Source organism: Streptomyces sp. NPDC127097, from assembly GCF_042724075.1.
Classification (GTDB): Bacteria; Actinomycetota; Actinomycetes; order Streptomycetales; family Streptomycetaceae; genus Streptomyces.
Genome location: NZ_JBHXFI010000045.1, coordinates 1 through 54,339, shown reverse-complemented (window position 1 = coordinate 54,339; position 54,339 = coordinate 1). Strand labels below are relative to the sequence as shown.

Sequence of the window (54,339 nt, the reverse complement as noted above, 5' to 3'; positions counted from 1 at the left end):
GGGCCTGGCGGACCGCGCCGACCATCGGATGAAGACCCTGTCCGGCGGCATGGTGCGGCGGGCCGGCATCGCCCAGGCCATCGTCAACGACCCCGCGGTGCTGCTGCTGGACGAGCCGACGGCCGGCCTGGACCCGGCACAGCGGCTGCGCTTTCGCGAGCTGCTCCAGGAACTGGGCCGGGACACCTGTGTGGTCGTCTCCACCCACCTGGTCGAGGACGTCGCGGCCGCCTGCTCCGACGTGCTGCTCTTCGCCGACGGCCGTCTCGTCTTCCAGGGCACACCGGAGGACCTGGCCGCGGCGGGCAGCACCGATTTCCCGGGCGACAGCCCCCTGGAGCGCGGCTACTCGGCGCTGCTCCGCAACTCCGGGCAGCGGGGAGGCACCTGGTGACCGGACGTGTGCTGCGCATCGAGCTGAAGCGCTCCCTCGCCCCGTGGCCCGGCCTCGTCGTCCTGGGCGGCAGCCTGGCGATCTTCTGCCTGTACGACGGGCTCTGGTGGAGGGGCACCGCGGGGTGGACGGCCCAGTGGACCTCCATGGCCCTGTGGACCCGGTCCCTGCTGACCTTCTTGTGGCCGCTCGCGGTGGGCATGGGAGCGGTGTACGGGCTGCGCGAACCCCGCTCGCGGATGGCCGAACTGCTGACGACCGTGCCGCGGCCGGCCTGGCGCCGTGCGGCGCTGCCGGCCGGTGCGATGGGGCTCGCGCTGGCGTCGGGCTTCGGCCTCCTGGTCCTCGTGGGCGAGGTCCAGGTGGCCCTCGGCCGGACCACCTACACGCCGCTCGACTGGCTGCCGATCTCACTCGTGGCGGCGCTGGCCCTCGTCGCGGGGGCCGTGTTCGGCATGGGCGTCGCGCGGGCCCTGCCCTCCGTGCTCACCCCGCCGGGCCTGGTCCTGTTCTTCCTCATGCTGACGGCCCTGCTCCAGCAGAACAGTGACGAGGCGCTGCCGTCGGGCATCGCGCCCAACCGGCTCGCCCAGCTGCTCCCGGTGACCGCGGAGCCGCGGGAGATGCTGCTGACCCTGTCCGGCTCCGTGCACCTCGGTCAGACGCTCTGGCTGCTCGGCCTGCTCGCCACCGGGTTCGCGCTGCTGTCGGCCGTGACCCGCCGAGCCCGGCTGCTCGCGGTGCTCCCCGTCCTGGCCGGTGCGGCCCTGGCCCTGCCGGTCCTCCCGGCCGCCGCACGCGACACCTACGTCGTCGACAAGGCCGCCGCCGCCCTGGTCTGCGACGGACCGGTGTGCGTGACGCAGGCGAACCGCGCACGGCTGCCCGAGCTCGCGCGGCGCGGCAAGGAGGCGCTGCGCGTGCTGCACGACGCCCTGGGCGACAAGGCGCCGGACGCGGTGCGGGAGGACACCAGGCTGCGCGCGATCGCCGACAAACGCGAACCCTCCGGCGACGTGGTGCGGGTCGACTTCGACGACCGGCTGCTCGCCGAGGCGACGGGGGAGAAACTGACCCGCGCGCTGATCGCCCAGGGTCTGGCACCGAGCTGCTACGGGAACGACGACCGGGAGGGCGGGGGGCGGGGCAACATCCCTGTCCAGAGCGTCGCCGTCAGCTGGGCCCGGCATGATTCCCGGCTCCAACCGCTGGCGGAGAAGGGCAGCGACCCGTACCTGCGCGCGCTCTGGCCGGACGCCGACGTCGCCTGGCAGCGGCTGACGGCGCTGCCACCGGCCGAGCAGCGCGCGCGGATCGCCGCACTGCACACCGCCGCCCTCTCCTGCGCGGCGGACGACCAGCTCACGGCGCTGGCGGGGAAGGCGACGCGATGAGGTGGCTGGTCCTGTACGCCCGTTCACGGCAGGTGCCCGCCTCGGCCGCCGCGGTCACGCTCGTCGCGCTGGCGGTGTGGGCCCTCCACGGCCCGGGACCGGCGGATCAGGCGATGGCGGTCCTGGCCCTCACCGCGAACGTGGCGGCCGCTTCCGTCGGGCTCGGTGGCTGGGACGTCGTGCTGGAGCGGACGGCCGCGATCCGGTGGATGCCCCGGCGGGCGGCGCATGTGCTGCTGGCCGGCGCGTGCGCCGGTGCGGCGCTGCTGACGGTCCAGGCGGCAGGAGTGCGGCTCGCCCCCGCCGAGGTCGTCGTCCAGGACAGCGCGGGCCTGGTCGGCCTGGCCGCGCTCGGGGCGGCGCTGTGCGGGGCACCGTTCGCATGGACCCTGCCGACCGGCTGGCTGGCGTTCACCCTCTTCGGACCGACTCCGGGCGGCACCGCGGGAGAGGTGGTCAAGTGGATGATCTGTTCCCCCGCCACGACGGCGTCCACCGGGACCGCGTGGGCCCTGTTCGCGATCGGCACCGTGGTGTACGCCCTCGCAGGACCAAGACGGTAACGGGCACGCCCCGCGCCGAGCGCTTCAGTTGGCGACGCTCGCCGACTGAAGCGCTCGGTCACCGCGACGCCCCCGGACACCGCACGACCGCCGCCCCGGCCCCGGGACGGCGGGTCCGTGCCCGTGCCTCAGGCGTGCTGGGGCATCTCGTTCTTCAGGGTGGACCTGATCTGTTCGCGCAGCTCCGGGCTGTCGGTGTGGCCGTGGACGGAGACGGCGTGCTCGGTGGCGGCGCGGACGACTTCCTCTTCCTCGCCGATGATGACGAGGGTGCAGTTCATCTCGCTCGGGTAGTCCCGGCAGTCGACCTTCTTGCGCATGGTGCACCTCCTCCTCTTCCTTCAGTGTCGGCCGGTCGCCGCCGGCGGCCGTATACGGCGAATCCCGTATGGCGCGCGGGGTGGCGGGGCTGTTGCAGTGAAGGGAACGAGGAGGTGGAAGCCATGGCGACGGCCGCCGGTGTCAGCTCGGGCGGGGCCCTGGACCAGGAGCGGGTGCAGGCGTTCCTGGAGCGCGTGATCACCGACAGCGGGGCCGCGGTCGCCGGTCTGCTCACCTCGCTCGGCGACCGGCTCGGCCTGTACACGGCCATGGCCGGTGCCGGGCCGCTCACCTCCGCGCAGCTCGCCGCCCGCACCGGGCTGGTCGAGCGCTACGTCCGCGAATGGCTGGCCGCGCAGGTCGCCGGTGAGTACGTCAGCTACGCGCCGGAAACCGACACCTACCTGCTGCCCGCCGAGCACGCCGCGGTCCTGGCGGACCCGGAACTGCCCACGTACGCGGCGGGCTTCTTCACCGCGATGCAGGCGCTCTACGCCACCGAGGACGCGCTCATCGATGCCTTTCGCACCGGCGAGGGCGTCGGCTGGGAGGAACACGGTCCGGCGCTGTTCGCGGGCACCGCGAAGTTCTTCCGCCCCGGCTACGCGGCCGCCCTGGTCCCGGAGTGGCTGAGCGCGCTGGAGGGCGTGCGGGAGAAGCTGGAGCGCGGCGCGCGCGTCGCGGACGTCGGATGCGGCTACGGCTACTCCACGACGCTGATGGCGCGGGCCTTCCCCCGGTCGCGGTTCCACGGCTTCGACTTCCACCGCCCGTCCATCGAGGCGGCCCGCGGTATCGCGGACGAGGAGGGACTGGCCGACCGGGTCAGCTTCGAGGTCGCCACCGCCCAGGACTACCCGGGCGAGGACTTCGACCTGATCACCTTCTTCGACTGTCTGCACGACACCGGCGATCCGGGCGGTGCGCTGCACCACGCCGAGGAGGCGCTGGCCGACGGCGGGACCTGCATGGTCGTCGAGCCGAACGCCTCGGAGAAGGTCCAGGAGAACGCCAACCCCATCGGCCGGGCGGTGACCGCCTCCTCGGTCGCCGTCTGTCTGCCGTCCGCGCTGGCCCAGCACGGTCCGCAGGCACTGGGAAACCACGCGGGTGAGGAGGCGATGCGGGAGATCGCCGACGAGGCCGGACTCCACCATTGGCGACTCGCCGCCGAGAGCCCCCTCAACCGCGTCTATGCCGTCGGGCGTTAGCGCGCCTGACGCGCCCGGCCGGTCTTCCCCCGGCCGGCCGGGTGGCCCTCATTTGACGCGTCCCCGCCCCCTCGGCACGCTGGACATATGAGCGCGGCCGCGGAGGCCGGCCTGCGACGCATTCTCGCCGTCGTGGACCTCCTGATCGATGCCGTCGACGAGGAGACCCTTGTTCCGGCACTGCTGCCGCTGCTGCTCGGCGCCGTGCCCGGCGACAGCATCATCTGGTCGCCCCGCGCCGGCACCGCCGACCGGCCGCTCACCCTGCCCGCCGGTCTGCTGACCCCGGACGTGCAGGAGGCGTTCGCCCGGGAGGCGACGGCGGACTCCCTCGTCACCCACACCACCCTCGGCTCCGGCACCCCGATGCGGCGCTCGACGCTTCAGACCCGCGCCGAGTTCCATGCCCTCGCCGCCTACGCCGAGGTCTACCGGCCGTTCGGCGCCGAGCAGCAGCTCGCGATGTCGTTCCCCGCGGGGTACGCCGCCGGCCGGCCGCGGAAGGTCTGTGTGGCGATCAGCCGCAACGGCAGCGACTTCTCCGACGACGATGTGGCGGCCGCCGCGCTGCTGCGCACCCGGCTCAGCCACGTACTCCACCGGCTCGCCCCGCCGGCGCCCCCGCCCTCCCTCGTCACCCCCCGCGAGTCGGCCGTACTCGCCCTGCTCGCCCGGGGTCTGACGAACCAGCAGATCGCCCGCCGACTGGAGATCAGCCCCCGCACCGTCGACAAACACCTGGAGCACGCCTACGCGAAACTGCGGGTGAGCAGCCGGGTCGAGGCGGCCAATGCCTGGCAGACGCGCGGCCGGACGGCGGTGCCGCTCGGGCCGTAGGCGGCGCGGGCCCGAGGGCGGCCCAGCCGTCGAGGCGCTCCGGGGCGGCCCCGTCGAGGCGTACGCAGCGGGGTGACCGTGACCCAGCTGGAGATCACGGTCGGCGACGACGTCGCGTTCGGCCACAGCATCAACCGGATGCACGGGACGAAGACCGACGGCTTCGAGGTGGAGCTGTGGAGCCGGGCCACCGTCGGCCTGCGCAAGATCGACGGCAGCTGGAAGATCACCCACACCCATGACTCGGTGCCGTTCCTGATGGCCGGGTCGGGGCTGGCCGCCCTGGATCTCACGCCGTAGGGACCGGGGCCCGGCCTTCCCCCCGGTCAACGGGACAGTGAGTGGCGCCGGTAGGTGACCAGGTTGTGGCGGACGCGGGTGACCTCGACGGTCAGCTGGCGGTCCGGGCCGAGGGGGAAGTGTGCCGTACAGCGCACCGCGTCGTACCGCACGGGCCGCAGGTCGCCGGAGCAGTGCACCGCGTCGGGCCCGTTGCGGAACGGCAGGGTGAGCTGGCCGCTGATCGTCCGGGCGATCTCGGTGCGCGGCACGGTGTGGGTGCCGCCGTCGACCTCGCTGGTGGCGTCGCGGGTGCGGAACCGGGCGGCGGTCAGCGCCAGCACGCCCGCCACGGCGAGTGCCGTGAGGAGACCGAGGAGGAGGACGCGCCGGGACGGATGTGCGCTCACCGCCGTCAGCTCCGTTCGCCGCGGGCGCGCCGGCGGCGGACCAGGGCGCCTCCGCCGGCCGCGGCCAGCAGTACCACTCCGCTGAGCGCGGTGGCCGCCCGGCCGGAGCCGGCCGCGCCGCCGAGGCCGGTGTCCGCGCCGCCCTGCGGGACGACCTCCGTGGCGTCACCGGAGACGGCCACGGTGCCGGTGAGGGTCCGGCGGCCGTCGCCGGATCCCCTTCCGCGCCCTCCGCCGTCGGTGTCGCCGTGCTCCGTGCCGTATGCCTCGCCGTATTCCCCGGTGCCGGCCGGGTCCGCTTCCGCGGCGCTCTGCCGGGCTCCGGACGCGCCGCCGCAGGTGACGGTGACCCGGTACGAGCCGGGCGCGGTGCCCTCCGGCATGATCGCGCTGCCGCCCATCCGGTCGCTCCGGGAGGTCAGCTGGATCGCGGGGATGTCCGCGCCGTCGAAGGTGGCCTCCGCGCTGTCGCCGGAGCAGTTGCCGCCGTCGTTGACGGAGAAGGCGCCGCCCGGGGCCACCGGGTCGGGCTCGACGACCACCGTCTGCGAGGTGTCCACGGCGGGGCCGGCCTCGGTGACGGTGCCGGTCACCGCGCCGGAGGCGGCCTCGGTGGCGGCGTCCGCACCGTCGTCGTCACCGAAGAGCAGGACGGACACCACCAGCGCGCCGGCCGCCAAGGCATACAGAGGAATGTGGCGTATATGCATAAACAGAGCGAAGCGCCAGCCCCGGCGGTGCGCACCTCGATGGTGTCCGCCGCCCGGGGCCAACTGCCCCCGAAGACGCCCGCCTTCCTGGCCTTTCCGCAGGTCAGACGGGTGCGTACGCCCCGGACGGCGGAACCCGGCGGCTGGGCTTTCCGGGTGGTGCCGCCCGGCGGCCCGGGCACCCGCCGGGCGGACGGCGGCGGGTGACCGGGCGTCGGCTCATGCCTCCAGCAGGAGGTCCCACTTGCCGGACCGGCCGGTAAGGGTGGTCACCGAGAGCGGCTGGACGTCGATCCGCCAGTACGCGTGCGGCGGCGCCTGGAGCACATAGACCAGGGCGGCGCGGACGACGGCGGGTTCGGCGACCGCGAGCAGCCCGGCGGCGTCGTCGGCCGGCCGGGTGTCCAGCCAGCCGCCGATCCGGGTGATGAACTCCAGCAGCGACTCCCCGCCGTGCGGTGCGGAGCGCGGATCGGCCAGCCATGCCTCCACCCCACGGGGTTCGGCGGCGGTCACCTCGCCCAGCGTGCGGCCGCGCCAGCGCCCCATGTCGCAGTCGCGCAGCGCCGGCTGGGCGAGCGGCCGGAGCCCGAGGGCCTCACCGGTCTGCCGGCAGCGGGCGGACGGCGAGCAGTAGCGGAGCTCGGCGGCGGCGAGCCGGCACAGGACGGGGGCCGCCCGCTCCGCCTCGTGCCATCCCGCGGCGTCCAGCGGGCGGTCGTCGTCGAACCGCGTCTCCAGCAGGGTGGAGTTACGGGCCGCGGCGAGCAGCTTGAGTCGAACGCTCATCCGCCGATGGTAAGAGCAGTACCGCCCGTGTGGTCCAGCTTGATCAGATATCGACAGGACCCGGGTCGATCAGCCCGAGGGTCATCCACTGCTCCGGGGACACCAGGGTGCGGAAGCCGACCTTCTCGTACACCCCGTGGGCGTCCTTGGTGGCGAGCGTCAGCCGGCTCAGCCCGCAGGGCGTCAGATGGTCGGCGATGGCCTCGATCAGCGCGGTGCCCAGGCCCTTGCCGCGGTCGTCGCGGCAGATGTAGACGTCGCAGAGCCAGGCGAAGGTGGCGTGGTCGGTGACCACCCGGGCGTACCCGGCCTGGCGGCCGGAACCGGACGCGTACAGACCGAAGTTGAGCGAGCCCGCGACGGCACGGTCATGCAGCTCCCGAGGGCGGTCCACGGCCCAGTAGGCGTCGGTGGCGAGCCAGTAGTGGACCAGGTCGGCGTCCAGGCGGGCCGGGTCGGTGGAGATCTCGTAGCCGTCGAGGGCGTGATCATTCATGCCGGGAGGTTGGCAGAAGGGCGGGTCCGGCGTCGAACCGGTATGCGAAGGGCGAGGTCGGGGCCGGCGGCAGGGGTGTCTTGCCGATCTCCGTGGGCCCGCGACGCCGCATGCCCCGGCCCCTCCCCGGCGTCAGCGCACCGGCACGCCCAGCTCCTCGCACGCCGTCCGGAGCCGGCGCACGCCCTCGGTGATCTCGCCGGTTCCGGACGCCGAGGCGAAGCTCAGCCGCAGATGCGCGGCGGGCGGCTCGGCGGCGAAGTACGGGCGGCCGGCCGCGACCGCGACGCCCGCCCGTAGTGCCGCCCCGGTCAGGGCAGCCTCGTCGGTACCGTCCGGCAGCCGCAGCCAGAGGTGGTAGCCGCCCGGCGGGACATAGAGGCCACCGGGCACCGGGGCGTGGCCGTACGCCGGACCGGGCCCCGCTTCCGGCCCGGCGAGCACGGGCAGCTCCTGATGCAGCGCGGTGGTGAGGGCGTTCCGGCGGGCGGTCAACTCCCCTGCGATCAGCCGCAGATGGCGGGGCCAGGCGGGCGAGCCGACAAGTTCCAGGGCGGCTTCCTGAAGCGGCCGGGACACGAAGAAGCTGTCCACGACCTGGATGGCGCGCAGCCGGTCGAGCACCGGTCCGCGGGCCGCCAGGGCGCCCACCCGCAGATTGGCGGAGGTGGCCTTGGTCAGCGAGCGGACATGGACGACCGTGCCGTCCCGGTCGTCCGCGATCAGGGTCGGCGGGAGCGTGGGCGCGTCACCGTGGACCAGCAGCCGCGCGAAGTCGTCCTCGATCACGAAGGCGCCCGCCGCCCGCGCCACCCGCAGCACCTCGCGCCGCCGCTCCGTGGCCAGCACCGCCCCGGTCGGGTTCTGGAACAGCGGCTGGCAGACGAAGAGCCGTGCCCCGCTGGCGCGGAATGCCTCGGCGAGCAGATCCGTCCGGACCCCGTCCGCGTCGAGCGGTACGGGCACCGGGCGCAGCCCCGAGGCGCGGGCCACGGCCAGCATGCCCGGGTAGGTCGGGGACTCGACCAGCACCGGGGCGCCGGGCGCGGCGAGGGCCCGCAGCGCGGCGGTCAGCGCGCTCTGGCCGCCCGCGGTGACCAGGACGTCGCTGGCGGCGAGCGGGCCGCCGGCCCCGGCGATCTCCCGCGCGAACCAGGCCCGCAGCTCCGGCACCCCCTCGACCGGCGGCCGCCCCCAGGCACCCGGCCGGCGTCCGGCCCGGGCCAGTGCGGCGCCCAGGGCGCGTTCGGGCTGGAGATCGGAGTGCAGATAGCCGCCGTTGAGCTCGATGACGCCGGGGCCGGGGACGGCGAGGGTGGCCACCACGCCCGAGGCGTCGACGCTGCGCGGCACCTGGTCGCCGCCCGGCTCCGCGCTCAGCGCGATCTCCTGCCAGGAGGTGTCCACCGGCCGGGGCGCCTCGCTGCGCGGCTCGGCCCGGAAGGCGCCGGCGCCCGGCCGGGTGGTGACCAGTCCCTCCGCCGCCAGCTCGGCCAGCGCCCGGGAGACGGTCACCGGGCTCACCCGGTGCCGCTCCACCAGCGCACGGCTGGAGGGCAGCTTCTCTCCGGGAGAGTAGCGATTCAGCTCCGTACGCAGGATCGCGGCCAGTTCGGTACCACTGCTACGCTGTTGCATGAGAGCCAACGATAGCGCTACCGCCACCGCCACGATAGCGGTCAGCACCCCGGACACCGCGCGGCAGGACACCCGGGCCACCGCCGGGCAGGAGAGCCCGGCGCCCGCCGCCGCCCCCGCCCGGGGCGCGCTCGTCAGCCGTGGCGCCCTGCTCGCCGCCCTGGGCGTGGCCGCCTTCTCGCTCACTTTTCCCGGGACCGCCTGGGCGCTGGAGGGCATGGGCCCCTGGACGGTGGTGATGCTGCGCAGCGTGCTGGCCGCCGTAGTGGCCGGGGGCGCGCTCGCCGTCTTCCGGGTCCGCCTGCCGGAGCGTCGCCACTGGGCGGGCATCGCGGTGGTCGCCGGCGGTGTCGTCCTGGGCTTTCCGCTGCTGACCACCCTCGCCCTGGAGACCTCCACCACCTCCCATGCGGCCGTCGTGGTCGGCCTGCTGCCGCTGACCACCGCCGCCTGCTCGGCCGTACGGACCGGGGTCCGGCCCTCCCGTACGTTCTGGATCGCCTCGCTGGTCGGCGCCGCCGTCGTCATCGGCTTCGCGGTGCAGCAGAGCGGCGGGGCGCCGGGCCGCAGCGATCTGCTGCTGTTCGCGGCGCTGCTGGTGTGCGCGGCCGGCTACACCGAGGGCGGCCGGCTCGCCCGCCATATGCCGGGCTGGCAGGTGATCGGCTGGGCGCTGGTCCTGGTGCTGCCGGTGACGGTGGCGGGCGCCGCGCTGGCGCTGTCCACCGAGCCGCTGCGGCTCACCGTGCACTCCGTCAGCGGACTGCTGTGGCTGGCGTTCGGTTCGCAGTTCCTCGGGATGGTCGCCTGGTACCGCGGAATGGCCGCGATCGGCATCCACAAGGCGAGCCAGCTCCAGCTCGCCCAGCCGCTGCTGACCCTGGTCTGGTCCGTGCTGCTGCTGGGCGAGCAGCTGCCGCCGGCCGCTCCGGCGGCGGCGCTGGCGGTCCTGGCGTGCATCGCGGTCACCCAGCGGACCCGCGGGTGACCGGCTCCGGACGCCGGCCGGAACGGGACGGCTCAGGACTTACCGGGTGCAGACGTCCCCTACGGACGTAAACTTGCCGCGAAGGCGGATACCGCCGTCCGGGCTTGCTCCAGGCCCGTAAACCGTTGAAACCGTTGGCCGTTCAACCGTTGGCCGGCTCGCCGTCGGCCGAACCGGTCGCACGGCCGCCCCGAAGCGGGGAGGACCCTCATGCACGCAAGCAGGGGCGACCGGCTGGTGGTGCACGGCAGGACCGTCGGGCATCACGACCGGGTTGTCGAGATCATCGAGGTGCTGGGCACGAACGGCGACCCGCCCTACCGTGTCCGCGCCGAGGACGGGCATGAGGCGATCATGTCGCCCGGCCCCGACTCCGTCGTCCGGCACGGCAAGACCACCGACGTGGACACCGGCCGGTAGCCGGACCGCGTACGCGGAACGCCACCACGGCCGCGCGGACGGTGCCACCGTCCGCGCGGACCGTCATCAGGGCCGGTCCGTCGCGCTTCGGGCCCGCGCCGCGCTGCCGTAGTGGTCGCGCACGACCCGCGCCATGGCCCCGGCCCGGTCCCTGGCCACCTCCTTCGCCGAGAAGTAGACATGGCCGCCGACCTGCGGATAGCGGCGGGCGAAGGTGAGGTGGCGGGAGAGTTCGGCCGGGTCCTTCCAGGCGGCGGGCTCGGTGTCACCGGCCTTGTAGAGGGCCTCGCCGATGTAGAGGTCCACATCGGTGCCGTCAACGGTCCGCGCCCACCAGGGCACGAGTTCGGCGTAGTCGGCGGGCGCGGAGCCGAGGGGCCAGTAGACCTGCGGCACGATGTAGTCCAGCCAGCCCTCGCGCACCCAGCGGCGGGTGTCCGCGTACAGGTCGTCGTAGGTCTGCACCCCCGCCTTGGTCCGGGACCCCTGCGGATCGGTGCCCTGATTGCGCCAGACCGCGAACGGGCTGACGCCGAACCGCACCGTGCGCCCGGCCCGCTCGTTCCCGTCCCGGAGCTTCTGCGCCATCTCGTACACCAGCCGGTCGATGTTGTCCCGCCGCCAGGCGGCCCGGTTCGCGAAGCCGCTGCCGTACTCCTCGAACTCCGCGTCGTCGTCGAAGCGCTGCCCGGCGACCGGATACGGATAGAAGTAGTCGTCGAAGTGCACCCCGTCGACGGGGTAGCGCCGCACCGCGTCGAGCATCGCGTCCTGGACGAAGCCGCGGACCTCCGGCAGGCCCGGGTTGTAGTAGAGCTTGCCGCCGTACGGGAGGACCCAGTCGGGGTGCCGGCGGGCGGGGTGGCCGGCGACCAGGCGGCCGGGGTCGGTGTGGTTGGCGACCCGGTACGGGTTGAACCAGGCGTGCAGCTCCAGATCCCGTTGGTGGGCCTCGCGGACCGCGAAGTCGAGCGGGTCCCAGCCGGGGTCGCGGCCCTGCTCTCCGGTCAGATACTGCGCCCAGGGCTCGTACGGCGACGGCCACAGGGCGTCCGCGGTGGGCCGCACCTGGAAGAACACCGTGTTGAGCCGGCGCGCGACGGCCGTGTCGAAGTGGGCGCGCAGTTCGCGCTGTTGCTCGGCGGGCCCGAGTTTCGCGCGGGAGGGCCAGTCGAGGTTGGCGACGGTCGCCAGCCACATGCCGCGCAGCTCGCGGCGCGGCGCCCGGCTCGCGGGCGGCGCCGCACCCGTGGTGAGCAGCGAGGAGGCCGCCCCCAGCGCGGCCGCGGCGAACGTTCTGCGGGTCATCCGTCTCATCAAAAGTCCCCAAGTTGTCCGGTTCATCCCGTCTGGGGGCTCAGAATGCCCGCCCCGCCACCCGTGGCCCAGCACCGCGCGGAGTAACGTCGGGGTCGAGGCGGGTGCCGGACCCTTACGGCGTACCGCCGGTCCTGAAGATCAGCGAAAGGCACGATGTGACCGACATCGAACGCGTCGGAGTGGTCGGCTGCGGCCAGATGGGCGCAGGGATCGCCGAGGTGTGCGCCCGCGCCGGACTGGACGTCATGGTCGCCGAGACCACCGGCGAAGCTCTGGAGCTGGGTCGTACCCGTCTGACCAACTCTCTCGGCAAGGCCGCCGAGCGCGGCAAGATCACCGCCGCGGAGCGCGACGCGACGCTCGGCCGGCTCAGCTTCACCACCGACCTCGGGGAGTTCGCCGACCGCGATCTCGTCATCGAGGCCGTGGTGGAGAACGAGCAGGTGAAGACCGAGATCTTCCAGGTCCTGGACCAGGTGATCACCCGGCCGGACGCCATCCTGGCCTCCAACACCTCGTCGATCCCGCTGGTGAAGCTGGCGGTCGCCACCTCCCGCCCCGACCAGGTCATCGGGATCCACTTCTTCAACCCGGCACCGGTGCAGAAGCTCGTCGAGCTGATCCCCGCCCTGACCACCGCCGAGGAGACCATCAAGCGCTCCGAGGCGCTGGTGCAGGACGTGCTGGGCAAGCATGCGATCCGCGCCCAGGACCGCTCGGGCTTCGTCGTCAACGCGCTGCTCATCCCGTATCTGCTCTCCGCGATCCGGATGTTCGAGTCGGGCATCGCCAGCCGCGAGGACATCGACAACGGCATGGAGATGGGCTGCGCCCACCCGATGGGCCCGCTCAAGCTGACCGACCTGATCGGCCTGGACACCGTGGCCTCGGTCGCCGAATCGATGTACCACGAGTACAAGGAGCCGCTGTACGCCGCTCCCCCGCTGCTCGCGCGGATGGTCGACGCGGGCCGGCTGGGCCGGAAGTCGGGCTCGGGCTTCTACTCGTACTAGCGGGCCCGGCGAACACCGCCAAGTACCGCGGCTCACCAGCGCATTCACCCGGGCGCAGCACCGATGACGGTGCTGCGCCCGGGTGTGTGCGGCGTCCCGGCCGGGACCTGGTCCGCGCAGCGGTGTGCCGCCCGCTCCGTACGCGGACATGGCCCGGCAAGCGTCCTTGATCGCTGGCAGACTGGCCCCCAGGGACATGCTTCACGAAGGGGAGTGAGCGCCACATGGACGCCGAGCAGGCCCGTGCCCGTATTGCCGCCATACAGGCGGCAGATGACATGGTGTCGGACACCGGTGAGTGCGACCGGCTGTGGGCGGCGCTGGAGACCGTACGTCCTGAGGAGATCCTCGGCACCTGGAAGGGCACCGGGATCAGCACCGGCCACCAGGTGGAGGGTCTGCTGGCCCAGGCCCGCTGGTACGGCAAGACCTTCCACTCCGTCGACCGGGTCGAGCCCCTGATCTGCCGGGACGAGCAGGGCGCGCTCTTCTCCCACACAGAGCTGGCCAAGGGCGAGGCGAGCCTGTGGATGGTGGAGTTCCGCGGGGAGACGACCGCCACGATGGTCTACGACGGCCAGCCCGTACTCGACCATTTCAAACGGGCCGGCGACGACACCCTCCTGGGCGTCATGAACGGCAAGAACGTCCTCGATGAGGGGCGCCACTTCTACTTCCTCCTCGAACGCGCCTGAAGATCCGCGCCTGAGGTCCCCACCAGTTGCCCTGCCGGCGGCGCCCGCACGGGACGTTCCGTCCCGGCCGGTGCACGGCAGCCACGAGCTCAAGGAAGACGTACGTGCGGATACAAGCAGCCCTGGTCGAGTCCCCCGGCGGCCCCTTCGCCCTCCACACGCTTCACCTCGACGCACCACGGCCGGACGAAATCCTGGTCCGCATCACCGCCACCGGTATCTGCCACACCGACCTGGCCATGCGGCAGGTCTGGCCCCAGGAACGTCTCCCCATGGTCTTCGGCCATGAGGGCGCCGGTGTCGTCGAGGCCGTGGGAGACGCGGTGACCACCGTCGCCCCCGGTGACACCGTCTGCCTCAGCTACCGCAGCTGTGGAGCCTGCGAACCGTGCACGACCGGGGGCCCGGCCTACTGCGAGCAGTCCGGCGCCCTCAACGCCCTCGGCTCCCGGCCCGACGGCAGCACGCCCCATTCGCACCCCGACGGCACCCCGGCCTATGGCAGCTTCTTCGGCCAGTCCGCCTTCGCGACACACTGCCTGACCACCGCGAGCAACACCGTCAAGGTCCCCGCGGACCTCCCCCCGACCCTGGTCGCGCCCTTGGGATGCAGCGTGCAGACCGGGGTCGGCACGGTCCAGAACGTCCTCCGGCCGTCCCCGGGCGCCACCCTGGCCGTCTTCGGCGCCGGCAGCGTCGGGCTGAGCGCCCTCATGGCCGCCGTCGCCGACGGCCACACCGTCATCGCCGTCGAACCCCTCGCCACCCGCCGCGCGCTGGCCATGGAGCTCGGCGCCGCGGCCGTCGTCGATCCCACCGCCGAGGAGGACGTGGCGACGGCGGTCCGCGACCTCACCCACGGCGGACCGCACCACGCCCTGGACACCACCGGCCGGCCGGCCGTCGTGTCCCAGGCCATCGGCGCCCTGCGTCAACGGGGAACGCTCGCCCTGGTCGGCATCGGCTCCGCACAGTTCGACACCATGCCGGTGCTGACCAAGGGCCTCACCCTCCGGGGCGTCACCGAGGGGGACGCCCTCCCCGCCGTGACCATCCCCCACCTGATCAGCCTCCACCGGCAGGGAAAGCTCCCCCTCGAAAAGCTCATCACGGCCTTCCCCTTCGCCGACATCGAGACCGCCGCCAAGGCTTCGCTGGCGGGCCACGTCGTCAAACCGGTCCTCACCCTCGGCTAGTTGCACGGCCGCTCCGGACCGCCCCCTCCGCCCGCTCAGCCCCCGCCTCGCGCCTTCCGGTGCGAGGCGTTGTGCGGACCACCACCGGCATGGGCCGCCTCACCGGCTTCGACCTCGACGGCCTGAAGGCGCTGCTGGCCAACGCCCGTGCCCAGGGCATCAAGTAGCACGACCCCGATCGGTCGCGCGGGCCCGTACGACCGCCCACGGGCCGTCCGCCCGCCGCTCGGGGGAGATACCGGCGGGCGGACCCCGGGCCGGCGGGCGCCCGTCCGCCGGCGTCGGCCCCCGTGGCATCTTCGAGTGAAGCGCGGTGCGGGGGCGTACGGGAGCGTGTGAAGCGGGCCTCTGGGGGTGCGTGGTTCACACCCCGTGTGAAGGGCCGCACGCCGTCACCCCGGGTCACTTCACACGGGGTGTGAAGACCAGACCCGTATCTCCCCGCCGCACACGCTCCCGCCCTTCGCCGCAGCACAGTTGACTTAAGGCCCGTACGGATCCCGAAGCAGCCGACCGAAGGAATGAGGAGCGGACCGTGACCGCCCACCCCGAACCCGACCTGGTAACCGCCGACTTAGCCGAACTGCGGCGTCAGCTCGACGTCCGCACCGCCCGGGTCGACGGCCACCTCGCGCTGCTCGCCCAGCGCTCCGCGCAGTACGAGCGGGACGCGGAGGACCTCCAGGCCCGCGTCACACGGCTGGAGAGCACCCGCTGGCCACTGCCGTCCCTCGCCGCGCTCACGGGGCTCGCGGCGCTGGTGGTGGCGGTGTGGCAGGCCCTCGGCCGGTGACCGCCGACCACGGTCACCGGCCGGTACCGGTCAGCCCAGCCGGAGGTGATGCAGCATCAGCAGAGCGGCGGCCATGTTGGCGGCCGGCACCTCCCCTCGCGCCACCATGTCGGGCACCAGCTTCAACGGCACCCACTCCCGCCGGTCGGACTCGAAGCCGTCCTGGGGCGGGCCGGTGTACTCGCCCTCGTCGGACCAGTAGATGTGATGCCGCGCGTCGGTGAGGCCGTTGGACGGCTCCACCGAGAGCAGATGGTGGAGGGGCCCGGGGCGCCACCCGGTCTCCTCCTCCATCTCGCGGGCGGCCGCCGCCGCGGGATCCTCACCGTCCTCGACGACGCCCGCGGCCAGCTCCCAGCCCCAGGTGTCGGTGATGAAGCGGTGGCGCCACAACAGCAGCGCCTCGTTGGCCTCATTGACCACGGTGGCCACCGCGACCGGGCGCATCCGGATCAGATAGTGATCCAGATGCCGGCCGTCCGGCAGCTCCACATCGGCCAGATTGACCCGGAACCAGGGATTCGCGTAGACGGGCTTTTCGCTGAGATTGTTCCAACGCACGTAACTGCCACCTTCCGCTGTAGGGCCGGCAAGGTGACACGAGCCCGGTCAGGGGCGTGTCTTACGCCCTACAGCGGAACGCGCAGCACCTCGTCGATGAGATCGGCAGCCTCGTCCGTCGCGGAGCTCCCGGTCTCCGCCAGATGTTCGCGCACCGCCCGCAGCCGGTCCCGCAGCCGTTGCGACTCCATGCCGCGGGCCTGCTCCGTCATCTCCGCGGCATTGGCCACGGCCCGGTCCGCATCGCCTTGACGCAGCTCGATATGGGTGAGCATGGCCAGCCGGTGGACCCGGCCGCGGTCGTGTGCGGGAGTGTCGACGGCCGCGTCCGCCTGTTCCCGGGCGGCCCGTAAGTCGCCCAGGCTGAGCAGCGCCTCCGCCACCTGTACGTTCACCAGGCCGGGCTGGACATAGCCCGTCTCCGCCGGTTCGAGACCGGGCCGGATGCGCTCCGCGGCCGCCTCCGCGCGCCGGATGCACGACAGCGCGCCGGCGCCGTCGCCGAGCCGGGCGTAGGACTTGGCCTGCATCGCGTAGAGGTCCGCGGAGAGCGCCGGGGTGATCTGCGGACCCGCGGCCCGCAGCGCCGCCTCCGCGAAGGCGACCGCCTGGCGGTATTCCCGTACGAAGAGGGACTGGTTGACCAGCAGCGCGATGACATACGCGCCGAGGCCGCGGTCCCCGCTGGCCTTGGCCAGCCGGAGCGCCTGATGGAAGTAGCGCTGGGCCAGCCCGAGAGCGTCCGAGTCGTACGCGCAGATGCCGGCGACCGCGACCAGTCCGCCGGTCGCCCGGTGGAGCTGACGCCCCGTCGCATCGCTGTAGCTGCCCCGCAGCAGCGGCGCCGCCTCGGCGTTGAGGAATCCCACGATGCGTGCTCTGGTCGCGACACCACCCGCCTTCCGGTACATCGTCTCGTAGTGCGTCCGCGCGGTGCGCAGCATCTCGATGTCGGCCATGCCGACCCGGGTCAGCCCGTCGCGCGAGACATCGGAGTCCTCGGGCGGGTTCTCCCACTCCCATACGGGGATGACCGCCGAGGTGCCGGTGAGCGCCGGTGCGTCGAGGATGTGCGGCCGCTGCTGCTCATCGGACCGCCACAGCGCGGTGGCGCGCTCGACGAAGCCGGAGAGCGGGGTGTCGGCGGCCCGCCGCGCCCCCGGACCGCTGAACCCGATGTCGGCGAGCCCGACCGGCCGGTGCAGTCGTTCCCCCAGGATCTCGCAGATCAGATCGGGTACCTGCCCCCGCGGCCGCTGCCCCTTCAACCACCGGGCCACCGCAGTGTGTTCGTACCGCAGCGCCAGACCGCGGCGCCGGCCGAGCCGGTTGATCCGCGCGGCGAGTCCGGCATGCGAGATCCCGGACTCGTCGAGCATCGCGTCCAGCAGGGTGTTGGGCTCCATACCGGCCTCCCGGTGAGCCGGGCCCGTCCGCGGACCGCCGGCCCATGGCCTTGTCGACAGGACCACTCCGTCAGTTGAGCGTAGTGAACGCCTCTTCACACGGGGTGTGAAGAGGCGTGGCTGCCATGGGCCCCGCGGCGGTACGAGAAGAGCGGCCCCTGCTACTCGGCCCGTCCCGCCTCCACCCGCCCGGGCCCGGCGGCCCGCGGGCCCCGCCTCGACTGCGCCGGCACCCGCACCCGGTCGTTGCTCAGCATCAGCAGCGCCACATCGTCCGTCAGCCGTCCGCCCGCATGCCGCAGTAACGCCTGGCGCACATTCCCGACCACCCCCGCGGGCGAGGGCCCGCCCGGGGCCGCGGCCGCCTCGACGCTGCTGCGCAGCTCCTGGGTCAGCGGAAAGAACTCCCCCGCCGCGTCCCGCGCATCGGCCGCCCCGTCGGTGTGCAGAAACAGCCCCTCCCCGGGCCGCAGCTGCCCGCAGCACACCGCGGACAGCTCCGCCGGTAACGGGAACAGGCCCAGCGGCGGCATCGGATCGGCCGGGGCGACCGGCGCGACCGCCTCGCAGGCGATGCGGTAGGGCCACGGATGCCCGCAGTTGAGCGCCGTGACGGATCCGTCCGGGGCCACCTCCACGAGCAGCAGCGTCACGAACTCCTCGGCGAGCGGGCCGCTCGGCTCCCCGCCGGCCACCGGCCGTCCGGGGCGCGCCCGCTCCCACAGATGCCGCTGGTGCGAGCGCTCCAGCCGGCGCAGCACATCCCCCAGTTCGGGCTCGTCGTGCGCCACTTCGCGGAAGCTGCCGAGCATCGCCGCGACCGTGCCCATGGCATCCAGCCCGTGCCCGCGCACATCCCCGATCACCGCCCGGACGCCGTGCCGGGTCCCCACGACCTCGTACAGGTCCCCGCCGACCACGGCCCCTTCGCTCGCGGAGAGATGGTCGGCCGCCAGCAGCACTCCGTCGATCCGCCGCGGTAACGGCCGCAGCAGCACCCGCTGCGCGGTGGCGGCGACCTCCCGGGTCCGCTCCAGCTCCCGTACCAGCCGCAGCCGCCGCCCGGCGGTCAGATAGCTGGCACCGATCACCGCGAGGACCGCGCCGCAGGTCATCAGGCGAGTGCCCCACCCGGCCCCGGGCTCCACCTCGCCGAACGGCAGCAGCGCGAGCAGCGCGCACACTCCGCCGAGCAGCACGCACTGGCGGCGGCCGGTGCCCGCGCAGGCGATGGCCGGTGCGGCGGCGAGGAGTTGCAGCAGCCGGCCGCTGGTCGGGTGGCTCAGCTCCCAGGCCACCACGCCGAGGACCCAGAGGCCGGGCAGGACGAAGACGAAGGCGCGCCGGGCGCTTGCCGCCCCGGCACGCGCGCCACGCCTCGCCCGGTGTCGGATCATCCCGGTGGTCTCCCTAGGGCGCGTCGTTCGGATCAGGGCGGGCTCGCGAGGTCCGGCACGCACGCTCGCCGGTGGTCCCCCAGGTGCTGAGCGGGTCGGTCCGGCCCGCTGCCGCGGTCACACGGGCCCTGCCGACCCGGTCGATTCTCGCGACGTTCCGTGTCCATCCGACGACGATACGTACACCATCACCCGATGGGGTGATGGTGTACGTATCCGATCGTCTCCCTCACGGCACCGGCCGTCCCGCCGCGCCCCACCACCCCCGCAGCACCCGTCCGCCGCACGCCGAAAGGGGTGAGGGCGCGGACGGTCCTGCCGTCCACGCCCTCACCCCGTTGAGCACGCCGTCGCGGCGCCGCGGGTCACGCTCAGCCGCGCAGCACCGCTCCCGTCCGCTCCACGGCGGCCGCGACCGCCGCGTCACGGGCCGCCGAAGCCTCCTCGGCGGTCAGCGTCCGGTCGGCGGCGCGGAAGCGCAGCGCGTACGCCAGCGACTTCTTGCCCGCGCCGATCTGCTCGCCGGTGAAGACGTCGAACAGCCGCAGCGACTCCAGCAGTTCACCCGCACCGCTGCGCAGTGCGCCCTCGACCTCCGCCGCCGGGACACCGGCGTCGACCACGAGGGCGACGTCCTGGGTCGCGACCGGGAAGGCCGAGATCTTCGGGGCGCGCAGCGGGCCGGTGCCGGCCCGCTCCAGGCGGTCCAGGTCGATCTCCATCGCGCAGGTGCGCTCCGGCAGGGCCAGCGTCTTGATGACGCGGGGGTGCAGCTCACCGGCGTTGCCGACGAGGATCTCCTCGCCGTCGACGAGGGCGAGCAGCGCCGCACAGCGGCCCGGGTGGAACGGCGCGTGCTGGTCCTGCCGGACGATCAGCTCCACACCCGCCTCCCGTGCGACGGTCCGGCCCGCCTCGATGGCGTCCGCCCAGATCGCGGGACGTGCGTCGCCCCACCAGCCGGCCTGCTCACGGCCCCCGGCGAGCACCACGGCGGCGCGCCGCGGCTGCTGCGGGAGCGAGGCGTCCAGCGAGGCGATCTCGTCGTCGGTCGGCCGGCGGTCGACGACCAGCCGGCTGGCCGGCTTCTCGTCGCCGGTCGCCCGGAAGACCGGTCCGGTCTCGAAGAGCGCCAGATCGTGGGTGCCGCGCCCGTAGTTGCGGCGCAGTGCGTTCAGCAGGCCCGGGATCAGCGTCGTACGGAGATCGGGCTCCTCGTCGGAGAGCGGGTTGACGAGGGTGACCGCCGCGCGGCGCGGGTCGTCCGGCTCGATGCCGAGCTGGTCGAGGACGTGCGAGCCGGTGAACGGGTAGTTCAGCGCCTCGACGTAGCCCGCACCGGCCAGCGCCCGGCCGACCCGGCGGTGCAGCCGCTGACGCTCGGTCAGCCCCCGGCCGGCGGGCGGCTTCGGGAGGGTGGAGGGCAGGTTCTCGTAGCCCTCCAGCCGGATGACCTCTTCGGCCAGGTCGTTGGGCTCGTTGAGGTCCGGCCGCCAGGACGGCACGGTCACGACCAGCTCGTCCTGGCCGTAGACGTCGCAGCCGACCTGCTGAAGGCGGCGGACGACGGTCTCCCGGCCGTAGTCGACACCGGCGACCTTGTCCGGGTGGCCGGCGGAGAGGGTGATCGTGCGCGGCCCGCGGGGCGTGACGACCTCGGTGACGCCCTCCCCGGCGGTGCCGCCGGCGAGCAGCACCAGCAGGTCGACGGTCCGCTGCGCCGCGGCGGACGCGGCCTCCGGGTCCACCCCGCGCTCGAAGCGCTTGGCGGCCTCCGAGGACAGCTTGTGCCGGCGGGCCGTACGGGCGATGGAGAGCGCGTCGAAGTGCGCGGCCTCGATCACGACGTCGGTGGTGCCGCGCACCTCGCCGGTCCCGGCGTCCGCGGCCGGGGCCGCGATCTCGGTGTGGGCACCGCCCATGACGCCCGCGAGGCCGATCGGGCCGCGGTTGTCGGTGATGACCAGATCCGCGGCGTCCAGCACCCGCTTGGTGCCGTCCAGGGTGGTCAGCTTCTCGCCGGGGGCCGCCCGGCGGACGCCGATCGGGCCGTCCACGCTGGTGCGGTCGTAGGCGTGCAGCGGCTGGCCGAGCTCCAGCATCACGTAGTTGGTGATGTCGACGGCCAGCGAGACCGGACGCATCCCGGCCTTCTGGAGGCGGCGCTGGAGCCAGAGCGGGGAGCGCGCCTCGGGGTTGAGACCGGTGACCGTACGGGCGGTGAAGCGGTCGCAGCCCAGCGGGTCGGAGACCTGGACGGGGTAGCCGGTGGAGTTCGGCGGCGGCACGTCCAGCAGCGCCGGGTCGCGCAGCGGCAGACCGTAGGCGGTGGCGGTCTCGCGGGCGACGCCGCGCATCGACAGGCAGTAGCCGCGGTCCGGGGTGACGGCGATGTCCAGCACCTCGTCGACGAGCTCCAGCAGCTCGATGGCGTCGGTGCCGACCTCGTACTCGGGCGGCAGCACGATGATGCCGTGCGAGCCGTCGTCGCCCATGCCCAGCTCGTCGCCGGAGCAGATCATGCCGTGCGACTTCTTGCCGTACGTCTTGCGCGCGGCGATCTTGAAGTCGCCGGGCAGCACGGCGCCGGGCAGCACGACCACGACCTTGTCGCCGACGGAGAAGTTCCGCGCGCCACAGACGATTTCCTGCGGCTCGCCGGTGCCGTTGGCCTGGCCCACGTCCACCGTGCAGAAGCGGATCGGCTTCTTGAAGCCCTCCAGCTCCTCGATGGTCAGCACCTGGCCGACAACGAGCGGGCCCTTGAGGCCCTCGCCGAGGCGCTCGACGGTCTCGACCTCCAGGCCGACGGCAATGAGCTTGGCCTGTACGTCACGGCCGGTCTCCGTCGCCGGCAGGTCGACGTACTCCCGCAGCCAAGAAAGCGGGACCCGCATCAGATCTCCATCCCGAACGGCCGGGTGAACCGGACGTCGCCTTCGAACATGTCACGCATGTCTTCCACGTTGTGCCGGAACATCAGCATCCGGTCGATGCCGAACCCGAAGGCGAAGCCGCTGTACTTCTCGGGGTCGACGCCGCAGGCGATGAGCACCTTGGGGTTGACCATGCCGCAGCCGCCGAGCTCGATCCAGCCCTCGCTGGAGCACGTACGGCAGGGCCGGTCGGGGTTGCCCACGGACTCGCCACGGCAGACGTAGCAGACCATGTCCATCTCGGCGGACGGCTCGGTGAACGGGAAGTAGTTCGGCCGCAGCCGGGTCTTCATGTCCGGACCGAAGAGCGCCCGGACCATGTGGTCGAGGGTGCCCTTGAGGTCGGCCATGGTCAGGCCCTCGTCGACGGCGAGCAGCTCGATCTGGTGGAAGACCGGGGAGTGCGTGGCGTCCAGCTCGTCGGTGCGGTAGACCCGCCCCGGGCAGACGACGTAGACCGGCGGCTCGCGGTCGACGAGCGTACGGGCCTGCACCGGCGAGGTGTGGGTGCGCAGCACGACGCCGCTCTCATCGCCCTCGGTACCTCCCCCGGACTCCGTCCGGGAGGTGCCCCCGCCCTGCACGAAGAAGGTGTCCTGCATCTGGCGCGCCGGGTGGTCGGGCACGAAGTTCAGGGCGTCGAAGTTGAACCACTCCGCCTCGACCTCGGGGCCCTCGGCGACCTCGTAGCCCATGGCCACGAAGACGTCCGCGACCCGCTCCATGAAGGTGGTCAGCGGGTGCCGGGCGCCGGCCGGGGTGCGGTCGTAAGGCAGCGTGACATCCACGGCCTCCTCGACCAGCACCCGCGCGTCGCGCTCCGCCTCCAGCTCCTCCTGGCGGGCCTTGAGCGCCTGGTTCACCCGGCCACGGGCCTGGCCGACGCGCTTGCCGGCGTCCGCCTTGGCGTGCGGGGGCAGGGCGCCGATCTCACGGTTGGCGAGCGCGAGCGGCGAGCGGTCGCCGGTGTGCGCGACCTTCACCTCACGCAGCGCCTCCAGACCGTCCGCGGCGGCGATGGCGGCCAGCGCCTCGTCCAGCCGTGCGGCGATCTCTTCCGGTTTCAGGGCTTCGACCTCGACAGGGTCGTACGACTTATTGGGTGCGGACATCTCTTCCCGTGCTTCCGGTGGACTGGCTTGGCTTGGCTCGCTTCGCCTCGGCTCCTCGATCACAAAGGTCGGATGCCGAGCCCGCGCTGTGCCCGCGATGCCTGTGCGCCAAAGGTGCCAAAGGTCAAGTCTAAGGGGCGGGCCGCCGGTGACCGGCCCGTGGCCCCGCGAGGCGCCCGTCGCGCGCGCTCAGGCCAGGAAGGCCGGCGTCGCGACGGGCAGGCTAAATCGGAACTGGGCGCCGCCGGCCGGCGCCCGGCCGACCGTGATCGTCCCGCCGTGCGCCTCGACGATGCCCTTGACGATGTAGAGGCCCAGGCCGGTGCCGCCGCGCTTGCTGCCCCGCCAGAAGCGGGTGAAGACGCGGCTCATCGATTCCTCCGGGATGCCGGGGCCCTCGTCGCTCACGGTGACGCTCGTCCCCTCCGTGCTGGTCTCGTCCGATACCGGACCGACCTCGATGGTGACGGTTCCCTCGCCGTGGCGCACCGCATTTTCCAGCAGGTTGCCCAGGACCTGGTCCACCTTGTCCGGGTCCGCCCACAGATCGGGCAGCGGCTCCAGCATCCGGATCAGGAAGCGGTCCGGGCGCTGGCCGGCGGTGGTCTGCGCCTGGACGTGCCGGCGGACCGCGGCGCTCATGTCGACCCGCTGCCGGCGCACCTCCAGCCGCCCCGAATCGATCCGGGAGATGTCCAGCAGCTCGGCGATCAGCCGGGTGACGCGGTTGGCGTCGGCGTCCACCGTCTCCAGCATCAGCCGCTTCTGGTCGTCGGTGAAGCGCTCCCACTTCTGGAGGAGGGTGGCGGTGAAGCCCTTGACGGAGGTCAGCGGCGAGCGCAGTTCATGGGCGACGGTGGCGATCAGCTCGGCATGGCTGAGCTCCGTACGGCGCCGGGCCTCGGTGCCGCGCAGCGCGATCACCAGCCGCTGGACGGGCCCGGTCGGGCGGCTGCGGACATAACGGGCGGAGACCAGCACCTCGCGGCCGCCGAGCAGCAGATTGCGCTCGGGCTGGCCGCGGCGGATGGCGAGCCCGCCGTAGGGGTCGGTGAGCCGCCACCAGCGGCGGCCCTCGATGTCCTGGAGCGGCAGGGCGTGTTCGAGGGGGCGGCCGACCGCGTCCTCGGGGGCGATGTCGGTGATCCTGGCCGCGGCGGCGTTGAAGCAGATCACCCGGCCGGTCTCGTCGGCGACGACCAGGCCGTCGGGCAGATCGTCGGGGTCCACTCCGAGACCGGTCCGCAGGGCCTCCGGCTCTCCGGCCGGAGCGGGCGACACCTCGCCCACGAGCCCCTCGGACCGGCGGCCGTCAGCGGTGACCGTGGTGCCGGAAGTCCTCACACTCATCCCCGTTACCCCCTTCCGGGCCCCCGAGCACGCAAGCCTACTAGCTCGCACCGGAAGTGCCCCGAAGATCGGAGGGACACCCCTCAGGCGGGTGACACCGCGCGGCAGCCGCCGGGGCTGCGCTGGGCGCGGGCGGAGGCGTAGAGGCAGACCGCGGCGGCGGTCGCGAGGTTGAGGCTCTCGGCCTTGCCGTGGATCGGGACCCGCACCACGGCATCGGCCAGCGCCCGGGTCTCCTCCGGCAGTCCCCACGCCTCGTTGCCGAAGACCCAGGCGGTGGGCCCGCCCATGGAGCCGCTGTCCAGTTCGGCGTCCAGGTCACGGTCGCCCGCACCGTCGGCGGCGAGGATCCGTACGCCGGCCGACCGCAGTCCGCTGACCACCCGCTCGACCGGGACACCCACCGCGACCGGCAGGTGGAAGAGCGAACCGACCGAGGCCCGTACGGACTTGGGGTTGTACAGGTCCACGGAGGCGTCGGTCAGCACGACCGCGTCGGCGCCCGCGGCGTCCGCGCAGCGCAGCACCGTGCCGGCGTTGCCGGGGTCACGGACGTTGGCGAGCACCGCGACCAGCTGCGGGCGGGCGGCGAGGATCTCCTCGAACGGCGAGTCCAGGAACTCGCAGACGCCGAGCAGCCCCTGCGGGGTGACGGTCTGGGAGATGTCGGCGACGGTCTTGTCATCGGCGTGGTGGACCCGCACCCCGGCCACGTGGGCCGCCTCGATGATCTCGGTGTGCCGCTCGGCGGCCTCGACGGTGGCGAACAGCTCGATGAGCGTGGGCGTACCGCCGGTGCGGTGCGCGATGGCCTCCCGTACGGCCTGCGGGCCCTCGGCGATGAACCGGCGCTCCTTGCCGCGGAAGGCGCGGCGGGCCAGCCGCCGGGCGGCGGTGACACGCGGGGATCGCGGGGAGATCAGCTCGGGGGTGCCCATGGGCGGCGGCTCGCTTCTGTTGTGCGGTGCGTGGGGGGCCCGGTCCGTGCGCGGGGCCGGGCCGGGTCCGGAAAAGCGGCGGACCCGCAGGCCGGGGCCTGCGGGTCCGTCATCACGTCGTCAGGCTGAAGTTCAGGCAGCCTTCGGGGCGTTGACGTCGCTCGGAAGCGCCTTCTGCGAAGCCTCGACGAGCGCGGCGAACGCGTTGGCGTCGTTGACCGCGAGGTCGGCCAGGATCTTGCGGTCCACCTCGATGTTGGCGGCCTTCAGACCCTGGATGAAGCGGTTGTAGGTCATGCCGTTGGCGCGGGCAGCGGCGTTGATGCGCTGGATCCACAGCTGACGGAAGTCGCCCTTGCGCTTCTTGCGGTCGTTGTAGTTGTAGACGAGGGAGTGGGTGACCTGCTCCTTCGCCTTGCGGTACAGGCGGGAGCGCTGGCCACGGTAGCCGCTGGCCTGCTCGAGGATCGCCCGGCGCTTCTTGTGGGCGTTGACTGCCCGCTTGACGCGTGCCACTTGTTAACTCCTTGTAGCGGGGCCGTGGTTGTCGTCACAACGGCCCGAATCGATTGGGTCCCGGTCCGAGTCGCGCGCCCCCGGTCAACGGGGCGCGTCGGCTCACTTGCCGAGAAGCTTCTTGATCTTCGCGGCGTCGCCCGGGGCCATCTCGGCGTTGCCGGTGAGGCGACGCGTCACGCGGGACGACTTGTGCTCGAGCAGGTGGCGCTTGCCGGCGCGCTCACGCAGCACCTTGCCGGAACCGGTGACCTTGAAGCGCTTGCTGGCACCGCTGTGCGTCTTGTTCTTCGGCATGCGCCGTTCTCTCCTCGTCATTGGCGCTCCCGCAGGCACGGACCGGCGAGCGGGAGCGTCATGTATATCGATTGATGTCCGGGGCGGGGCACCCCGGCGCGAACCGGGGCCGACGCCTCGGGGTCACGCCCCGGTGGGCTCCTCGGCGGGCGCCTCGGCGGGCTCCTCGGAAGCTCCACCCTGACGCTCTGCCTTGCGGGCGGCCTGCGCCTCACGGGCCTCGGCCATCGCCTCGGTCTTCTTCTTGTGCGGACCGAGGACCATGATCATGTTTCGGCCGTCCTGCTTCGGATTCGACTCGATGAAGCCGAGGTCCTCCACGTCGGACGCGAGCCGCTGGAGCAGCCGGAAGCCCAGCTCGGGGCGGGACTGCTCGCGACCACGGAACATGATCGTGATCTTGACCTTGTCACCCTGCTTGAGGAACCGGACGACGTGACCCTTCTTGGTGTCATAGTCGTGCGGGTCGATCTTCGGCCGGAGCTTCATCTCCTTGATGACCGTGTGCGCCTGGTTCTTGCGCGCCTCACGGGCCTTCATGGCCGACTCGTACTTGAACTTTCCGTAGTCCATGAGCTTGCAGACCGGCGGACGGGCGTTCGCCGCCACCTCGACCAGGTCGAGGTCGTACTCCTGCGCAAGCTCCAGGGCCTTAGCAAGCGGCACGATGCCGACCTGCTCGCCACTGGGACCGACGAGTCGCACCTCGGGGACGCGAATCCGGTCGTTGATGCGGGGCTCGGCGCTGATGGATCCTCCTCGGTAGCACCACGCGACGGCCTGGCGGACTGCCGCGTAACGTCTTTTCGGTGTGACCAACCGCGCCGGTACATGAAAAACGCCCCGGACGGGACACAGGCGGGGCTCCACGTGGATCTGGAGCACCGCCGCGAAGTCTCCGCGGGGCGCAGCCGGACCGTTGACCCGCCAACCGTGAGGTCGGCCGGGTGGGAGATCGGAGCCTCCACTTGTGGGCCGGTCACATGCGTGTCCGGCCGGTCGGAACACCAGAATACACGAGTCAAGGGGTGGCACCCACTTCTGTGCGGGCGCGAACCTGCCCCGGGGCCGGGATGACGCTCCCGGACGCGGGGTCCGGGCGCGCTGCCCATAGGCTGGAGGCGTCCCCTCAGCAGGAAGAAGCCCGAAGACATGAGTGACCAGACCCCGCAGCAGCCCGACGCAGCGCACGCGGCGAATCCCGACTTCGACGCCATGACCCGTGATATCGCGGAGGTGCCGGCGGTCGAGGTGATCACCACGGTCGCGGTGCACCTGATGAGTTCGGCGGCGGTCAACCTCGGGCTCGCCGAGGAGGGCGCGGCGCACAAGGACCTCGACGAGGCGCGCAAGCTCATCCAGGCGCTGGCCGGGCTGGTCACCGCCAGCGCCACCGAGATCGGCTCGTACCACGCGGCCCCGCTGCGCGACGGTCTGAAGTCGCTCCAGCTGGCGTTCCGCGAGGCGTCGGTCGTGCCGGACGAGCCGGGCCAGGGGCCCGGGGAGAAGTACACCGGCCCCGTTTTCGGCTGAGCCGGGCGGCGGAGCGCCGCACGCACGGGACGACGGGCCCCGGCCGGGACGCGGCCGGGGCCCGTCGTGTGTGCGGTGCGGGCTCTGCGCCTCAGGGCCCGTCGTCCGCGGGCTCGTAGGGCATCGGCTCGTCGGCGACGAGGACCGGCTCGTGCGGCGGATGGGTGATCTGGTGGACCACCGCCGCGATGGCGGCGCCGATCAGGGGCGCGACGATGAACAGCCACAGCTGGGTGATGGCGGCACCGCCCGCGAAGAGCGCCGGGCCGATGGAGCGCGCCGGGTTCACGCCGGTGCCGTCGAGCGGGACACCGATGAGGTGGACGGCGGCCAGGGCCAGGCCGATGGCCATGCCGTTGAAGCCGATCACGGCCACCTTGTGGGTGACCGACAGCCAGACGTAGACCAGCAGGAAGGTCATCAGTATCTCGGCGACGAAGGCACCGCCGAGGTTGAGGTGGACCGCCGAGCGGTCGCCCCAGCCGTTCGTGCCGAAGGACCCATCGGTCTGGAGGCCCGGGATCTGCTTGGCGACCAGGAAGAGCAGGGCCGCGCCGGCGATGGCGCCGACCACCTGGGCGATCCAGTACTCGGTGGCCGTCCGCAGGGTGATCCGGCGGGCCAGCAGCATGCCCAGGGTCACCGCGGGGTTGAAGTGGCAGCCCGAGATCGGGCCGAGGGCGTAGGCCAGCGCCACCATGGTGAAGCCGAAGGCCAGGGCGATGCCGAAGGTGCCGATGTACTCGCCCGCCAGCACTGCCGAGCCGACGGCGAAGAACACCAGGAGCAGGGTGCCGAGGAACTCGGATACGACCGTGCGGGTCAATACCGACGAGATCTCCGTTTTCTCCATGGGGGCTCTCCTCGCGTGGATCTTGAGCTCTCCTCGCATTGTGCGGCCCTGGAGACGAACCCGCCCGTTGACGGCCGGGGGCCCGGCCGGTGGCCCCGGGCCCCGGCCGTGGGTGTCAGCGCCGGTGGAACGGCTCCCCGGCGGTCGCGCCGCCGGGCGGCAGCAGGGCCAGGTCCAGGCCCCGGACGAGCCGGCCGCGCAGCACCTCGTCGGTGGCCAGGGCCTGCGCCAGCCGTTGCGCGACCTCCGCGGCCGGGGCGTCGGGAGCCAGGCCGAGGGCGAGGGTGGCGTCGGTCTCGGCGGACGGCAGGAGGTGGGCGACGAGCACGCCGGACTCGGCGTCGAGGAGGGTGCGCAGGGCGTCGGTGACGGCCGGGTCCGCGAGCGGGTCGGCGCTGGTGCGGCCCTCGGCGAGCGCGCGCAGGGCGGGGCCGGTGAGCTGGTAGGTGACCGGTCCCGCCAGGTCGACGACCACGGTGTCGGCCTGCTCGTGGGAGGCGGCGAGCAGCGCCTGCGGGAGCGGGACCGCGACCGGGCGGGCATCGGGGCGCCAGCGCCGGAGGGTCTCCATGGAGGTGAAGGCGGGGAGCGCCCGGCGGCCGTCCGGGGCCTGGAGTGTGGGGACGGCCATATCGCTGGTCTTCTCCCGGCGCAGGCCGTCGGGTCCGGTCTCGACCTCACCGAGGACGGCCACCACGGGCACCAGGACGCGTGCGCCGGCCAGCGCGGACAGCAGCTCGGGCTCGGCGCTCCGGTCCCGGTCGTAGGCCGCCAGGGCCGCGGTCAGGGCCGGGTCGGCGGAGCCGTCGTCGTCGCCGAAACCGGGGTCGGGAATGTTCTTCTGCACGCGCCCGAGCGTATCGGGTGGCCGCACGGCGTCACCGGGTGCGGGGGCGCCGGTGGACGGCGACCGGTCAGGGGCCGTACTTCCGGCTGTGCCAGAGGACGGCGGCGGCCGCGAGGAGGGCCACGCCCACGGCGCCGGCGGTCCAGGGGAGCCAGGGGGCGCCGGTGTCCGCGGCGTCGTCCGCGGTGGGGCCGGGGCCGAAGTAGCGGTCGGCGTAGGCGGCGGGGGACGGCTTCTGCGCGGTGGGCCGCAGATCCGCCGCCGCTTCGAGGGCGGCGGCGGGGTCGATCAGGCCCGCGCCGTAGTCGTCGTCGCGGCCGCCCTCGGGGCTGTCCTGCGCGGTGGAGGTGAGCAGCCGGCGGATCTGGGCCGGGCTCAGATCGGGGTGCGCGGAGCGGATCAGGGCGATGGCGCCGGAGACGAAGGCGGCGGCGGGGCTGGTGCCCCAGCCCGAGAGATAGTCGTCCTCGGGGTCGGCCATGATGATGTCGTAGCCGGGGGCGCTGACCGTGGCGTACCAGTGGCGGGTGGAGAACCGGGCGCGGCCGCCCAGGTGGGTGACGGCGGTGGCCGTGATGACGCCCGGGTAGGCGGCGGGGTAGGAGACCCGGTTGCCCTTCTCGCCGCCGTTGCCCGCGGAGGCGACGACGGGGATGCCCTTGCCGAGGGCGTACTGGATGGCGGCGTCCTCGCGGGGCTCGGGGTGCGCGGATTCGCTGTCGTCGCCCAGCGACATATTGATCACGTCGGCGCCGTGGTCGGCGGCCCAGCGGATGCCGTCGGCGAGCGCTCCCGCCTTCTCCGTGCGGGCCCGCCCGCGCTGCGGGTCGTCGTCCTCCAGGATCACCCGGACCGGCAGGATCCGGGCGGCCGGGGCGAGGCCCAGCACCCCGTCCTCGCGGCCCGCGCCATGGCCGTGACCGGCGATGATGCTGGCCATTCCGGTGCCGTGCCGGGCCCAGGCGGCGTCCCCGGGGCCGGCCCCGAAGCCCACCAGGTCCCGTTCCGGCGCCACCTGGCCTTCCAGGTCGGGGTGGTTGGCGTCCACACCGGTGTCCAGGACCGCGACGGTGACGCCCTCACCCTTGGTGGTGCGCCACGCCTGCTGGGCGTGGACGGCCTGGAGGGCCCACTCCTGGGCGCGGAGGGCATCGGCGCGGGCGGGGACGGCGGGCAGCACGGCGAGCGCCGCGGAGGCCAGCGCGAGGGCGGTGCCGCGCAGCACGGTGTGCGTCATGACGAAGCCTCCGTCGTCTGCGTGGGGCTGCCGGCCGCCTTGCGGAAGTCCGTCCCGATGCGGTCCGCCAGGCCCTTCGCGTCGTGGCCCAGGCCGGATTCGGCCGGGGCGGTGGTGACGCCGGGCCGGACCGCGGCCTCGGCGGGCTGCGGCTCGGTGACGGCGCGGCCGTCGGCGAAGCCGGAGACGGCGTAGACCACGACCGGGATGTCGGTGAGGACCCGGACGGTCCAGCTGGCCCGCTGGGCGCGTCCGAAGTCCTCGGCCGGGGTCCCCTTGGCGGCGTACGGCAGCGGCAGCAGGTCGGTGCGGGTGCCCAGACTCCTGGTGCTGAAGCGGGTGTTGAGGGCCATCATCCCGGGCTGGTCGGCCTTGGTGATCTGCGCCCCGACCGTGATGACGCTGCTGCGGGTGGCATCGGCGTAGGTGGCGCGCAGCAGCCGGGCACAGCCGGCCCGGGCGAGCGCCGCGGCGAGCTTCGGGTCGTAGGCGTGGCCGCAGCCGCCGTCCGGGGCGACGGCGATCCGGGTCCAGGTCCGGTCGGCGCCGCCGGGGCCGACGCCCAGGCCGTTGACGGTGCGCGGGAAGAGCCGGTCGACCGGGGTGTTGTGCCAGACGTCGCGGCCCTTGGCGAAGGCGGCCTCGGCGGTGGGCCGGGCGGCGTCGGCCTCGTCGGTGAGCCAACTCCCGGCCGCGGCACCGCCGATGAGGCCGATGCCGAGGACGAGGCAGGCCGCGGCGCCGAGCAGCCGGGGGCCGGGGCGGCGGATGGACCGGGGCCGTCCCGGTGCGCCGGTGGCGGGCCCAACTCCCGGGTGCGGAGCGGCGGTCGGTGGCCAGGGGAGGTGTGGCGGACGCTCGGCCGCGGGCCGGGGCGGCATGCCGCCGGGGGCCGCCGAGGGGCCGGCGGCCGGGTGGCGGGGGGCCGGCGGGGTGCCCGGCCCGCTGCCGGCGGCGGGTTCACGGGAGTCGCCCCACAGCTTCTGGCTGTTGGCCAGGTGGAAGGCGGCGGTGTCGCGGAAGGCGGCGGGGCGGCCGGCGGGCGGCGGAGGGGTGGGGGCGGCCGCCGGGGCGCCGGGCGCACGGTCCGGGTGGGGCGGCGGCTGCGCACCGGCGGGCGGCGGGACGGTGGGGCGCGGCGGGACGGGGTGCGCCCCGGGTTCCGGTGCCGACGGCTCGGCCGGCACCCGGCGCAGCACTGTCGTCCGCGGGTCCCCCTCGGGCTCCGGCGTCCCGGCCGGGGCGGGCTGCCGGGGCGGCTGCGGGGGTATCGGTGGAATGTGCCGGGCATCGGCGAATTCGGCGTCGGTGCTCACCCGCGCTCCCCCTTGCACCGCTGACCACCGGGCCCGATCCGCAATCGGGGCACGGTGGTTCGTATCCGGACAACACGCCGCTGACCTGCTGGTTGCGGTGTCGAGCCACTGTAAGGGCTGGTGCCGTCGGTGCTCCAACCCCTGTCCGCTCTGTCGCAATCTCTCCCCTACCCAGTGGTAGCGGGGTCTGGCAGGCTGCGGCCATGCCCCAGTACACATCCGGCGCGGATGCCGACAAAGCCGCCTACGACCGGGCCACCGCCTCCCTCGACGCCCCGCTGGCCGTCGTCGACCTGCGGGCCTTCGACGCCAACGCCGCCGATCTGGTGCGCCGCTCGAAGGGCAAGCCGATCCGGGTGGCGAGCAAGTCCGTGCGCTGCCGGGCGCTGCTGGAACGGGTGCTGGACCGGGACGGCTTCGCGGGGATCATGAGCTTCACGCTCGCCGAGTCGCTGTGGCTGGCGCGCTCGGGCTTCCGGGACGTCCTGCTGGCGTATCCGTCGGCGGACCGGGCGGGCTTCGCCGAGCTGACCGCCGGTCCCGAACTCGCGGCCGCGGTGACGGTGATGGTCGACGACCCGGTGCAGCTGGATCTGATCGACGCCGCCCGGCCGTCCGGCGGACCGGGCGAGGAGGTGCGGGTGTGCCTGGAGTTGGACACCTCCTACCGGCTGCTGGGCGGCAAGGTGCGGGTCGGTGCCCGCCGCTCCCCCCTGCGGACGCCCGGCCAACTGGCCGCGCTGGCCCGGTCGGTGGTGCGCCGCCCCGGGTTCCGGCTGGTGGGGCTGATGGCGTACGAGGGGCATGTGGCGGGGGTCGGTGACGAGGTCGCCGGCAAGCCGGTGTTCTCGCGGACGATCCGGGTGATGCAGGCGGCGGCGCGCAAGGAGCTGGCGCAGCGGCGCTGGGCGGCCGTCCGGGCGGTGCGGGCGGTGGCGCCGCGCCTGGAGTTCGTCAACGGCGGCGGGACGGGCAGTGTGCAGCACACCGCGGCGGAGGCGGCGGTCACCGAGATCGCGGCCGGGTCGGGGCTGTATGTGCCGCGGCTGTTCGACAACTTCCGTTCGTTCAGCGGGCGTCCGGCGGCGCTGTTCGCCCAGCCGGTGGTGCGCCGGCCGGGCCCCGGGGTGGTGACGGTGCTGGGCGGCGGCTATCCCGCGTCAGGGGTGGCGGGCCCGGACCGGCTGCCGGTGCCGTATCTGCCCGCCGGTCTGCGCTACGACCCGCAGGAGGGCCCCGGGGAGGTGCAGACTCCGCTGCTGGGGCCGGCCGCGGACGGGCTGCGGATCGGCGACAAGGTGTGGTTCCGGCATGCGAAGGCCGGTGAGCTGTGTGAGCGGTTCTCCGAGCTGCATCTGATCGACGGGGACCGGGTGGTGGACACGGTGCCGACGTACCGGGGGGAGGGACACGCCTTCCTGTGAAGGCGCGCCCCTCCCCCGTTCCTGGCGTCAGCCGTGGATGCGGTCCTGCTGGTCGGGCACGATGCTGCCGTCCGCCCGGCGGACCGGTCCGAGGGTGCCGTCCGGCCGGGTGTAGCCGGTGGTCGCGCACGGGTACGGGTCGGCCTGGCGCTTCTTCGGCTCGATGAACATCGGGTTCACCAGCCAGCGGTGGTCGGCGTTGTCGTACGCCCGGCACATCAGCTCGGGCTTGTTGCGGTTGATGGCCAGGTGCCCCGCGGTGGCGTCACCGACGAAGGTCACGTCCGTCTCCGCGTCGCCCGCGGCGAAGGCGGGGCGGTGTGCCCGGTCCTGCTGCTGCCACGCCTTGGCGCCCTTGACGTGGAAGATCTCCTGGTTGATCCAGCAGCGCTTGCCGTCCATGTACGTCAGGACCTCGCCGTGGGTGTCCTTGACGTCGCCGCAGCCCTGGACGCCCGTGGTGAGCTTGCCGTCGCGGACGAGGTTGCGGATGCCGATGGTGTGGTGGCGGTCGATGCCCACCCCGGGCGCCCAGGCCCGCACCAGCGGCTCGGCCGACGCGGAGACGATGTAGACGTCGAAGCCGGCCTTCTGGAGGGTGCCGATGAGGTCGCGCTGCTGGTCGTAGTAGCGGACGTACCCCTCCATCGTGTGCGTGCCGACCTTCTGTTCCGCACCGATCGGCGCGGCGAGGCTCTCGGCGCGCGCGGCGCGGGCGTAGCCGGTCAGCCGCTCCGGGCTGTGACCCGCGAACAGCTGGGTGATCCAGACGTATTCGGGGACGGTGCGGCGGTGGTTCCAGGTGCCGGTGAACGCGGTCTTGCCGGTGGAGGTCTTGGCGTCCTGGTAGACGTCGAGGATCTCATCGGTGCAGCCAGTGTCCGTGGACGTCGGCAGCGGCTTGCCGGCCGGTACGGACGTGCCGCATGCCTTCGTCAGGGCGCGGGCGGCGTCATCCGTCATCCACTTGTTGGTGGCCTTCCAGCTCTCGGGACGCAGCACCTTGTCGTGGCGCAGCATCCAGGCCAGCGTGGCGTCGGAGATGTCGTTCTTGACGACGGTGTTGTCCCAGTCGAAGGTCGCGACCGGACGCGCGCCCCCGGTTCCCGAGCAGCTGCCGTTCTCATCGATCATCTTCTGGAGCTCGGCACGGTTGTCGCCGTACCAGCCCTTGGTCACATGCAGGGTGGGGCAGTGCCGCGGGGCCGGGCCCGCCGTGGCCGTCTGAGCGACCGCCACCCCGCCCCCCAGGACCGCGAGGGTGGCACCCGCTGCCAGCCAGCGACGCTTGTTGCGCATGGATCACACTCCTGTCGAACGAAGAACCGAAGCCGGACGCTAGCGCATGGTGGCCGGACGTCGTGTGACGTCCGGCCACCTGGGCGCTGATGTGGAGGTGAACGGCGGGTGGTTAGAGCGGGGTGACGTACGCGCCCGCGATACCTCCGTCGACCAGGAACTCGGCGGCGTTGACGAACGAGGAGTCGTCGCTGGCGAGGAAGGCGACCGCGGAGGCGATCTCCTCCGGCTCGGCGAACCGGCCGACGGGGACGTGCACCAGACGGCGCGCGGCGCGCTCGGGGTCCTTGGCGAACAGCTCCTTCAGCAGCGGGGTGTTCACCGGCCCCGGGCACAGGGCGTTGACCCGGATGCCCTCGCGGGCGAACTGCACGCCCAGTTCGCGGGACATGGACAGCACGCCGCCCTTGGAGGCGGTGTAGCTGATCTGGGAGGTGGCGGCGCCCATGACGGCCACGAAGGACGCGGTGTTGATGATGGAACCGCGGCCCTGGCGCTGCATGTAGGGCAGGGCGTGCTTGCAGCAGAGGTAGACCGAGGTGAGGTTGACCTCCTGGACGCGCTTCCAGGCGTCCAGGCCGGTGGTGAGGATCGAGTCGTCGTCGGGCGGGGAGATCCCGGCGTTGTTGAAGGCGATGTCGACCGAGCCGTAGGTGTCGAAGGCGGTCTTGTAGAGCGCCTCGACCTGCTCGGAGTCGGTCACATCGACCTGGACGTAGGTGCCGCCGACCTCTTCGGCGGCGGCCTTGCCCGCCACTTCGTCGATGTCGGCGCAGACGACGTTGGCACCTTCGGAGGACAGCCGGCGGGCGGTGGCCAGTCCGATGCCGCTGCCGGCTCCGGTGATCACGGCGGTACGGCCGACGAGGCGGCGGCAGACTGCGGTCTGGTCGGTCACTTGGCGGGCCTTTCTTCGGTACGGGCGGTACGGGGCGGTGCGGGCGGTACGAGCGGTCCGGGCGCACCCGGAAGCGGCTGGGGGCCGGGGTCACTCCCCGGGGGTGGCGGCCTCGGTGCCGATGAAGATGTTCTTGGTCTCGGTGAAGGCGGTCAGTGCGTCCGGGCCCAGCTCACGGCCGAGTCCGGACTGCTTGAACCCGCCGAAGGGGGTCCAGTAGCGCACACTGCTGTGGGAGTTGACGGAGAGGTTGCCGGCCGCGACGCCGCGCGAGACCCGCAGCGCCCGGCTCACGTCACGGGTCCACAGCGAGCCGGACAGTCCGTAGTCGGTGTCATTGGCGATCCGGACCGCCTCGGCCTCGTCGTCGAAGGGGAGGACGACCGCGACCGGGCCGAAGATCTCCTCGACGGCCGTACGGTCGCCGGGGTGCCCCTCCAGGACGGTGGCCGGGTACCAGAAGCCCTTGCCGGCGGGCGCCTCGCCGCGGATGGCGGCCGGGGCGTCCTCGGGGACGTAGGACCGTACCCGCTCGCGCTGGGCGGCGGAGATCAGCGGGCCCATCTGGGTGGCGGGGTCGGCCGGGTCGCCGACGGTGAACGCCTTGACCGCGGGCTCCAGCAGCTCCATGAAGCGGTCGTACACGGAGCGCTGGACGAGGATGCGGCTGCGGGCGCAGCAGTCCTGGCCGGTGTTGTCGAGGAAGGAGCCGGGGGCGGCGGCCGCGGCGGCCTCGATATCCGCGTCGGCGAAGACGATGTTGGGGCTCTTGCCGCCGAGTTCGAGGGTGAGCCGCTTGGTCTGCGCGGCGCAGCGGGCGGCGATCTGCCGGCCGGTGGCGGTGGAGCCGGTGAAGACGACCTTGGCGACGCCGGGGTGGTCGACCAGCGCGGTGCCGGTGACCGGCCCCTCGCCGGGCAGGACCTGGAAGAGGCCCTCGGGGAGCCCGGCCTCCAGGGCCAGCTCGGCGAGCCGCAGCGCGGTGAGCGGGGTGGTCTCGGCGGGCTTGAGCAGCACCGCGTTGCCGGCCGCGAGCGCGGGGGCGGTGCCCCAGGCGGCGATCGGCATCGGGAAGTTCCAGGGGGCGATGACGGCGACGACGCCGAGCGGCTCCTGGACGGTGATGTTGAGGCCGCCCGCGACCGGGATCTGGGTGCCGGTCAGGCGCTCCACTCCCCCGGCCGCGTAGTGCAGCAGATCGCGGACGTTGCCCGCCTCCCACCGGGCGTTGCCCAGCGGGTGCCCGGCCTCCTTCAGTTCGAGCTCGGCGAGCGGCTCGATGTGCGCGTCGACGACCTCGGCGAACCGGCGCAGGATCCGGGCCCGGTCGTTGGGCGCCACGGCGGCCCACGCCTCCTGGGCGGCGGCGGCCCGCCGGACCGCGGCGTCGACCTCTTCGGGGGAGGTGGTCGGGACGGTGGCCACCACTTCCTCGGTGGCCGGATTGAGGATCTTCAGCTCGTGCAACACGGGTGGTTCCTTACATGCGCTCGAAGGAGCGGAAGCGCTCCCAGTCCGTGACGGCGGCGTCGTAGGCGTCCTGCTCGACGCGGGCCATGTGGCGGTAGTGGTCGACGACCTCGTCGCCGAAGGCCGCGCGGGCGATCGGGCTCCGCTCCCACAGCTCGGCGGCCTCGCGCAGGGTCGTGGGGACGTGACCAACGCTGCCGGCGTCGGCGGTATAAGCGTTGCCGGTGGTCGCCTCGGGGAGCTCCAGCTCGTGCTCTATGCCGTACAGACCCGCCGCGACCATGCCGGCGACCGCGAGGTAGGGGTTCACATCGCCGCCGGGCAGCCGGTTCTCCAGGCGGTGGGCGCGGCCGTGGCCGACCACGCGCAGGGCGCAGGTGCGGTTGTCGGGGCCCCAGGCGACGGCGGTGGGCGCGAAGGAGCCGGGGCGGAAGCGCTTGTAGGAGTTGATGTTGGGCGCGTAGAGGAGGGTGAAGTCACGCATCGCGGCGACCTGGCCGGCCAGGAAGTGCTGCATGGTCTTCGACATGCCGTACGGGCCGTCGTCGTCGGCCAGCACCGGCCGCCCGTCCGCGTCCTGGAGCGAGAGGTGGATATGACAGGAGTTGCCCTCGCGCTCGTCGTACTTCGCCATGAAGGTGAGCGACATGCCCTCCTGGGCGGCGATCTCCTTGGCGCCGGTCTTGTAGATGCTGTGCTGGTCGCAGGTGGTGAGGGCCTCGTCGTAGACGAACACGATCTCGTGCTGGCCGAGGTTGCACTCGCCCTTGGCGGACTCGACGGTCATGCCGGCCGCGCCCATCTCGTTGCGGATCCGGCGCAGCACGGGTTCCACGCGGCCGGTGCCGAGGACGGAGTAGTCGCCGTTCCACTGGTTCGCGGGATTCATCTCGCGGTAGCCGCGGGACCAGGCGTCCTCGTAGGAGTCCTTGAAGAGCATGAACTCCAGCTCGGTGCCGGCGTAGGCGCTCCAGCCCCGCTCGGCGAGCCGGTCGAGCTGGCGGCGCAGGATCTGCCGGGGCGAGGCGACGACCGGGGAGCCGTCGTGCCAGGCGAGGTCGGCGGTGATCAGGGCGGTGCCGGCGTTCCAGGGGGTGCGGCGCAGGGTGCCGGGGTCGCCGTGCATGGCGAAGTCGCCGTAGCCCCGTTCCCAGGAGGACATCGCGTAGCCCTCGACGGTGTTGAGGTCGACATCGACGGCGAGGAGGTAGTTGCAGCCCTCCGTGCCGTGGTCGAGGACGGTGTCCAGGAAATATCGGGCCGCGAACCGCTTGCCCTGGAGCCTGCCTTGCATATCGGTGAAGGCGAGGACGACAGTGTCGATCTCCCCGGCGTCGACGAGGACTCTGAGCTCCTCGACGGAGAGTGGGGGCGTGCGGTCTGCCACGGTATTGCCTCCTGTCACTGCATCCGGAGGTCATAAGGTAGGCACACGAACCATTGATTGGGAAGGGGTATCGATGGAGAGTGCGGCTGATCGGCTGGCACCGGTGCTGCGGCCGGTGCGGGCGGGCAACGGTTTCGAGGAAGCCCTGGAGCAGATACTCCAGATCGTCCGGCTCGGCCTGGTGCCCCAGGGTGAACGGCTGCCCGCGGAACGGGAGTTGGCCGAGCGGCTCCAGATCAGCCGGGTCACCCTGCGCGAGGTACTGAAGGTACTCCAGGACGAGGGTCTGGTGGAGAGCCGGCGCGGGCGCTACGGGGGCACGTTCGTCCGGGTGCGCACGGAGAACCACGGTGAGGCCGAGCTGCGGCGCCGGATCGAGAAGGTCGACGTCGAGGACACCCTGCGCTTCCGGGAGGTGCTGGAGGTGGGCGCGGCCGGGCTGTGCGCCGCCCACGGGCTGTCCGACGCGCAGAGCGACCGGCTGCGCACGGCGCTCGCGGCGACCCAGGACGCCCCGCTCGCCGACTACCGCAGGCGCGACACCCTGCTGCATCTGACGCTCGCGGAGCTGTCCGGCTCCCCGTCGCTGGCGGCGCAGTACGCGGCGGTGCGGGCCCGGGTGAACGATCTCCTGGACTGCATTCCGCTGCTCGTCCGGAATCTGGAGCACTCCCAGACCCAGCACACCGCGCTGGTCGAGGCGGTGCTGGAGGGCGATGCGGACGGGGCGCGCGAGGTGATGCGGGAGCACTGCTGCGGGACCGCGGCGTTGCTGCGGGGCTTCCTGACCGCTCCGTCACCCTGAGCGCCCGCCCGGGGACGGTGAGCGCGCGTTCACCATTCTTTTACGTACAGGTCTTGCGCTGCGCCGACCCGGCAGCAAAGGTATGCGGCTAAACCTTTGCTCGTTATCCCCTCGGCGAGGCAGGAGCGGCTCATGGCCGACAACACGGAAACGCAGACCGCACCGCCCACCGGGTCCGCGGGCGGCGCATCCCCCGACGAGACCTATCTGGAGCGGCGGACCCTGCGCCGCGGCAGCGCGGGACCGCTGCTGCTGACCGGCCTGGGCGTCGCCTATGTCGTCTCCGGCGACTTCTCGGGATGGAACAACGGTCTGGCGCAGGGCGGCTTCGGCGGCCTGGCGATCGCCGCCGTCCTGATGGGCCTGATGTACACCTGTCTGGTCTTCGCGCTGGCGGAGCTGGCCTCGATCCTGCCGACCGCGGGCGGCGGCTACGGCTTCGCCCGGCGCGCGCTGGGCACCTGGGGCGGCTTTCTGACCGGCACCGCGATCCTGATCGAATATGTGCTGGCGCCCGCCGCGATCTCCATCTTCATCGGTGACTACGTCGAATCGCTCGGCCTGTTCGGTCTGCACTCCAGCTGGCCGGTCTATCTCGCCTGCTTCGCGATCTTCATCGGTATCCATCTGTGGGGCGTGGGCGAGGCACTGCGCTTCAGCCTGATCGTCACCGCCATCGCGGTCGCCGCGGTCGTCGTCTTCGCCATCGCCGCCCTGACCGACTTCCATGTCGACTCGCTCAACGACATCCCCGTCAAGGCCGGCGCCTTCGGGGCCAACTCCTGGCTGCCGTTCGGCATCCTGGGGATCTGGGCGGCCTTCCCGTTCGGTATGTGGTTCTTCCTGGGCGTCGAGGGCGTCCCGCTGGCGGCCGAGGAGACCAAGGACCCGGCCCGTTCGCTGCCCAGGGCGATGGCCGCCGCGATGGGCATCCTGCTGGTGCTCGCGCTGATCACCTTTGTCGCCGCGACCGGTGCGCGGGGCTCGGCGGCGATCCAGTCGGTGGGCGATCCGCTGGTCCAGGCGCTCCAGCCGGCCGGCAAGCCGACCACCGTCAGCCGGATCGTCAACTACGCCGGGCTCGCGGGCCTGGTGGCCTCCTTCTTCTCCCTGATCTTCGCCGGCTCCCGCCAGCTCTTCGCGCTCTCCCGGGCCGGCTATCTGCCCCGCTTCCTCTCCCTGACCAGCCGCCGCAAGGCCCCCTACCTGGGCCTGCTGGTGCCCGGCGCGCTGGGCTTCGCGCTGGCCGCGGCCACCGGCGACGGCGCCCGGATGCTCAATGTCGCGGTCTTCGGCGCCACCATCTCCTACGCCCTGATGGCGCTCTCGCACATCGTGCTGCGCCGCCGCGAGCCCGGACTGCCCCGCCCCTACCGCACCCCCGGCGGCATGCTGACCTCGTCCGTCGCGTTCGTGCTGGCCTGCTCGGCGCTGGTGGCGACGTTCCTGGTCGACAAGGAAGCCGCCTTCATCGCCCTCGGTGTCTACGTCGTGGCGCTCGCCTACTTCGCCTTCTACTCCCGGCACCGGCTGGTGGCTTCGGCACCCGAGGAGGAGTTCGCGGCGCTGGCGGCGGCGGAGGCGGAGCTCGAACGCACCTGACCCGCACCCTCGGGACACGCCCCACGGCCGGCCGGGACCTCCCGGCCGGCCCCGGCCGTCCCCGCACCACACCACCCCACACACGCACGGAGGACCACGCCCCATGTCCCAGCCCCTCATCGGCATCAGCACCTACCAGGAAGAGGCCCGGTGGGGGGTGTGGACGCTGCCCGCCGCGCTGGTGCCCGCCGGGTATCCCCAGCTGGTGCAGCGCTCGGGCGGGCTGGCCGCGCTGCTGCCGCCGGGCGACCCGGCCACCGCCGCCGCGGCCGTCGCCCGCCTGGACGGTCTGGTGATCGCCGGCGGCGCGGACGTCCAGCCGGCGCGTTACGGCGCCGAGCCGCACCCCCGGACCGGCCCGCCCGCCCTGGACCGGGACGCCTGGGAACTGGCCCTGATCGAGGCCGCGTTGGCCGGCGGCGTCCCGCTGCTGGGCATCTGCCGCGGCCTCCAGCTGCTGAACGTGGCGCTGGGCGGCTCCCTCATCCAGCACCTCGACGGGCACGCCGGAGCGCCCGGGGTCTTCGAGCAGCACGAGATCAAGCCGGTCCCCGGGACCCTGCTGGGCCGTACGCTCCCCGAGCCGGTCGCCGTGCCGACGTACCACCACCAGGCCGTGGACCGGATCGGCCGCGGCCTGCTGGCCTCGGCGTACGCGGAGGACGGCACCATCGAGGCGCTGGAACTCCCGGGCGCCTACGGCTTCGCGCTGGCGGTGCAGTGGCACCCGGAGGCCGGGGACGACACCCGGGTGATGGACGCGCTGGTCGCGGCGGCACGCGGGGCGTCCCCGGCGGAGTGAGACCGGCCGGTCCGGCCCCGGTCTCAGGGCGTGCCGCGGGTCAGTCCGAGCAGGTCGCGGGCCGGTCCCGCGGGGCGCTGGCCGGTGGGCCACACGGCGCGCAGTTCCCGGCCGAGACGCAATCCGCGCACCGGAATCTCCACCAGCCGGCGCGCGGTCAGCTCCTCACCGACGGCGAGTTCGCTGAGCACGGACGGCGCCGCCTCGCTCACCACCGCCGCTTTCACGGCCGTGGTGGAGGCGAGTTCCAGCAGCGGTTCGGCCAGGCCGCCGTGCCGGGCGAGCGCCGCGTCCAGCACCTGGCGGGTCCCGGAGCCCCGCTCGCGCAGGATCAGCGGGGTAGCGGCCAGTTCGGCGGCGGTCAGCTCCGTACGGCGCCGGGCCCAGGGGTGGGACGGCGCGGCGACCACGATCAGCCGGTCCTGCCCGATGACCGTCCCGTCCAGCCCCGCCGGCACCTCCAGCCCCTCGACGAAACCGAGATCCGCCGCACCCCCCAGCAACCGCTCGGCCACCACACTGGAGTTGCCCGCCAGCAGCGAGACGGCCGTGCCGGGCCGCTGCGCGCGCAGGGCGATCAGCCAGCCCGGCAGCAGATACTCGGCGATCGTCATGCTGGCCGCGACCCGCAGCCGGGAATCCCGCCGCCCGCGCAGCGCCTGCGCGCCCGCGTCGAACGCCTCGGCCGCCTCCACCACCCGCCGCGCCCAGTCCGTCACCAGCGCGCCGGCGTCCGTCAGCCGGGAGCCGCGCGGCGAGCGCTCCACCAGCGCCACCCCCAACTGCCGCTCCATCGACCGGATCCGGCTGCTGGCGGCGGGCTGGGTGATGCCCCGCGCCCGGGCGGCGCGCCCCAGACTCCCGAGCCGGGCGACGGCGAGCAGCAGCTCCAGCGCGCCGAGATCCGGGACCCGGTGCGCCAGCGATATGGCGACGGGCTCGTCCTCAGCACTCATAAGTCCCCCTGCACATAACCCCAGCTTATGCCCTCATAGACACAGGGTCCCTGGTGGCGGCCGTACAGGGCGGCGACGCTGCTCCCATGGCAACCCTCGCGCAAGCACCTTCCCGCACCGGCACCCCGGCCCCCGGCACCCCCCACACCCCGGCCCCGGCGTCGGTCCGTCATCTCGGGCCGAACTGGTACGCCGCCGTCATGGGCACGGCGATCGTCGCCAACGCCGGTGCGGTGCTGCCGTTCACCGGGCCCGGTGCGCGCACCGTGTACCAGGCGGTCTGGGCGCTGTCCGTAGTGATGCTGCTGACGCTGCTGGCCGCCAGAACCGTGCACTGGGTCCGCCACGGCGACCAGGCGCGCCGCCAGCTGCTGGACCCGGCCGTCGCCCCGTTCTACGGCTGTCTCGCCATGGCGCTGCTGGCCGTCGGCGGCGGCACGCTCGCGGTGGGCCGGGACGTCATCGGCACGCCGGCCGCGGTGGCCGCCGACGCCGTGCTGTGGGCCGTGGGCACCCTGACCGGGCTCGTGGGCGCCGCGGCGATCCCGTATCTGATGGTGACCCGGCACCGTATCGAGCCCGGCAGCGCCTCCCCGGTCTGGCTGCTGCCGCTGGTCGCCCCGATGGTCTCGGCGGCGCTCGGCCCGGCGCTGGTGCCGCAGCTGCCGGCCGGCCAGTGGCAGCGGGCCCTGCTGCTCGGCTGCTACGCCCTGTTCGGCATGTCCCTGCTGGCCACGCTGCTCGTGCTGCCGCTGGTGCTGTCCCGTCTGATCCACCACGGCCCACTCCCCCTGGCGCTCACCCCCACGCTGTTCCTCGTCCTCGGCCCGCTCGGCCAGTCCACCACCGCGGTGAACAACCTCGCCGACGCCGCACCGGGCGTCGTGGACCCCGGCACCGCACACGCCATGGGCGCCTTCGCGGTGCTCTACGGCGTCCCCGTGATGGGCTTCGCGCTGCTCTGGCTGGTGCTCGCCACCGCGATGGTGGTCCGTGCCGTCCGCCGCGGCATGGGCTTCTCGATGACCTGGTGGGGCTTCACCTTCCCCCTCGGGACCTGCGTCACGGGCGCGGCGGGCCTGGCCCGGCACACCGGCCTGAGCGCCTTCGGCTGGCTCGCCGCGGCGCTGTTCGCGGCCCTCGTGGCGGCGGTGGCGGTGGCCGCCACCCGCACCGCCGCCGGCCTGGCCCGCGGCCGCCTGCTGACCCCGCCCCGGCCGGTCACGCCGTAGCGGCCCCCCGCACCCTCACCGGGCCTCGGCCAGCGCCCGTGCCAACTCGGCCGGGGCCGCCACCAGGGACGGCCCGTACCAGGTCAGACTGCGGCCGCTGACCAGCGCGGCGGGCAGGCCGGGGAACGCCTCGGGACCGTCCTCGGCGCTGAAGCGGTAGGGCTCGTCGGGCAGCACCACGAGATCGGCGGGCCCGTCGTTGAGCTCGTCGAGCGGGATACGGGGGTAGCGCTCGGCGTGGTCCGCGTACCGGTTCCGTACGCCCAGACGGGCCAGGACATCGCCGGCGAAGGTGTCCCGGCCCAGCACCATCCACGGCCGGCGCCAGACCGGCACCACGGCCGTCCTTCCCCGAGCTCTCCACTCCGTTCGAGCAGGGGAGACCCCAATCGCCGCCGGGACCGGCAGGTCGCGCCAGGCGGCCTCGGCGGCGTCCAGCCACTCGGGCCGGGGCAGTCCGCAGCCGGTCACCAGCACCCGCGCCAGTTCGCGCCACGCCTGGTCCAGCGTCCGCACCTCGGTGACCAGGACGGTGAGCCCGGCGGCCCGCAGCGCGGCCAGATCCTGCGGCCGGTTCTCCTCCTCGTTCGCGAGCACCAGCTCCGGTGCCAGTGCCGCGATCCGGCCGACGTCGGGATTCTTGGTGCCGCCGATACGGGGGACGTCGAGCCCGGCCGGGTGGCTGCACCAGTCGGTGACCCCGGCCAGCAGCTCGGGCGCGCTCGCCGCCACCGCCTCGGTGAGGGAGGGCACCAGGGACACCACACGCCGGGGGGATCGGTGACCGGTCATCCGCTCACGGTACGCGCCCGTCACCCCGCGGGCAGCAGGCCGCCGGCACGCCGCGGCCCGGCCCTCAGGAGCGTCCGCCGACCGTGCGCCGCAGCCAGTACGCCGCACCCGCGGCGAGCGCCAGCAGCGCCAGACCGCCGGCCGCCTGGGCGGCGTTCAGCCCCTCGACCCGGCCGTCGCGCACCGTGACGGTCTCGGTGAAGCTCGCCCCGCCCGACGCACAGTGGAGGGTGACCGGGTAGCGGCCCGGCGCGGCCCCCTCGGCGACCCGGGCCTGGGCGCCCATCCCGCGCTCCCCCGGCCGCAGCACCACCGTTCCGAACAGCCTCGACGACACCCGCGCGCCCCGGTCCTGGGCACACCGCCTGCCGTCGCTGATGCTGACCCGTTGTCCCGCCACCATCGGATCGGGGTCGACCTGGGCGACGGCGGTGGGCGCGGCAAGCCCCAGGACGGTGACGGTGAGGCCGAGCAGGGCCATGGCGGCGGACGGTGCGGGCTTCACGATCATCTCCTTCGCCGGCCGCGACCACGGCGGCCCCTCAGGAAAAACGGGCACACAGCCGAGCGAATCACCTGTCCCACCCCGCCGCGCAGCAAACGCCGCCGGTCGGGTGATCCACCGCCACGCGCCGCGCAGCAGCGAGCCCCGCCACCCGGCGACTGCCGGGGGCGGGGCTCACCGCACCACAGGGGCCACGCGACCGCGCGGCGCGGAGCCGCGCGAACTACGCGGCCGGTCCGCCTACTTCACCGGCGCCATCTTGTCGACGATGCCGGGATGGTCGGCGATCCACTTCTCGACGCCCTTGTTCTCGTTGCCCTTACCGGCGTTCTGGATGGCCTGCTCCAGGCTGCCGAGCTCGTCGGCGCTCATCTTCCAGTTCTTCAGCCAGCCGTGGAACTCCGGGAACTTCTCCGGGAAGCTCTTGTTGCCGAGCGTCTTGATCTGGTTGTTGGCGCCCCAGGTGCCCTTGGGGTCCTTGAGCTTGGTGAGCTTGTACTTGCTGTAGGCCCAGTGCGGCGACCACAGCACCACCGCGACCGGCTCCTTCTTGCGGTAGGCCCGGTCCAGCTCGGTGAGCATGGCGCTGGTGCCGGCCGAGGTGACCTCGAAGTCCTGGAGGCCGTAAGCGGGAGCGACGGTGTCCTTGAGGCGCTTCATCTCACCGGTGCCCGGCTCAATCCCGATGATCTTGCCCTGGAACTCGTCCTTGTGCGCCCGCAGATCGTCCATGGTCTTCACACCCTTGACGTACGAGGGCACCGCGATCTCCAGCGAGGTCTTGTCGTACCAGGGCCCGACGTCGACCAGATCCTTCTTGTACTTGTCCCAGTACTGCTTCTGCGCGACCGGCAGCCAGCCGTCCGTCTCCACGTCGATCTGGCCCGTGGACAGTCCCGTCCACATCGGTCCGACATCGAGGTTGCGGATGTTCGGCTTGTAGCCGCGCTTCTCCAGGACGTTCTTCCACAGGTACGTGGTGGCGATGCCCTCGTCCCACGCGGGGTAGCCGATGTTCGGGGCCTTGCCGGCGTCCTTGCCCTTGGCGTAGGAGGCACCGGCGGACGGGGCGACCTTGTCGACCAGACCGGGGTGCTTCTTCAGCCAGGTGCGCACACCGTCCTGCTCATGGCCCTCACCGGCGCTCTTGATGTCGTTCTCAAGGCTGGTGAGCTGCTTCTCGTCCAGGTGGAAGTTCTTCATCCACTTGGCGACCTCGGGCTCGTCCTTGGCGAAACCCTTGCGGCCCAGCAGGTGCAGGCCGTCACCGGAGCCGAAGGAGCCCTTGGGGTCCTTGAGCTTGGTGAGCGGGTACTTGTCGTAGGCCCAGTGCGGCGACCACAGCGTGACCGCGATCGGCTTCTTGGCGCGCACCGAGCGGTCCAGCTCGGTGAGCATGGACGAGGTGCTGGACTCCTGGACCTTGTACTCGCCACCCAGGCCGTAGTCCTTGAGGACCTTGTCCTTGAGGATCTTCATCTCGCCGGCGCCCGGCTCGATGCCGGTGATCTTGCCGTCGAACTCGCCGCCCTTGCCCTTGAGGTCGTCGAGGGTCTTGACGCCCTTCATGTAGGACGGGACCGCGATCTCCAGGGAGGTCTTGTCGTACCAGGTGCCGAGGTCCTCCAGCTTGTCCTGGTACTTCTTCCAGTACGAGGCGTGGGTGGTCGGCAGCCAGGCGTTGGTCTGTACGTCGATGTCACCACGGGCCTGGCCGGCGAACAGCGGGCCGGCCTCCAGCGCCTGCACCTTGGGCTTGTAGCCGCGCTCCTCCAGGATTTCCTTCCAGAGGTACGTGGTGGCCTTGCCCTCGTCCCAGTTGACGTAGCCGAGGCTGACCGGACGGCCGTTGCCGCCGCCCTGGCCGCCGCCCTTGCCCATCATGCCCATTCCGCCGGCGAGCAGCGCCAGCACCACGATGCCGACCATGGCCACCGAGGTGGCGGGCCGCCAGTGCAGGAACTTCATGCCGCCGAGCGCCGCCTGTGCCTTGGCCAGCGCCCGCCGGCCGAGCGGGGAGACCCGCTGGTTGAGCGCGCCGGTCATCCGGTCCAGGTACATGGCGAGGATGACGACCGCGGTTCCGGCCTCGGCGCCCAGCGCCACGTCGACCGAGCTGATCGCGTTGTAGACGGACGAGCCGAGACCGCCGCCGCCGACCATGCCGGCGATGACGACCATGGACAGCGCCAGCATGATGACCTGGTTGATACCGGCCATGATCGTGGGCAGTGCCAGCGGCAGCTGGACGCGCAGGAGCGTGCGCCGCGGGTGGGTGCCGAACGCCTCGGCCGCCTCGACCAGTTCCGCGTCGACCTGCCGGATGCCGAGCTCGGTCATCCGGACCGCGGGCGGCATGGCGAAGACGATGGTGGCGACGATGCCGGGGACGACACCGAGGCCGAAGAAGAGGATGCCGGGGATGAGGTAGACCATCGCCGGCATCGTCTGCATCAGGTCCAGCACCGGACGCAGCAGCCCGCCGACGACCCGGCTGCGGGCCGCCCAGATACCGAGCGGCACCGCGACCACCACGGTGATCAGGCAGGCCACCAGCACCAGGGACAGCGACTCGATGGTCGGGCCCCACTGTTCGACCGAGTCGATCAGGGCGAAGCCGAGGAAGGCGAGCAGGGCGGCCGGCAGACCGCGCAGCCACCAGGCGAGCACCGCGAAGATGCCGGCCAGCAGCAGCGGTTCGGGCCCGGACAGGACCGTGTGAATCGCGTCGTAGAGGCCGTTCAGCACCTTCGTGATGAGGGTGAAGAGCCAGTCGAGGTGGTCGCGCAGCCAGTTGACGGCGCTCTCGGCCCAGCTGCCTATCTGGATCCTAGGCACCGGCGATCACCTTGTCCTCGGGCTCGTTGTCCCCGGGCGCCCCGTCGGAGGCCTTCACCACGGGCTGTGCGGGGAGGGCGGGGGCGGCGTCCTGCACCGCGGGCTCGCCGAGCACCGCGAGCAGCCGCTCGGCCGGTACGGCACCGACCAGCGCACCCTTCGCGTCCGTCACCGCGACCGGCACGCTGCTGGCCGAGCACGGCGCGAACAGCTCCACCAGCGGGGTGTCGACATCGACGGTCGCCGGTGCCGCCGCGCGGAACTCCGCGGCCGTGCCGAGCTTTTCGCCGTCCGGCGTGCTGCTGCCCAGCACCGTGCCGACCTCGGCCATGACCGCACCGGCGGTCAGCACCCGGCTGCGGTCCACGTCCTGGATGAAGGACGCGACGTAGTCGTTGGCGGGCCGGACGAGGATGTCCTCCGCGCTGCCGGTCTGCACGATCCGCCCGTCCCGCATCACCGCGATCTTGTCGCCGAGGCGCATCGCCTCGTTGAGGTCGTGGGTGATGAAGACGATGGTCTTCTTCAGGGACTTCTGGAGTTCGAGCAGCTGGTCCTGCATATCGCGGCGGATCAGCGGGTCGAGCGCGCTGAAGGACTCGTCCATCAGCAGCAGATCGGCATCGGTGGCCAGCGCCCTGGCCAGGCCCACCCGCTGCTGCATACCGCCGGACAGCTCGTCGGGCCAGGACTTCTCCCAGCCCTTGAGCCCGGTGAGTTCCAGTGCCTCGGTGGCGCGCCGGGTGCGCTCGGCGCGCGGGACGCCCTGCACCTCCAGGCCGTAGGCGGCGTTCTCCAGCACGCTGCGGTGCGGGAAGAGCGCGAAGTGCTGGAAGACCATGGAGATCTTCTCGGAGCGGACCTTGCGCAGTTCCTTGTCGCTGAGCGAGGTGAGGTCCTGGCCGTCGATCCGGACGGTTCCGGCGGTCGGCTCCAGCAGCCCGTTGAGCATGCGCAGCAAGGTGGACTTACCGGACCCGGACAGCCCCATGACGACGAAGATCTGGCCCTCGTCGACCTCGATCGACGCGTCGATCACCGCCGCGGTGGTGCCTTCGGCCCGCAGCTCGTCCCGGCTCTCGCCGGCTTCGAGTTTGCGGACCGCGTCCTCGGGTCGTCTGCCGAACACCTTGTACAGGTGCTCGGCTTGCAGCCTGGACACATATGCCTCTCTTGTTGTGCGAGGAACGACCTGCCACCCCCGTAGCCAGGTCGTGGAGCGGCACGGGGTCGGCCCGCGTTTACCGGTCGAATAGTTGAATCCCGGCCGGTTCACTCCGGGTCCGCGTCTGCCCCTCTTTATCTGGCTCAAACACAACGGTGAGCCAGCTCACATCTGTGTGACGTATGGGGCATACGGCAAGATGCGGGATGTGACTCGACGCCTGATGCTCCTCGATACCGCCTCGCTCTACTTCCGCGCCTATTTCGGGGTACCGGAATCAGTCAAAGCTCCGGACGGCACCCCAGTGAACGCGGTACGCGGACTGCTGGACTTCATCGCCCGGCTCGTCCAGGACCACCACCCCGATGACCTGGTCGCCTGCATGGACTTCGACTGGCGCCCCCAGTGGCGGGTCGATCTGATCCCCTCCTACAAGGCGCACCGGGTCGCCGAGGAGGCCCCGGCCGGGTCCGCGGAGCCCGACGAGGAAGAGATCCCCGACACCCTCTCGCCGCAGGTCCCGGTCATCGAGGAGGTCCTGGACGCCCTGGGCATCGCCCGCATCGGGGCGGCCGGCTACGAGGCCGACGACGTCATCGGCACCCTGACCGCGCGGGCAACGGGCCCGGTGGACATCGTCACCGGCGACCGCGACCTCTTCCAGCTCGTCGACGACCGGCGCGGCATCCGCATCCTGTATCCGCTCAAGGGCGTCGGCACCCTCCAGGTCACCGATGAGGCCCTGCTGCGGGAGAAGTACGGGGTGGACGGCCCCGGCTACGCCGATCTGGCGCTGCTGCGCGGCGACCCCAGCGACGGCCTGCCCGGCGTCCCGGGCATCGGCGAGAAGACCGCCGCCAAGCTGCTGGCCACCTACGGCGATCTGGCAGGCATCATGGCCGCCGCCGACGACCCCGCCTCGAAGGTGACCCCCGCACAGCGCAAGCGGCTACTGGAGTCGCGCCCGTACGTGGCGGTCGCCCCGAAGGTCGTGAAGGTGGCCACCGATGTGCCGGTGCCCGCCATCGACCACGCCCTCCCCGTCGAACCGGCCGACCCGGAGCGCCTGGAAGCGCTGGCCGCGCAGTGGGGCCTGGGTGGCGCGCTCCAGCGGCTGCTCCTCACACTTCGCCGGTGAACTGTTAAGTTAGGTATACCTAATAACCTTGGCGTCAGGGGAGATTGCCGTGGCAGCAGAGCGTCCGTCCCGCAAGAAGCCCGCCCTGCACCGTGCCCGGGTGCGGCGCACCGAGCAGCTCACGCCGCACATGGTCCGGGTGGTGCTGGGCGGTGAAGGGCTGGCGGAGTTCACCGCGGGCGAGTACTCCGACCATTACGTCAAGCTGGTCTTCCCGCGGCCCGGCGTCAGCTACCCCGAGCCGTTCGACATCGCGCGGATCCGCGAGGAGTTCCCGCGCGACCAGTGGCCCAGCACCCGTACGTACACCGTCCGCACCTGGGACGCCGTGAGCCGCGAGCTGACCGTGGACTTCGTGGTGCACGGCGACGAGGGCCTGGCCGGGCCCTGGGCGGCCGCGGCACGGCCGGGCGACGAGATCTTCCTGCTCGGCCCCGGCGGCGCCTACGTCCCGGAGGCCGCTGCCGACTGGCATCTGCTGGCGGGCGACGAGAGCGCCCTGCCGGCCATCGCGGCCTCGCTCGCCCGGATACCCGCGGGGGTGCCGGTGCACGCCTTCATCGAGGTGGCGGGACCGGAGGAGCGCCAGGAGCTGGCCGCGCCGGCCGGCGCCGAGATCAGCTGGCTGTACCGCGGCGCCACCCCGGTCGGCCGCGAACTGGTCGCCGCCGTCCGGGCGTTGACGTTCCCGTCCGGCCGGGTCCAGGCGTTCGTGCACGGCGAGGCCGGCTTCGTGAAGGAACTGCGGCGGCTGCTCCGCGTGGAGCGCGAGATCCCCCGCGAAGCCCTGTCCATCTCCGGCTACTGGCGCACCGGCCACGACGAGGACGGCTGGCAGGCCGCCAAGCGTGACTGGAACCAGCAGGTCGAGGCCGAACAGGAGCCCGCCACGGCGGCGTCTTCCTGACCCACCGGAGCCATACGGGCCCTTTCCCGGCGAGCGTCGCGGGGGAAGGGCCCGTCGGCGTACGAGGCCGGAGGAGCGCCGCACGGGGCCGGGGGAAGCGCCGCACGAGGGCCGGGGGAAGCGCCCCACAGGGGCCGGGAGTTGGCCGCGGCCGACCCCGGCCGCCCACCGCACCCCGGGGCGCCCACCACACTCGGGGCGCCCACCACTCCGGCCGCGCGGCGCGCCCTATCGGCCGCCCGTCCCCTCGGCCTCGGCCCCGGCCCCCTCCGCGAGACTCTCGAACCTGCGGGCCGACCACTCCACATGCGCGAGCCGGCGCATGGCCGAGAGGACCGCGTCCCCCAGGACGGTCCCCACCACGACGGACTCCACCAGCCCGTCGACCTCGGCATTGCGCCCCGCCCACGCCAGATCGGCGGCGGCGACCCGCTCACAGGCCGCGGCGTAGTCGTCCACGACCTCCTCGAAATCGCCGTGCGCGATGCCCCGCAAGGTGGCCAGTGCGACGGCCAGCTTCTCGAAGGACGGGTTCTCCGGCCCGACCCGCCAGCCGTGGCGGCGGATCATCTCCGCGACCGTCCGCCGCGCCTCCTCCATCCCCTCCGGTGCGGCGGCCGTCCGCGGGGTGATCGCCTCCTGTGCCGCGCCGAGGACGTTGTGCACCGACTCCTCCGGTGAGTCGACGGCGGCCAGCACGTCCCGCACGGCCGAGACCGAGAGCCCCCCGACGTCGATCATCCCCCTGATCAGCCGCAGCCTGCGGACATGGCCGTCGTCGTAGCTGGCCTGATTCGGGCTGGTCAGCCGGCCCGCGGGCAACAGCCCCTCGCGGACGTAGTACTTGATCGTCGGGATCGCGACCCCCGTCTCGCGACTCAACTCCCCGATGCGCATCTGCCGCCCTTCCCCTCGCCGGGACCACATCCCCGGCGTTCCCGATGGCCGGGCGCCCGCACCCGGCCTTGCCATTCCGCCCTCCATCATAGATAGTCCAGCTATCAGATAGCAGCAAGCGCCACTATCTATTCACGGGGGACCCATATGTCCAGATACCGCTCACTGCTCGCCTTCGCCTGGACGATGGCCGGGCTCGCCGTCGTCGCGGCGGCCGGCCTGATCGTCGACGACCGGGTGCTGGTCGGCGCGCCCATCTGGTTCAAGCCCTTCAAGTTCGCCCTCTCCTTCGCCGCCTACGGGCTCACGCTGGCCTGGATGCTGTCCCGGCACGCGCCCCCGAGCCGGACCGGGCGGTGGGCCGCACACACCGTCGTGGTGGCCGGAACCGTCGAGATGGCGATCATCACCGGGCAGACCATCCGCGGCCGGCGCAGCCACTTCAACATCGAAACCCCGCTGGACCAGGGCCTGTTCACCACCATGGGCCTCACCATCGCCGTCCTGTGGGTGGCCACCCTCGTCATCGCGGTCCTGCTCTTCCGCGCCCACCTGGGCGACCGGGCCGCGACTTGGGCGATCCGGCTCGGACTGCTGCTCGCCCTTGCCGGGCTGCTGCTCGGCGGCCTGATGGTGCTGCCCACACCGGAGCAGCAGGCCGCGGGCGCGCTGCGCACCCTCGTCGGCGCGCACAGTGTGGGCGTCCCCGACGGCGGCCCGGCCATGCCGCTGACCGGCTGGAACACCACCGGTGGCGATCTGCGGATCCCGCACTTCGTCGGCATGCACGCCCTCCAGGGGCTGCCCCTCTTCCTCTACGCGATCGAGGCACTGTCCGGCCGCTGCGCCCGGCTGCGGGACGAGCGGATACGCCTGCGCCTGGTGCTGGTCGCGGCCGGCTGGACCGCCGCGCTGCTGGCACTGGTGACCTGGCAGGCCCTGCGCGGCCAGGCCCTGATCCACCCGGACGCCGCGACCCTCGGCGCCCTCGCGGCCGTCACGGCGGCCACCGCGGCCGGCACCTTCGCCGCGCTACGACGCCCCGGCAGCGGGACCGGCCCCGGCACCCCGCCCGCAGCCACCACCGCCGGGACCGCCCAACCCCACCACCCCGGACAGGAGTTGCCGGCATGACCACCCCCACCCTCTTCGACCTGGCCTTCACCCTCGCGGCGCCGTTCTGGGCGCTGCTGATCCTGGCCCCGGGCTGGCGCTGGACCGACCGGATCGCCGCCTCCCCCCTGCCGATGGTGCCGGTCCTCGCGGTCTATCTCGCCCTGGCCGTCCCGGTGTTCCCCCAGCTGTGGGCCGCCGTCAGCCGGCCCGATCTGGCGGGGTTCCAGGAGCTGCTGCGGCTCGGCGGCGGGGCGGGCGCGATCTGGGCGCAGGTGATCGCCTGGGACCTCTTCCTGGGGCAGTGGATGTACCGAGAGGCCCGGGAGCTGCGCATCCCTCCCCTGGTGATGGGGCCGCTGCTCCTGCTCACCGTGCTGCTCTCCCCCCTCGGCGTCCTCCTCTTCCTCGCCCTCCGCGCGGTCGCCCGCCGGCGACACCGCCGCCCCGACGCCACATCGCCGTGGCACCCGGCACCGACCGCCGCGGAACAGCACACCTAAGGGGTATGACAGACCGCTTCGACGTTGTTGCCGTCGAGGTCACGGACGAAGGCCCCGTAGTACGACTCGTGGTACTGAGGCCACAGCCGTGGTGCGTGCAGGGACTCGGCGCCGGCCTCGACGGCGGCGGCATGGAAGGCGTCGACGGCCGCCCGGTCGGGCGCCGCGAAGGCCAGGTGCACCTCACGGGCGGGAGCGTCGTCGGCCGCGGGGACGAGCCAGAGCGTGTGCCCGGTGGTGCCGAAGCTGATGAATTCGCCGAATTCCTTGGTCCGTTGAGCCCCGAGCGGAGCGAGGGCACGGTCGTAGAAAGCCGCACTGGCGGGAACGTCCGCCACCTGGATCGCTATGTGATCAATCATCCCTCCAGCGTTCCACCGAAGCGGAAAATCGGCGCGTGATTTTCCGGCAGCAGCCGACCGGGCCGGCACCGCCCCCTCAGTCGTGGTGGAAGACCTCCCGCATCGGCGTCCACCACTCCCCCGGTACGGCGCCCTCGGTCTGCTCCTGGCACGGGTCGGTGAGCTGCGACCACCGCCGGGCCACCGGGTCGGCGGCCATCTGATGAGCTTCCCCAGGCGCCGCACCGGGGCGCCCGCTTCGTCAGATGTCCCACTCATGACGGCATCCTGCCCACCGCCCCGGCCGGCCCACCCCTCCTCCGAACCGACATGAACTCCGCGCACCACCACAGGAATCCGTCGACGGCACATCGGTCGGCCCCCTGCCACCGCCCGAGCAGCGCGGAGGGCGCCCCCCCCCGCCCCGGGGGGGGGGGGGGCGCCCCCGCGCGGGGGGGGGGCGCGGGCGGGGCGGCGCCCCGCGGAAAAACCACCCACC

The 54,339-nt window shown here is 72.9% G+C and carries 56 protein-coding genes (1 of these 56 only partly in view); 23 read left to right on the top strand and 33 right to left on the bottom strand.

Annotated features, from left to right (window positions below):
* The 3 genes in view from ACFWJW_RS27995 to ACFWJW_RS27985 are tightly spaced (each overlapping or abutting the next) and all read left to right on the top strand, a layout consistent with a single transcriptional unit that may run on beyond the window.
* Positions 1-394, top strand: the final stretch of a protein-coding gene (locus ACFWJW_RS27995; RefSeq protein WP_387246592.1) for an ABC transporter ATP-binding protein. It extends 416 nt beyond the left edge of the window; only the last 394 of its 810 coding nucleotides appear in the window; its start codon lies beyond the left edge, outside the window; its stop codon occupies positions 392-394.
* Positions 391-1,788: a hypothetical protein gene (locus tag ACFWJW_RS27990; protein ID WP_387246590.1), complete on the top strand. Its 1,398-nt coding sequence runs from the start codon at positions 391-393 to the stop codon at positions 1,786-1,788. Before ACFWJW_RS27995 ends, ACFWJW_RS27990 begins: the two co-directional genes overlap by 4 nt.
* Positions 1,785-2,351, top strand: coding sequence for a hypothetical protein (locus tag ACFWJW_RS27985; protein ID WP_387246589.1), 567 nt, complete (start codon positions 1,785-1,787; stop codon positions 2,349-2,351). The genes ACFWJW_RS27990 and ACFWJW_RS27985 overlap by 4 nt, the downstream gene beginning before the upstream one ends.
* A gap of 128 nt (positions 2,352-2,479) precedes the next feature.
* Here the strand turns inward: ACFWJW_RS27985 and ACFWJW_RS27980 are convergent, their stop codons facing one another.
* The gene (locus ACFWJW_RS27980) at positions 2,480-2,671 is read right to left on the bottom strand and encodes a DUF1059 domain-containing protein (protein ID WP_387246587.1); all 192 of its coding nucleotides are present in this window, start codon (positions 2,669-2,671) and stop codon (positions 2,480-2,482) included.
* A 123-nt stretch (positions 2,672-2,794) separates the two neighbouring features.
* On the opposite strand from ACFWJW_RS27980, the gene ACFWJW_RS27975 reads away from it, so the two are divergent.
* From ACFWJW_RS27975 to ACFWJW_RS27965, 3 genes are all read left to right on the top strand, one after another.
* Complete coding sequence (locus ACFWJW_RS27975; RefSeq protein WP_387246585.1) at positions 2,795-3,883, top strand: class I SAM-dependent methyltransferase; 1,089 nt, start codon at positions 2,795-2,797, stop codon at positions 3,881-3,883.
* Positions 3,884-3,970: 87 nt separating this feature from the next.
* Entirely contained in the window at positions 3,971-4,720 is a 750-nt protein-coding gene (locus tag ACFWJW_RS27970; RefSeq protein WP_387246583.1) for a response regulator transcription factor, read from the top strand.
* A 72-nt stretch (positions 4,721-4,792) separates the two neighbouring features.
* A complete protein-coding gene (locus ACFWJW_RS27965) occupies positions 4,793-5,020 on the top strand; it encodes a nuclear transport factor 2 family protein (protein WP_387246581.1) in 228 nt (75 codons plus the stop codon).
* Positions 5,021-5,046: 26 nt separating this feature from the next.
* Here the strand turns inward: ACFWJW_RS27965 and ACFWJW_RS27960 are convergent, their stop codons facing one another.
* Positions 5,047-5,409, bottom strand: a complete 363-nt coding sequence (locus tag ACFWJW_RS27960) for a DUF4333 domain-containing protein (protein ID WP_387246579.1) — start codon at positions 5,407-5,409, stop codon at positions 5,047-5,049.
* Positions 5,410-5,414: 5 nt separating this feature from the next.
* Complete coding sequence (locus ACFWJW_RS27955) at positions 5,415-6,119, bottom strand: hypothetical protein (RefSeq protein ID WP_387246577.1); 705 nt, start codon at positions 6,117-6,119, stop codon at positions 5,415-5,417.
* Here ACFWJW_RS27955 and ACFWJW_RS27950 point away from each other — a divergent pair.
* Complete coding sequence (locus tag ACFWJW_RS27950) at positions 6,114-6,326, top strand: hypothetical protein (protein WP_387246575.1); 213 nt, start codon at positions 6,114-6,116, stop codon at positions 6,324-6,326. The genes ACFWJW_RS27955 and ACFWJW_RS27950 overlap by 6 nt on opposite strands.
* A 12-nt stretch (positions 6,327-6,338) precedes the next feature.
* On the opposite strand, the gene ACFWJW_RS27945 is transcribed toward ACFWJW_RS27950, so the two are convergent.
* From ACFWJW_RS27945 to ACFWJW_RS27935, 3 genes are all read right to left on the bottom strand, one after another.
* The gene (locus tag ACFWJW_RS27945; protein WP_387246573.1) at positions 6,339-6,908 is read right to left on the bottom strand and encodes a histidine phosphatase family protein; all 570 of its coding nucleotides are present in this window, start codon (positions 6,906-6,908) and stop codon (positions 6,339-6,341) included.
* Between the two features lie 43 nt (positions 6,909-6,951).
* Complete coding sequence (locus ACFWJW_RS27940; protein WP_042157040.1) at positions 6,952-7,404, bottom strand: GNAT family N-acetyltransferase; 453 nt, start codon at positions 7,402-7,404, stop codon at positions 6,952-6,954.
* A 132-nt stretch (positions 7,405-7,536) separates the two neighbouring features.
* A complete protein-coding gene (locus ACFWJW_RS27935) occupies positions 7,537-9,042 on the bottom strand; it encodes a PLP-dependent aminotransferase family protein (protein ID WP_387246570.1) in 1,506 nt (501 codons plus the stop codon).
* Here ACFWJW_RS27935 and ACFWJW_RS27930 point away from each other — a divergent pair.
* Both ACFWJW_RS27930 and ACFWJW_RS27925 read left to right on the top strand, forming a co-directional pair.
* Positions 9,041-10,030 carry a DMT family transporter gene (locus tag ACFWJW_RS27930; protein WP_387246568.1) on the top strand — a complete coding sequence of 330 codons (990 nt, stop codon included), beginning with the start codon at positions 9,041-9,043 and terminating at the stop codon, positions 10,028-10,030. The two genes, ACFWJW_RS27935 and ACFWJW_RS27930, sit on opposite strands and share 2 nt — an antisense overlap.
* Before the next feature lie 210 nt (positions 10,031-10,240).
* Positions 10,241-10,450: a DUF1918 domain-containing protein gene (locus tag ACFWJW_RS27925; RefSeq protein WP_190140886.1), complete on the top strand. Its 210-nt coding sequence runs from the start codon at positions 10,241-10,243 to the stop codon at positions 10,448-10,450.
* A 66-nt stretch (positions 10,451-10,516) separates the two neighbouring features.
* Here ACFWJW_RS27925 and ACFWJW_RS27920 read toward each other — a convergent pair whose 3' ends face one another.
* On the bottom strand, positions 10,517-11,767 hold the full coding sequence (locus tag ACFWJW_RS27920; RefSeq protein ID WP_387246566.1) for a glycoside hydrolase family 10 protein: 1,251 nt from the start codon (positions 11,765-11,767) through the stop codon (positions 10,517-10,519).
* Between the two features lie 158 nt (positions 11,768-11,925).
* Here ACFWJW_RS27920 and ACFWJW_RS27915 point away from each other — a divergent pair, with 158 nt between their 5' ends.
* The 4 genes from ACFWJW_RS27915 (at position 11,926) to ACFWJW_RS27900 (ending at position 15,467) form a co-directional block, all read left to right on the top strand.
* Positions 11,926-12,783, top strand: coding sequence for a 3-hydroxybutyryl-CoA dehydrogenase (locus ACFWJW_RS27915; RefSeq protein WP_387246618.1), 858 nt, complete (start codon positions 11,926-11,928; stop codon positions 12,781-12,783).
* 224 nt (positions 12,784-13,007) lie between these two features.
* Positions 13,008-13,478 (top strand): DUF4334 domain-containing protein, encoded by a 471-nt coding sequence (locus ACFWJW_RS27910; protein ID WP_387246564.1) that lies wholly within the window; start codon positions 13,008-13,010, stop codon positions 13,476-13,478.
* Between the two features lie 104 nt (positions 13,479-13,582).
* Positions 13,583-14,674 (top strand): NAD(P)-dependent alcohol dehydrogenase, encoded by a 1,092-nt coding sequence (locus ACFWJW_RS27905; RefSeq protein ID WP_387246560.1) that lies wholly within the window; start codon positions 13,583-13,585, stop codon positions 14,672-14,674.
* Positions 14,675-15,209: 535 nt separating this feature from the next.
* Complete coding sequence (locus tag ACFWJW_RS27900; RefSeq protein ID WP_168478294.1) at positions 15,210-15,467, top strand: hypothetical protein; 258 nt, start codon at positions 15,210-15,212, stop codon at positions 15,465-15,467.
* 30 nt (positions 15,468-15,497) lie between these two features.
* On the opposite strand, the gene ACFWJW_RS27895 is transcribed toward ACFWJW_RS27900, so the two are convergent.
* From ACFWJW_RS27895 to infC, 10 genes are all read right to left on the bottom strand, one after another.
* Entirely contained in the window at positions 15,498-16,028 is a 531-nt protein-coding gene (locus tag ACFWJW_RS27895) for an NUDIX domain-containing protein (RefSeq protein WP_387246558.1), read from the bottom strand.
* 68 nt (positions 16,029-16,096) lie between these two features.
* Positions 16,097-17,434, bottom strand: a complete 1,338-nt coding sequence (locus ACFWJW_RS27890) for a transcriptional regulator (RefSeq protein WP_387246556.1) — start codon at positions 17,432-17,434, stop codon at positions 16,097-16,099.
* 161 nt (positions 17,435-17,595) lie between these two features.
* The gene (locus ACFWJW_RS27885; RefSeq protein ID WP_387246554.1) at positions 17,596-18,831 is read right to left on the bottom strand and encodes a PP2C family protein-serine/threonine phosphatase; all 1,236 of its coding nucleotides are present in this window, start codon (positions 18,829-18,831) and stop codon (positions 17,596-17,598) included.
* A gap of 371 nt (positions 18,832-19,202) precedes the next feature.
* A complete protein-coding gene (gene pheT, locus ACFWJW_RS27880; protein WP_387246552.1) occupies positions 19,203-21,728 on the bottom strand; it encodes a phenylalanine--tRNA ligase subunit beta in 2,526 nt (841 codons plus the stop codon).
* Positions 21,728-22,879, bottom strand: a complete 1,152-nt coding sequence (pheS, locus tag ACFWJW_RS27875; RefSeq protein ID WP_387246550.1) for a phenylalanine--tRNA ligase subunit alpha — start codon at positions 22,877-22,879, stop codon at positions 21,728-21,730. Before pheS ends, pheT begins: the two co-directional genes overlap by 1 nt.
* Before the next feature lie 189 nt (positions 22,880-23,068).
* Positions 23,069-24,229, bottom strand: a complete 1,161-nt coding sequence (locus tag ACFWJW_RS27870; protein ID WP_387246548.1) for an ATP-binding protein — start codon at positions 24,227-24,229, stop codon at positions 23,069-23,071.
* Between the two features lie 83 nt (positions 24,230-24,312).
* Complete coding sequence (locus tag ACFWJW_RS27865; RefSeq protein ID WP_387246546.1) at positions 24,313-25,167, bottom strand: TrmH family RNA methyltransferase; 855 nt, start codon at positions 25,165-25,167, stop codon at positions 24,313-24,315.
* A gap of 132 nt (positions 25,168-25,299) precedes the next feature.
* A complete protein-coding gene (gene rplT / locus ACFWJW_RS27860; RefSeq protein ID WP_018087732.1) occupies positions 25,300-25,683 on the bottom strand; it encodes a 50S ribosomal protein L20 in 384 nt (127 codons plus the stop codon).
* 102 nt (positions 25,684-25,785) lie between these two features.
* The gene (rpmI, locus tag ACFWJW_RS27855; protein WP_016576627.1) at positions 25,786-25,980 is read right to left on the bottom strand and encodes a 50S ribosomal protein L35; all 195 of its coding nucleotides are present in this window, start codon (positions 25,978-25,980) and stop codon (positions 25,786-25,788) included.
* Between the two features lie 123 nt (positions 25,981-26,103).
* Entirely contained in the window at positions 26,104-26,799 is a 696-nt protein-coding gene (gene infC / locus ACFWJW_RS27850) for a translation initiation factor IF-3 (RefSeq protein ID WP_085925913.1), read from the bottom strand.
* 333 nt (positions 26,800-27,132) lie between these two features.
* Here infC and ACFWJW_RS27845 point away from each other — a divergent pair, with 333 nt between their 5' ends.
* Entirely contained in the window at positions 27,133-27,513 is a 381-nt protein-coding gene (locus ACFWJW_RS27845; RefSeq protein WP_042157078.1) for a DUF1844 domain-containing protein, read from the top strand.
* Between the two features lie 91 nt (positions 27,514-27,604).
* Here ACFWJW_RS27845 and ACFWJW_RS27840 read toward each other — a convergent pair whose 3' ends face one another.
* The 4 genes from ACFWJW_RS27840 to ACFWJW_RS27825 all read right to left on the bottom strand — a co-directional run bounded on the left by ACFWJW_RS27840 (position 27,605) and on the right by ACFWJW_RS27825 (position 31,766).
* On the bottom strand, positions 27,605-28,366 hold the full coding sequence (locus ACFWJW_RS27840) for an MIP family channel protein (protein WP_387246543.1): 762 nt from the start codon (positions 28,364-28,366) through the stop codon (positions 27,605-27,607).
* 115 nt (positions 28,367-28,481) lie between these two features.
* On the bottom strand, positions 28,482-29,213 hold the full coding sequence (locus ACFWJW_RS27835) for an SseB family protein (RefSeq protein ID WP_387246541.1): 732 nt from the start codon (positions 29,211-29,213) through the stop codon (positions 28,482-28,484).
* 67 nt (positions 29,214-29,280) lie between these two features.
* A complete protein-coding gene (gene mycP, locus ACFWJW_RS27830; protein ID WP_387246539.1) occupies positions 29,281-30,450 on the bottom strand; it encodes a type VII secretion-associated serine protease mycosin in 1,170 nt (389 codons plus the stop codon).
* Entirely contained in the window at positions 30,447-31,766 is a 1,320-nt protein-coding gene (locus tag ACFWJW_RS27825) for a hypothetical protein (protein WP_387246537.1), read from the bottom strand. Before ACFWJW_RS27825 ends, mycP begins: the two co-directional genes overlap by 4 nt.
* 203 nt (positions 31,767-31,969) lie before the next feature.
* Between ACFWJW_RS27825 and ACFWJW_RS27820 the strand changes: the two genes are divergently transcribed.
* Positions 31,970-33,190 carry an amino acid deaminase/aldolase gene (locus tag ACFWJW_RS27820; RefSeq protein WP_387246535.1) on the top strand — a complete coding sequence of 407 codons (1,221 nt, stop codon included), beginning with the start codon at positions 31,970-31,972 and terminating at the stop codon, positions 33,188-33,190.
* Positions 33,191-33,217: 27 nt separating this feature from the next.
* Here the strand turns inward: ACFWJW_RS27820 and ACFWJW_RS27815 are convergent, their stop codons facing one another.
* The 4 genes from ACFWJW_RS27815 to ACFWJW_RS27800 all read right to left on the bottom strand — a co-directional run bounded on the left by ACFWJW_RS27815 (position 33,218) and on the right by ACFWJW_RS27800 (position 38,244).
* Entirely contained in the window at positions 33,218-34,489 is a 1,272-nt protein-coding gene (locus ACFWJW_RS27815; RefSeq protein ID WP_387246533.1) for a haloacid dehalogenase-like hydrolase, read from the bottom strand.
* A 112-nt stretch (positions 34,490-34,601) separates the two neighbouring features.
* A complete protein-coding gene (locus ACFWJW_RS27810) occupies positions 34,602-35,387 on the bottom strand; it encodes a 3-oxoacyl-ACP reductase (RefSeq protein ID WP_018087741.1) in 786 nt (261 codons plus the stop codon).
* Positions 35,388-35,477: 90 nt separating this feature from the next.
* Positions 35,478-36,857, bottom strand: coding sequence for an aldehyde dehydrogenase family protein (locus tag ACFWJW_RS27805; protein WP_387246531.1), 1,380 nt, complete (start codon positions 36,855-36,857; stop codon positions 35,478-35,480).
* 10 nt (positions 36,858-36,867) lie between these two features.
* Entirely contained in the window at positions 36,868-38,244 is a 1,377-nt protein-coding gene (locus ACFWJW_RS27800) for a glutamine synthetase family protein (RefSeq protein WP_387246529.1), read from the bottom strand.
* Positions 38,245-38,317: 73 nt separating this feature from the next.
* On the opposite strand from ACFWJW_RS27800, the gene ACFWJW_RS27795 reads away from it, so the two are divergent.
* The 3 genes from ACFWJW_RS27795 (at position 38,318) to ACFWJW_RS27785 (ending at position 41,453) form a co-directional block, all read left to right on the top strand.
* Positions 38,318-39,049 carry a FadR/GntR family transcriptional regulator gene (locus ACFWJW_RS27795; protein ID WP_168478310.1) on the top strand — a complete coding sequence of 244 codons (732 nt, stop codon included), beginning with the start codon at positions 38,318-38,320 and terminating at the stop codon, positions 39,047-39,049.
* Positions 39,050-39,181: 132 nt separating this feature from the next.
* The gene (eat, locus tag ACFWJW_RS27790; protein ID WP_387246527.1) at positions 39,182-40,651 is read left to right on the top strand and encodes an ethanolamine permease; all 1,470 of its coding nucleotides are present in this window, start codon (positions 39,182-39,184) and stop codon (positions 40,649-40,651) included.
* Positions 40,652-40,754: 103 nt separating this feature from the next.
* Complete coding sequence (locus tag ACFWJW_RS27785; RefSeq protein WP_387246525.1) at positions 40,755-41,453, top strand: gamma-glutamyl-gamma-aminobutyrate hydrolase family protein; 699 nt, start codon at positions 40,755-40,757, stop codon at positions 41,451-41,453.
* Between the two features lie 23 nt (positions 41,454-41,476).
* Here ACFWJW_RS27785 and ACFWJW_RS27780 read toward each other — a convergent pair whose 3' ends face one another.
* On the bottom strand, positions 41,477-42,409 hold the full coding sequence (locus ACFWJW_RS27780) for a LysR family transcriptional regulator (RefSeq protein WP_387246523.1): 933 nt from the start codon (positions 42,407-42,409) through the stop codon (positions 41,477-41,479).
* Positions 42,410-42,495: 86 nt separating this feature from the next.
* Between ACFWJW_RS27780 and ACFWJW_RS27775 the strand changes: the two genes are divergently transcribed.
* On the top strand, positions 42,496-43,641 hold the full coding sequence (locus ACFWJW_RS27775) for a TDT family transporter (protein WP_387246521.1): 1,146 nt from the start codon (positions 42,496-42,498) through the stop codon (positions 43,639-43,641).
* Positions 43,642-43,656: 15 nt separating this feature from the next.
* Here the strand turns inward: ACFWJW_RS27775 and ACFWJW_RS27770 are convergent, their stop codons facing one another.
* The 4 genes from ACFWJW_RS27770 to ACFWJW_RS27755 form a co-directional block, all read right to left on the bottom strand.
* Positions 43,657-44,433 (bottom strand): helical backbone metal receptor, encoded by a 777-nt coding sequence (locus ACFWJW_RS27770; protein WP_387246519.1) that lies wholly within the window; start codon positions 44,431-44,433, stop codon positions 43,657-43,659.
* A 64-nt stretch (positions 44,434-44,497) separates the two neighbouring features.
* Positions 44,498-44,944 carry a hypothetical protein gene (locus ACFWJW_RS27765; protein ID WP_387246517.1) on the bottom strand — a complete coding sequence of 149 codons (447 nt, stop codon included), beginning with the start codon at positions 44,942-44,944 and terminating at the stop codon, positions 44,498-44,500.
* 234 nt (positions 44,945-45,178) lie between these two features.
* The gene (locus ACFWJW_RS27760) at positions 45,179-47,776 is read right to left on the bottom strand and encodes an ABC transporter permease/substrate binding protein (RefSeq protein ID WP_387246515.1); all 2,598 of its coding nucleotides are present in this window, start codon (positions 47,774-47,776) and stop codon (positions 45,179-45,181) included.
* Positions 47,769-48,938, bottom strand: a complete 1,170-nt coding sequence (locus ACFWJW_RS27755) for a glycine betaine/L-proline ABC transporter ATP-binding protein (protein ID WP_387246513.1) — start codon at positions 48,936-48,938, stop codon at positions 47,769-47,771. The genes ACFWJW_RS27760 and ACFWJW_RS27755 overlap by 8 nt, the downstream gene beginning before the upstream one ends.
* 226 nt (positions 48,939-49,164) lie before the next feature.
* Here ACFWJW_RS27755 and ACFWJW_RS27750 point away from each other — a divergent pair, with 226 nt between their 5' ends.
* Together ACFWJW_RS27750 and ACFWJW_RS27745 are read left to right on the top strand one after the other, a co-directional pair.
* Entirely contained in the window at positions 49,165-50,079 is a 915-nt protein-coding gene (locus tag ACFWJW_RS27750) for a 5'-3' exonuclease H3TH domain-containing protein (RefSeq protein ID WP_387246616.1), read from the top strand.
* Between the two features lie 49 nt (positions 50,080-50,128).
* Complete coding sequence (locus ACFWJW_RS27745; protein ID WP_387246511.1) at positions 50,129-50,986, top strand: siderophore-interacting protein; 858 nt, start codon at positions 50,129-50,131, stop codon at positions 50,984-50,986.
* A gap of 228 nt (positions 50,987-51,214) precedes the next feature.
* Here the strand turns inward: ACFWJW_RS27745 and ACFWJW_RS27740 are convergent, their stop codons facing one another.
* Positions 51,215-51,883, bottom strand: coding sequence for a MerR family transcriptional regulator (locus ACFWJW_RS27740; RefSeq protein ID WP_387246509.1), 669 nt, complete (start codon positions 51,881-51,883; stop codon positions 51,215-51,217).
* 186 nt (positions 51,884-52,069) lie between these two features.
* Between ACFWJW_RS27740 and ACFWJW_RS27735 the strand changes: the two genes are divergently transcribed.
* Both ACFWJW_RS27735 and ACFWJW_RS27730 read left to right on the top strand, forming a co-directional pair.
* Positions 52,070-53,017: a hypothetical protein gene (locus ACFWJW_RS27735; RefSeq protein WP_387246614.1), complete on the top strand. Its 948-nt coding sequence runs from the start codon at positions 52,070-52,072 to the stop codon at positions 53,015-53,017.
* A complete protein-coding gene (locus ACFWJW_RS27730; RefSeq protein ID WP_387246507.1) occupies positions 53,014-53,499 on the top strand; it encodes an ABA4-like family protein in 486 nt (161 codons plus the stop codon). Before ACFWJW_RS27735 ends, ACFWJW_RS27730 begins: the two co-directional genes overlap by 4 nt.
* On the opposite strand, the gene ACFWJW_RS27725 is transcribed toward ACFWJW_RS27730, so the two are convergent.
* Together ACFWJW_RS27725 and ACFWJW_RS27720 are read right to left on the bottom strand one after the other, a co-directional pair.
* Entirely contained in the window at positions 53,496-53,861 is a 366-nt protein-coding gene (locus ACFWJW_RS27725) for a VOC family protein (RefSeq protein WP_387246505.1), read from the bottom strand. The two genes, ACFWJW_RS27730 and ACFWJW_RS27725, sit on opposite strands and share 4 nt — an antisense overlap.
* A 76-nt stretch (positions 53,862-53,937) precedes the next feature.
* The gene (locus tag ACFWJW_RS27720) at positions 53,938-54,060 is read right to left on the bottom strand and encodes an L-rhamnose mutarotase (RefSeq protein ID WP_387246503.1); all 123 of its coding nucleotides are present in this window, start codon (positions 54,058-54,060) and stop codon (positions 53,938-53,940) included.
* Positions 54,061-54,339 lie beyond the last annotated feature (279 nt).

Bases quoted from the DNA above. Each gene is read 5' to 3' on its own strand.
- ACFWJW_RS27985 (WP_387246589.1), top strand. From the start codon at position 1,785: ATGAGGTGGCTGGTCCTGTACGCCCGTTCACGGCAGGTGCCCGCCTCG.
- ACFWJW_RS27980 (WP_387246587.1), bottom strand. From the start codon at position 2,671: ATGCGCAAGAAGGTCGACTGCCGGGACTACCCGAGCGAGATGAACTGC.
- ACFWJW_RS27975 (WP_387246585.1), top strand. From the start codon at position 2,795: ATGGCGACGGCCGCCGGTGTCAGCTCGGGCGGGGCCCTGGACCAGGAG.
- ACFWJW_RS27970 (WP_387246583.1), top strand. From the start codon at position 3,971: ATGAGCGCGGCCGCGGAGGCCGGCCTGCGACGCATTCTCGCCGTCGTG.
- ACFWJW_RS27950 (WP_387246575.1), top strand. From the start codon at position 6,114: ATGCATAAACAGAGCGAAGCGCCAGCCCCGGCGGTGCGCACCTCGATG.
- ACFWJW_RS27955 (WP_387246577.1), bottom strand. From the start codon at position 6,119: ATGCATATACGCCACATTCCTCTGTATGCCTTGGCGGCCGGCGCGCTG.
- ACFWJW_RS27945 (WP_387246573.1), bottom strand. From the start codon at position 6,908: ATGAGCGTTCGACTCAAGCTGCTCGCCGCGGCCCGTAACTCCACCCTG.
- ACFWJW_RS27940 (WP_042157040.1), bottom strand. From the start codon at position 7,404: ATGAATGATCACGCCCTCGACGGCTACGAGATCTCCACCGACCCGGCC.
- ACFWJW_RS27930 (WP_387246568.1), top strand. From the start codon at position 9,041: ATGAGAGCCAACGATAGCGCTACCGCCACCGCCACGATAGCGGTCAGC.
- ACFWJW_RS27935 (WP_387246570.1), bottom strand. From the start codon at position 9,042: ATGCAACAGCGTAGCAGTGGTACCGAACTGGCCGCGATCCTGCGTACG.
- ACFWJW_RS27925 (WP_190140886.1), top strand. From the start codon at position 10,241: ATGCACGCAAGCAGGGGCGACCGGCTGGTGGTGCACGGCAGGACCGTC.
- ACFWJW_RS27920 (WP_387246566.1), bottom strand. From the start codon at position 11,767: ATGAGACGGATGACCCGCAGAACGTTCGCCGCGGCCGCGCTGGGGGCG.
- ACFWJW_RS27910 (WP_387246564.1), top strand. From the start codon at position 13,008: ATGGACGCCGAGCAGGCCCGTGCCCGTATTGCCGCCATACAGGCGGCA.
- ACFWJW_RS27890 (WP_387246556.1), bottom strand. From the start codon at position 17,434: ATGGAGCCCAACACCCTGCTGGACGCGATGCTCGACGAGTCCGGGATC.
- ACFWJW_RS27885 (WP_387246554.1), bottom strand. From the start codon at position 18,831: ATGATCCGACACCGGGCGAGGCGTGGCGCGCGTGCCGGGGCGGCAAGC.
- pheT (WP_387246552.1), bottom strand. From the start codon at position 21,728: ATGCGGGTCCCGCTTTCTTGGCTGCGGGAGTACGTCGACCTGCCGGCG.
- pheS (WP_387246550.1), bottom strand. From the start codon at position 22,879: ATGTCCGCACCCAATAAGTCGTACGACCCTGTCGAGGTCGAAGCCCTG.
- ACFWJW_RS27870 (WP_387246548.1), bottom strand. From the start codon at position 24,229: ATGAGTGTGAGGACTTCCGGCACCACGGTCACCGCTGACGGCCGCCGG.
- ACFWJW_RS27865 (WP_387246546.1), bottom strand. From the start codon at position 25,167: ATGGGCACCCCCGAGCTGATCTCCCCGCGATCCCCGCGTGTCACCGCC.
- rpmI (WP_016576627.1), bottom strand. From the start codon at position 25,980: ATGCCGAAGAACAAGACGCACAGCGGTGCCAGCAAGCGCTTCAAGGTC.
- ACFWJW_RS27845 (WP_042157078.1), top strand. From the start codon at position 27,133: ATGAGTGACCAGACCCCGCAGCAGCCCGACGCAGCGCACGCGGCGAAT.
- ACFWJW_RS27840 (WP_387246543.1), bottom strand. From the start codon at position 28,366: ATGGAGAAAACGGAGATCTCGTCGGTATTGACCCGCACGGTCGTATCC.
- mycP (WP_387246539.1), bottom strand. From the start codon at position 30,450: ATGACGCACACCGTGCTGCGCGGCACCGCCCTCGCGCTGGCCTCCGCG.
- ACFWJW_RS27820 (WP_387246535.1), top strand. From the start codon at position 31,970: ATGCCCCAGTACACATCCGGCGCGGATGCCGACAAAGCCGCCTACGAC.
- ACFWJW_RS27815 (WP_387246533.1), bottom strand. From the start codon at position 34,489: ATGCGCAACAAGCGTCGCTGGCTGGCAGCGGGTGCCACCCTCGCGGTC.
- ACFWJW_RS27795 (WP_168478310.1), top strand. From the start codon at position 38,318: ATGGAGAGTGCGGCTGATCGGCTGGCACCGGTGCTGCGGCCGGTGCGG.
- eat (WP_387246527.1), top strand. From the start codon at position 39,182: ATGGCCGACAACACGGAAACGCAGACCGCACCGCCCACCGGGTCCGCG.
- ACFWJW_RS27785 (WP_387246525.1), top strand. From the start codon at position 40,755: ATGTCCCAGCCCCTCATCGGCATCAGCACCTACCAGGAAGAGGCCCGG.
- ACFWJW_RS27780 (WP_387246523.1), bottom strand. From the start codon at position 42,409: ATGAGTGCTGAGGACGAGCCCGTCGCCATATCGCTGGCGCACCGGGTC.
- ACFWJW_RS27775 (WP_387246521.1), top strand. From the start codon at position 42,496: ATGGCAACCCTCGCGCAAGCACCTTCCCGCACCGGCACCCCGGCCCCC.
- ACFWJW_RS27770 (WP_387246519.1), bottom strand. From the start codon at position 44,433: ATGACCGGTCACCGATCCCCCCGGCGTGTGGTGTCCCTGGTGCCCTCC.
- ACFWJW_RS27765 (WP_387246517.1), bottom strand. From the start codon at position 44,944: ATGATCGTGAAGCCCGCACCGTCCGCCGCCATGGCCCTGCTCGGCCTC.
- ACFWJW_RS27750 (WP_387246616.1), top strand. From the start codon at position 49,165: ATGCTCCTCGATACCGCCTCGCTCTACTTCCGCGCCTATTTCGGGGTA.
- ACFWJW_RS27740 (WP_387246509.1), bottom strand. From the start codon at position 51,883: ATGCGCATCGGGGAGTTGAGTCGCGAGACGGGGGTCGCGATCCCGACG.
- ACFWJW_RS27735 (WP_387246614.1), top strand. From the start codon at position 52,070: ATGGCCGGGCTCGCCGTCGTCGCGGCGGCCGGCCTGATCGTCGACGAC.
- ACFWJW_RS27730 (WP_387246507.1), top strand. From the start codon at position 53,014: ATGACCACCCCCACCCTCTTCGACCTGGCCTTCACCCTCGCGGCGCCG.
- ACFWJW_RS27725 (WP_387246505.1), bottom strand. From the start codon at position 53,861: ATGATTGATCACATAGCGATCCAGGTGGCGGACGTTCCCGCCAGTGCG.
- ACFWJW_RS27720 (WP_387246503.1), bottom strand. From the start codon at position 54,060: ATGGCCGCCGACCCGGTGGCCCGGCGGTGGTCGCAGCTCACCGACCCG.